A 40,752-nucleotide genomic window follows, 5' to 3' on the forward strand; every position below is an offset into this window, starting at 1 on the left:
GTGGGAATTGCTGGGATAATAGCCCAATGGAACGCTTCTTCAGGAGCCTGAAAAATGAATGGGTGCCAGTGACGGGTTACATAAGCTTTAGCGATGCAGCTCGCGCAATAACGGACTATATCGTTAGGTATTACAGTGTGTTCAGACCGCACGAATATAACGGCGGGTTGCCACCAAACGAATCAGAAAACCGATACTGGAAAAACTCTAAAACGGTGGCCAGTTTTAGTTGACCCCTACACTTTCTTGAAGTCGATCTCAGACCACCTGGCAAAGCGTAGTTCGCTGGAACGGATGAAGATAAGCAGGGTGAGTTTAGTTGCCAGCCGGGTGAGAGGTTGTCCTCTGTATGCATCCAGTCGTTCAAGTAGCTCTGAAATGCGATTTAAGGCGAGGGCAGGGCGATGCTGGCGTTTCACCGTCGTTAAAGCGCCAGCCATATCCACGGCAGGGTTATAGCTGATAATGCCTGACTGGGCAGCATAGCGCATGATTGCAGTGATACGCTGCTGAAGGCGGGCTGCAATCTCATATATCTCTTTAGCTTCAGCTGCTTTAACGGGGATAAGTAAATCGGGAGTCCTGAGGTGGTAAGATCACGTGAGCCGATAAAGGGGAAAACATGAGTCTCGAGACTTTTCAGTATTTTCTCACTATGTGAAGCTGACCATTTTTTGTTGCTCTTATGTTACTGTCTTGCGATACCTTCAAATGTCTGTGCTGTCTCTGGTACAAACTTTTTGATCCTTTTATGTTCGCACGGGTCAGTTCCCTCAGCTATCAGCTTCCTCGCCGCATCGCGTTTTTCCCTTGCTTCTGATAACGAGACTTCAGGATAGACACCCAAAGCGAGAGTTTTCTCTTTGCCCAGAAACCGGTAGCGGAGCCGCCAGTAGCGCGAGCCGTTAGGGTGAACAAGCAAAAACATGTTGCCGCTGTCGGCAAGTTTATAAGGTTTTTCATCCGGTTTAGCTGCACGGATTTTAGCGTCAGTGAGCGCCATTGGCGGTATCTCCTGGTAGTAAAAGGGGTATAAATTTTATCGAATCAGACGATACCGTCAGTTGCACCCTCGCAAGGGACTTGATGCGGGTTGAAGTTGATTGAGTTGGGTGGAGTTAAGGGATTGTAGAAGTGTTGATTTCTGGAGGGTTAGAATGCAAAAACGGACCTCCGTGGAGGTCCGTTGATATGAATTAGTGGTGCCCGGACTCGGAATCGAACCAAGGACACGGGGATTTTCAATCCCTTCGCAGGTGTTAATCGGATGTAAAAGGGCGTTTGTACGTTACATGAGTGAACGTACAAACTATGAAAATTTTACCCGTTATTTCCCCAAAAGGCGGTGAAGGTAAATCGACTTTCGCTGCTTACCTTGCTGGTTTTCTTGCCGATGCTGGTGTGAAGACACTTCTTATTGATGCAGACTGGACCCAGCCGACGGCCAGCAGCATTTTTGCTCTTAATAAAGAAGCGCCGTTCGGGCTGTATGAGCTTCTCATGCAGACGATCCCCGACCCAATTCAGGCTATTTCTCAGACTTCAATTGATAATCTGGACCTTATTTATTCAAACGATCCGGACGAACTTTTGCCGACAGCGATGCTACACGCGGCAGACGGTCGTATCCGCTTAAGGAATATTCTTCAGCATCCTACCTTTGCCCGCTACGGGGCAATTATTATCGACTCCAAAGGTGCCACTGGGGTGATGACTGAGCTTTCCATACTTGCGTCAACCGGCCGCGTCATGGGAGTTGTGAAACCCATACTTCCCGACGTTCGCGAGTTTATTCGCGGTTCCCTGCATATGTTTTCCCGCCTCAAAACCTACGAAAATTACGGTATACACCTGCCTGACATCTCTATTCTCGTGAACTGTTTCGAAAATACGCTTCTTGACCGGGAGGCGATGGACAGTCTCTCAAAAATTATCAGCGAGAAGCTGTATGACAGCAGTGTATTGGGAGAGCGAAATATGTTCAGTCTGCTCGATACCTGTATCGAGCAACTGGATATCTTCAAACTGGGCCATGTTAAGTCACAGCCGGTTCACCGGCTTGAATATAAAACCCGGCGTAAGGGACCTGCGGCGGCAGATACCATTCACAGCCTTGCCTGCGAGTTGTTTCCGGAGTGGAAAGCGTTCTTTGATGACGTCCTTTCTCGGGAGGTTCGCGTATGAGCCGGAATCTAATTTGGCGGGCTGTCGCTTATGCAATTAACACACGTAAATTCCAGGAAGAAGTTTTTGTTTTCGTCGACGCGCCGGATCGGGAAACAGCAAAAGAGCGGATTTACGAGCGGCTGGCTGAGGAATGGGGAATAAGTAAAGCAAGTCAGTGGGATGATAAGCCGGCACACATCGAATTTCATAATCTCTGTGATGAGAAAGAATTACGTGATATGGCCCTGGGAACGTCAGTACCGCCGGGTATGCCGTTGCTTGAATGTGGCTGGGGGGGAGGAAGGGCAATTTATGATACGGAGCCTTTGATTCTTATCGCGTCACCACGCCTGCGTGAAGTGCTGGAAAATGCACTGCGGGAGGTGCCGGTATGAGCAACATGACCATCAATGCCATTCTGGCGCAGCTTCCGGAGCGGCAGCCTTATGACGATAAACCTGTCGGAACTGAGCCTGCAACCTGTGTCGGATGCGGCTGTACAGACAGTAACGCCTGTGTGAACGAATACCGTGAAACCTGTTACTGGCTTAAGGTGAATCGCGAAACAGGGATGGGGGTTTGTTCCTGTTGTCCTGAGTTCCTGAGCCACCCTTGCACACCGGATTTCGACTGAGGAGGGACTATGGATAAAAAAACAAATATGCCCCACTCGGCAGAAGCAGAGCAGGCCGTTCTGGGCGGATTAATGCTGGATAACGACCGCTGGGATGACGTGGTTTTATTGCTGGCACCGGATGATTTCTTTGTGGGCTGGCACCGCGCCATTTACCGGGCAATGGCCGAGCTGGTTGGTGAAAGCCAGCCGCTGGATCTGATTACGCTCTCTGACCGGATGGAGAATGCAGGTTTGCTGGAGCGGGTTGGCGGCTTTGCTTATCTGGCTGAGTTGAGTAAGAACACGCCATCGGCCGCCAATATTCTGGCATATGCAGGGGTGGTGGCGGAAAAAAGCCGGCTACGCAAGCTGCAGAGCGTCGGCAATATGCTGGTTGCTGACGTACAGGCGTTGAATGCGCGTTCATCTGACGTTCTGGAGGTAGCTGAGAACCAGCTGTTCTGCATTGCTGAGCGGGGCATGCTGCAGGCAGGTACTGAAACTACCATAAACGATGCCATGGACACGCTGGTCAGCCGGCTTGAAGCCATGATGGCGCTGGACGGTCTGACCGGTACGCCAACCGGTTTCAGCCAGCTGGACGAGATGACCTGCGGCCTGCAGCCGGGCGATCTGGTTTTGCTGGCCGCACGGCCATCGATGGGGAAAACCGCTCTGGCGCTGGCTACATGTGCCGCCGCTGTTCGGGGAAAACCGGATGATTACGTTTTTGTCTACAGCATGGAAATGCCGGAAGAACAGCTCTCCATGCGTCTGATGTCTATGGAGGGGCGGGTTGAGCTCAGCAGGCTTCGTAGTGCATCACTGGGCGATGAAGAATGGGCCCGCCTTTCACAGGCCATGAAGGAGATTATTCAGTGGAATAATCGTCTGATTATAGATGACACAAGCTATCAGACACCGGCAACCTTACGCGCCCGTACCCGCCGCTATGTCCGCAAGTACGGCAATCCTGCCCTAATAATGGTCGACTACCTGCAACTGATCCGCTCTCCTGAGCAGGAAAACCGGACTCAGGAGATCGCTGAGATATCGCGCTCTCTTAAGGCGATGGGCAAGGAGTTCGGGTGTCCCGTGCTGGCGCTTTCTCAGCTCAATCGTCAGGTGGAGCAGCGGGCGGATAAACGTCCCAATAACGGCGATCTGCGTGATTCGGGGGCGCTCGAACAGGATGCCGACCTCATTATGTTTATCTACCGGGATGAGGTGTATAACCCGGGCACCATGACGCCGGGTGTGGCAGAAATCATTATCGGTAAGCAGCGGCAGGGACCAACCGGAACGGTGAAAGTGCAGTTTGATGGCCGCTATACGCTTTTTTCCGAGTATCAGGAAGGGGGATATGACCTCGGGTACCACAGGACAGGAGGTCGGGTATGAGCCGTAACCGCACGAATATTGGGGCATCCATGCTCCAGCCGGGCCGCAGGACCTCGGGTAGCGTTGAGAGCACAATGGTGGTTGAAATGCCAATGGTTCTGACGATTGAGCAACTGGCGCCAAACCCGGATAACCCCCGAACATCGCGTAATCCACGCTATGACGAGATAAAGGCGTCAATTAAGGCCCGCGGGCTGGATACGGTGCCGAAAGTCACCCGCGATCCGGATGGCGATCCGAATAAATACATTTTCAGTGATGGTGGTAACACCCGTTATCAGATACTGACGGAACTGTGGCATGAAACGGGGGAAGAGCGGTTTTTCCGCATCCATGTGCTCGTGAAACCCTGGCCCGGGCGGCTCCAGTGTGTGATTGGTCATCTCGCGGAGAATGAGGTTCGTGGCGATCTGTCCTTTATTGAAAAGGCCCGGGGGGTCCATAAGGCTCGGATTATCTATGAAGAACAGCTGGATAAACCGGTTTCGATGCGGGAGTTGTCAAAGTTACTGACTGAGCAGGGATTACCGATTGATGCCTCAAGTATCAGTCGTATGGAAAGCACCCTTACCCATCTTTACCCCTGGATACCGGATTTGCTGGAGTCCGGGCTGGGGCGGCACCAGATTACCTCTCTTCTGGCGATACGACAGGATGCGGAGAAAGTCTGGGATCAGTTTTGCCTTCTGTCTGAACGAAGCGATAAATGCTTCACCGATGTATTTGGTGAATGTTGCCGTAAGTTCAACTCCCCTGATTTGTGGTCGCCGGAAATGTTCCGCGATGAATTTATTGGTGATCTGCTGCTGGCGCTGCCGCATCCGGAACTGAATTATGACCGCTGGATGATGGAACTGGATCCTGGCGAGCGTAACCGGCGCTATCACTTTGGCGAACCTGAAGAGGCTACCCGTCCTCAGGAGGCGGTACCACCGTTGTCCACTGACAGCATTCAGGAAACTTCACCCGGGCTTGATTTTGTTCCGCCGACAGCATCGTCTGAGCTGCCGCCTGCCACGCCAGCGGTTCCGCAGCAGGATGCAGATTCACGGGTATCGCCCGAGAGCAATAAGGAAGCGCCTGCACTGTTGCCTCGTACAGAGATACAGCCCGATATGTATGGCGGTTCCCCTGTTATTTCGGGTGACGACATGGGCCCGGGGCTTTCTCCGGACCATGATGAAACCGACAGCGATGAGACGCTGATCTCCATGCTGGCGCCGGAGCTTGAGGATGAGGAGGAGACCCTGCATCCGGCCTGTCACATTGCCGGAGATGCGATCTGGTCTGTTCCGGCTTATCAGGACGATATCGAACATCTGCAGAATATGGCTTTCATCATGGCGTGGGAGTTGGGTGAAAAACTGGGATGTGAAGATGAAATTCTGCCAGATCGCGCCAGCAGTCTGTCGCCTGGCTATTGTGCCGCAGGTGATAACTGCAGTGCGCCGGCCGCCTTCCTTTTGTCCCTTGCCGGGTGTTGCCCGGCGCAGTGTCCGGCAACCGGGATGGATGTTGTGCTGATCGGCGGTTCTGCACAGCAGTATGTGCCGGTTCTTGATGATGAAAATGCCATAAAACTGCTGAGGCTGATGCGTGTCATGCGCCGCCTGCGGGAACTGCAACGTGGCGTAACGGTGGTGGAGGAGGAGCATGATGAATAATGACAAACGCCAGGAGCGGTTGGTCAGTCTGGTCAGGAAACTACTGGAACTGAGTCGAAGCAACAGCAATGCCCATGAAGCCGGACTGGCGCTTTCAAGGGCGCAGCGCCTGATGGAAAAATATGGTATCAGCGAGCTGGACGCCACTCTTTCGTCAGTTCGTGAAGTTGCCTCTCATAGTGCACCATCAGAGGCCGAAAAGGTGCCTGAGTGGATGACCCGTCTGGCATGGGCAGTTGGCCATGCCTTTGGCTGTCGCCCTTACTTCTCATGGCGAAATACATCATCGGGCGACTGTCGACGGACCGTGACATTTTACGGTTTCAGTGAACGGCCTGCCGTGGCGGCTTATGCCTTTGACGTGTTGACCCGGCAGTTGAAAGATGCCACTGCGGTATACCTGAAAACCCAGAGTAAGAAGCTGAAGCTGACGACCCGCCGAAACCGGGCAGAGCTTTTTCGTTCCGGGTGGGTTGACGGCATGCGTCGCGTCATCACGGTTTTCCGGGTTACAGAACAGGAAATGCAACTGATGACTCAATGGATGGATAACCAGAATATGAAGACGGCGACCATCCGGGAATTGAAAAGTTGCCGCGGAGGCGATCTTGCCCGCCACCGGGGTTATGAGGCGGGTAAGAGCGCCAGGTTGCATCATGGTGTTGAAGGTGAAAATACGGCCGCTATTGGTTACCGGGAGGAGCATACATCATGACGAAACATCAACGGATGTTGCTGTCGGGTGCCTCCCATTGTCTGTGGTGCGGTGTGGTACTGGGGCTGCTGGCCGCAGATATGTATCCCAGTGTCGTTCCGGCATTTTCTGCCCCCGTTTTACGGGGACTGGCTGTTGCCAGCCTCTTTTCTGTGCTGCTGTGGATGACTGTGAGTTTCCTGGGGGGAATTTCGTGGACGTATATCTGGGGGGCGATGCTCCTGCCTCCGCTGGCTACATTACTCCTTTGTCATGTGGGTTGGCTGGGTTACAGCTTTATTTTCTGGAAATGGGACTACGATTTTTCTCTCTTCATCCGGGAGGCGGTTTTTCCAGTTGTTTTCCTTGTGTGGGGGGCATGTAGCTTCTTAATTGTCCCGCTTATCTTTCTGTTTATCTTGTCTCCCGGAGGTGTTGAGTGACTAATTCCGGTGGTTTATCTCAGGCTGCAAACGGGCTGCTGATGCAGCTGGTGATGGATCTAAAAAGTGGCTATCTCCGCCGCTGTGAGTCGCTGGGGATTAAGCGCGAAGAGATGCAGATGCTGCAGGGGCTCTCCCTTGAGGAGCTGCATTATCTCGCAAACAGCGAAGTTTCTGTGGTCAGCGTCAGCATCGATCACAGCAATCTGGTCAGCATGCTGCAGCGGGCCAGAATGGAGCAAAAGCGCATGCAACGCATCGACCGGGCACTGGCGCTGGGCAGTTCGATAGAGCTGATGCAGACGTTTTTCGGGCTTTCCAGTACGGATGTGGCGGCCCGTCGCAGGATCGCCGGTATCGAAGCCCGTTCCGGACGTGGCAATACGCTCGGGGATGAAGATAATGCGGATATCTGGCGGCTGTGGCAGAAATCAGGCGTTGAAGAGGTGGAAAGCCCGGACGGGCTTGATGTCATGATGCTGGCCGCAGAGCAACTGAATATCCCCCTGACCTCAGTCTGGCATGCGGTGAAAGGATGGCACAGAACCACACCCCGCCAGTCTGTGGGTCAGTCCCCGAAAACTTCTGCGAGGAAGCGTGCATGAGGATGAAAAACGTGGGCCCCGGTCTGTGGGCTTCCCCCGGCGTACCATCGCAATGTTGCCGTAAAGCCCTACGGCTGGTCAGTGAGTTTCATCATGGCGATCGTCATTATACCCGGCTTGAGGACCGGGGCTGTGGATACGTCAAGATCAATATTGGTCCGTTCTGGCGTCTGCTCAGTCGTAACGGGGGCAGAACCTGGTTACTGCTGAGTCACGGGCGGTATAACTCAGCGATCCGCAAATAGTGTGTTTATCCTGCATCTGTACGCGGATGCAGGCATAAGCTTACTGACAGAACAGAATGGCCTGATGGGAGCCATCATAAGGAAGAGGATATGACGCTGCCTGCGGACAGCCTGATAGCGTTTACGCTGGAAAAAATGAATGCCCGTCTGGCGGCAAATCCGCTGCGCGATGACGGACGGGTACGCAGCGGCCTGCTGTTTACGGGGAACATGCATGATGCCATCCCCCGAAGGCTGTTGCTGGATCCGCGGCTTTCCCCCCTTGATAAGATGGGCTGGATGATGATCCGCCTGTATGCGCAGAATAATGAAGGCGCGATATTCCCCAGTTATGATGAGCTGCAACTGCAACTGGCTTCCCCGGGTAAAGGTAAAGCCTCCCGTGAAACCGTCAGCCGGGTGTTGCTGATGCTACGAATAACCGGCTGGCTTAGCCTGTGTAAGCGGGTTCGCGATGATAAAGGGCGGGTTCGCGGTAATATCTATGCACAACATGACGAGCCCCTGACTTTCCGGGATGCAGAATCACTGGATCCGCGTTTTCTCGATGTTGTTGCCGATGCCTGCCTGAGTAAAAACCGGACGGTCAGTCAGACCGCCCGGGATGTGCTGGACGAGATTAAAACCGATCCCACAATGCGGCACTACCATAGCCACCTGTCTCTTCTTGAAAACCGCCTGGGTCGGCCACAAAATGCCGGTCAGTTAGCCACGCGGCAGCATCCTTCATTATTAACCCCGGAACAGGGTTCGGGATCCGAACTCAGTGTAAATAGAACAATAAATGACCATTGCGAGCTGAGTACGGAAACCGAACTCAGTCAGGATCCGGAGCGAATAATACAGAGTTCGGAATCCGAACTGCCAGTAAAATCAGGGGATTGCCACAGAGTTCAGAAACCGAACCATTACGTACGTAGTTTCACACACAGTGTGAATAAAAAAACGTACGTGGACAATCCGGTTGTGTTGCCTGATGCGCTGAAAGCTGTGGTGTCGCAGGAAGACCAGGCGATGCTGATTCGCCAGCTTCAGGCCCTTCCTGAAGAGCAGGCACAACAGGTCCTGTTTACCCTGCAGAATCTGATGGCCAGGCAGCGAGTGGACAACCCGCTCGGCTGGATGCTGGCGGTGATGAAAAAAGCCCGGGAGGGGACTTTCAGACCCGTTAAGCAACCGCAACCGGTTCAGCCGGAGACTCAGACGCGACCATGCCGACCTGAACAACAGCCGTTTTCCGCGCCTCCGCGACCTGCGGCAGCTTCTGAAGAGCAGGTCAGGAATTACGTCACCAGTCTCCGGGAACAACTGAGACATAATACCCGATGATTAAAAAGTGTATGGTGCTGGCACTGCCATCAGTGGTTAAAAAGTGTACGGTGTTGCCCCGGGCAACAGCGGTTAAAAAGTGTACGGTGTTGCCCCGGGCAACAGTGGTTAAAAATTGTACGGTGTTGCCCCGAGCAACAGTGGTTAAAAAGTGTGCGGTGTTGCCCCGGGCAACAGTGGTTAAAAAGTGCACGGTGTTGCCCCGGGCAACAGTAGTTAAAAAGTGTACGGTGTTGGCACTGCCAACAGTGGTTGAAAAGTGTTCTTCATTCATGGGTAATGGATAAATCAAAATTTCAACACCCGGCGATCTGGTTTTCAATTGTCGAGTCTCCTCTTGCTGAGGACTATCTCAATCCTGACTGAGATATCGCAACAGCAAGGGGCTATATATGGAAAAGGGTAAAAAGAACGCGGATGCTAAGGTCGGTAATGAAGCATCTTCACCGCGGGCAGGCGCACTACAGTCCGCGCTTTCGGTGGAACTTCATACTCACTATGCCATCAGATTATGGGAAGGGCGTAAGCAAAGTGACAGTAATTCCCGTAGTCCCCATGAGAAAAAGCGGCCTGAAATCATTAGTATGCCAAAGGCCATTCAGCGTGCCGGGGTGGCTTCACGGGATTCAGCAGCAGATAACCCTTATGCTGATATGGTACTGGTGAAGCTGGAAACCACGATTAATAGTGCTTCCACTAAGATCGGTAAGATAGTGAATGAGCTGGATGTGATCCTGACAGCGGTTCCCAAAGGAATAACGCTTTCTGATATTGCGTCTGCGCATCCTCTGAATATCAGCGTTTACAGTCGTTCCCCCCTGGGGTACCGGTGCGTATGGCTGCTGGTTGGTTATGACCAACTGGCAATGAAAGCGTTTCAGGCTTTCCATTATGGGCTGATTTCACGCGCTCAGCGCGATCAGTATCTCAACAGAGGCGGACATGCTGTCAGACAGGTTTATGGGGCTATTCAGCCTTATTACACCGTGGCGGTTAACCGAAGCGATATTATTAATCTGACCGCCCGCGGGAAAGAAGCCCTGGCGCGGTTGGGTGAACCCGATCCCGATATTTTCTCCGGTAAAAAGCGATCTTCTTTTTCATCGCCTCTGCGGGAACACTTTGTTCGCCAGAGCGAAAAGAGCTGAGAGGGGAGGTGAGACATGCAGCTTTATCTGTGTGAGAAACCGTCTCAGGCGAAAGATATTGCGCGGGTTCTCGGCATCAGCAAACGGGGACAGGGATTTATCAGCGGTGGCAATATCACCGTCACCTGGGCCATCGGCCATCTGCTGGAGCAGGCCAGCCCGGATGCTTATGGCGAGCAGTTTGGTAAACCCTGGCGGGCCGATGTGCTTCCGGTTTTACCTGATAGCTGGAAAATGGTGGTCAAACCCCAGACCCGGGATCAGTTCACGGTTATCAGTAAGCTGCTGAAGCAGGCCGGAGAGGTGATCATTGCCACCGATGCTGACCGGGAAGGTGAGGTTATCGCCCGTGAGCTGCTGGCGTATTGCGGATATCGTGGCGCGGTACGTCGGCTGTGGTTATCCGCGCTGGACGAAGCCAGCGTCCGTGAGGCTCTGGCCGGTATTCTCCCCGGGGAAAAAACGGCAAAACTGTATGATGCAGGGCTGGGGCGTAGTAGGGCGGACTGGCTCATCGGCATGAATCTGACCCGTTTGTATACTTTGATAGCTCGTGAATCCGGTGTTTCCGACGTGTTGTCCGTTGGTCGGGTTCAGACGCCGACGCTGGCGATAGTGGTTAACCGTGATAAGGAAATCGCTGATTTTGTCCCGGTCCCCTGGTGGCAGGTGCCGGCTCTGCTTGAGAAAGATGGCGTGCGCTTCAGGGCGACCTGGCAGGCGGCGGCGCAGTACTGCGATGACGAAAAGCGCTGCGTGAATAAGCAGGCGGCGAACGCTGTCGGACAACTCTGTCAGCAGCAGAAAGGTGCAACAGTACTGGAAGTGAGTCAAAAGCGTGATAAAACACCGGCTCCGCTTTGCTTCGATCTGGGAACGCTGCAGCTGGTTTGCTCCCGTAAATTCGGGATGAGGGCCAAAGAGACGCTGGCTGTCGCCCAGTCATTATATGAGACGCACAAAGCGACGACCTATCCGCGGACCGACTGTGGTTATCTTCCGACATCAATGCAGAAGGAAATACTGGAAGTAATGGGCTCTGTTGCCAAATCCGATCCGTCAGTGGCACCGGTGCTGGCTCAACTGGACCGCGGGTTTGTCTCCCGGGTCTGGAATGATAAAAAAATCACGGCACACCATGCCATTATTCCTACACGTCAGGCATTTGACCTCTCGCGCCTCAGTGCGGATGAGCTGAAGGTTTATCAGCTTATTCGACAGCATTATTTTGCCCAGTTCCTGCCGCTGCAGGAGTCTGATGTGACCGATGCTTCTTTTAATATCGGCGGCCAGCTGTTCCTGGCCAGGGGGAAAGTCAATGTTATAACGGGCTGGACGTGTTTGTTTCAGAAAGATATTCAGGAAGATCCGCCTGAGGATGATGATATGGCGTTGCCAGCTCTGAACAAAGGTGACAGTTGTATCGTAAATGGCGCCAGTGTCGGGGATAAGGTCACCAGCCCACCAAAACCCTTTACCGAGGGCACGCTGATTGCCGCGATGAAAAATGCTGCCAGTTTCGTCAGCGATCCGAAGCTGAAAAAAGTGCTGCGTGATAATGCGGGACTGGGAACCGAAGCGACCCGGGCCGGGGTACTGGAGACACTTTTCTCCCGTCATTACCTGGAGAAAAAAGGCAAACATATCCACGCCACGTTGCTGGCCAGGGAACTGATAGCGGCGTTGCCTGAAACGCTGACCAGCCCCGGTATGACCGCGCTGTGGGAACAGGCGCTTGACGATATTGCTCAGGGAAAAATGTCGCTGGACACCTTTATGCAAAAACAGCTGCAGTGGACCCGTCATCTGGTTGACAAAGGGCGATCTGATACAGTGAAAATTACCGCGCCTGTGACGCCTCCCTGCCCGCTCTGTAAGGGCCTGACCCGCAAGCGTAAGGGAAAAAACGGAGACTTCTGGGGATGTATTCGTTATCCAGAATGTAACGGTATTGTTGCTGGGAAAAGCGGCGGAAAGGGGCGGAAAACTATTCGGGGCAAAAAAACGGCAGCAAAGACGAAAGCGGAATTCTCAGCACCGCAATAATGGTTTTGGGTACACTAGGGCAGTAAGTTCTGCTATTGTAAACCCGCTTTGATGCAAAGGTACCCCGCAGGCTACGGGGCTGTTACGGACTTTAACGGGGTCTGATGATAGCCTGGCCCGGCAGGCAGTGAATTGTACGTTCCGACTGGCCTGCAAGACGTATGCACTCCGTGAAAACCGCGTCGGGATAATGTCCTTAATCCCCGGAGAATGATGAGACACCGCAGGTTCTGGTACTGGCCATAAGGGCGTCGGCAACGGCGCCTTTTTTTATTCTGCAACTCGCAGCAGCACCTCCTCTGGTTTCAGGTTGACATTCTCGCCGGGCAGTTTAATGATGGTCGTGCTTAATTGTCGTGTTTACGACCACCAATGTTTCAGCGGTCTGTGAGAAACGCCTTCGGGTGGCTGCAAAAGAATTCTCCCGCAGCCTGAAAGGGAGAGCATATTGAATGTGGTACATCTGCACACCTTTGAAAGCAGATATCGCCAGTACAAGCGCACTATGACGCGGCGATGAAGGTTTCTTAATGACTCACCAGACAGTCGGAATTTAGCTAATTCTGACTCCCCGACGGGAAAAACACTCCCGTCCGGGCAGATGTTTTCTCCGTCGTATCTTATTTTTACCTCCATGGAGAAAACATCATGTCTGTAAATAATCCTGCTTCCGGCAAAACGGAATATTTCAACCTGACCATTAAAGGTCTGGGGTATCTCAGCAATATTCGCCAGGTCAATCTTCAGAACGGCTCTTTTCTCAGTTGCGTGATTAACGCACTGAGTGGTCCGACGGATAACCCGGTATATGTTCGCTTTGATGTTTCCGTTGCCGGCAAAGAAGCGACCAGTCTGATTGGCCGCTGCCAGAAAGCCGTTGATGAGGATAAAAAAGTCCTTATCGGCTTCACCTTAAGTAATCCGTCCACGGATATCTTTACGCTTAACAAAGGCGATCATGCCGGCGAGCAGCGTGTCAGCCTGAAAGCCCGCTTAATAAAAGTGGACTGGATAAAAATAGGCCAGGATATGGTTTATAAAACTGAAAAACCGGACTCCATACCGCCTCAGAATGGTTCTGCTCAGCCCGAATACGCTGAAAATTCTTTCTGAGTTATTTTTACCCTCACCTCCCTGAATAACGGACCTTCCTTCAGGGAGGTCTGTTTTCTTTATTAAGGAAACACATCATGAATAATTCAACAGGAATTCTGGCAGCAGAGTCCGGCTTTACTTTACCTTTACAGGTGCTCAAAAGCGGTCGCGGTTATTATATCGGTACGGCAAATCATGAGGGGCCTGTTTCCCGTGAGTCTGAAGAATACTTCAGCACCCATAAAAAAGCGGTTCAGGCGTTCACCACTGGTGCCTGGACTCAACGTGAGTGGGCATAAGGAGAAAGCATCATGGCTTCACGTGGAATTAACAAAGTCATTCTGGTTGGAAATTTAGGCCAGGATCCCGAAGTGCGCTATATGCCCAACAGTAACGCTGTGACCACGCTGTCGATCGCGACTTCAGAGAGTTGGCGCGATAAGCAAACCGGCGAAATGAAAGAGCAGACCGAATGGCACCGTGTTGTGCTGTTCGGCAAACTGGCGGAAGTGGCCAGCGAATATCTGCGTAAAGGCTCACAGGTGTATATTGAAGGCCAGTTACGTACCCGTAAATGGCAGGATCAGCATGGCCAGGATCGTTATTCTACCGAAGTGGTGGTCAACGTGAACGGTAGCATGCAGATGCTGGGGAGTCGTCAGCAGTCGGGGAGCACCTCCTCTCAACACCAGGGATGGGGACAACCTCAGCAACCTGTATCAAGTGGCCAGCCACCTCAGGTTGGGCCGTCGTCATCCGGAAGCTCTGCTGCCGGCATGCCGATGGATTTTGACGATGACATCCCGTTCATTGGGTGTGGTTATGGCGTTAATCGCGTGACCATACATGCAATCTGACAGGGAGAATATTGTGCCTACAGTATTAAGGATCGGCGCTTATCGATTCTACTTTTACAGCCATGAACCGAATGAACCGGCGCATGTCCATATTGATAAAGGCAATGCAACCGCTAAAATATGGTTACATGATATCAGTGTCGCGCGTAGTGTGGGATTTGCTTCACACGAGCTTCGTGAATTACAACGTCTGGTTAAAGAATATCAGATAACACTCCGGGAGGCCTGGGATGCTTACTTTACAAAGTGAGAATGATATTCGCGTAATGAATGTCTGTATTGATGATGATCGCCTGACGGTTGATCTCATGGATGGACGCAGTATCTCTGTTCCCGTTGCCTGGTTCCCGCGTCTTGCTGCTGGTACTGCTGAGCAGCGACAAAACTGGGAGCTGTGTGGTGCTGGCTATGGTATCCACTGGCCTGAACTGGATGAGGACCTGAGTACCGAAGGGCTGCTTCGTGGTGCTAAAGGTGCGATTCCACGACACTGACAGGTGTAATTTGACAAACAGAACGCTGACCTTCCGGTCGGCGTTTTTTTTCATCTGTGGAAAATCAGTTGTTAATTGAGTGAATGTGGGGGGATTTCGCACAGTGAGGCCTGTTCTGTCACTGTAAAGGAAACCCCTGGATGAAATTTCATTCCCGTTGTAAAACCCTTACCGCTGTTCTGCCTCTGTTTTTACTGGCCGGCTGTTCCTCTTCAACTCAGAAACTACAGCAGCGTGATGCTGCTGCGCCCACGCCTTCCGTGGCTGTCACCCGCAATGTTCAGACCGTTGCGCCTGATGAATATGCCAGAACGCCGGAGGTGGTGCGTTATGACCGTTATCTGCTGGTCAGCACGGATCCGATGGCCGTCCAGCGCGATCCGCTGTCGCAGATTATTGATATTCGTATCCCGTCATCCCTGCATCCGACAGTGGCGGATGCCCTGCGCTATACCCTGAAGCAGTCCGGCTATTCACTTTGCGCCACGGGACCGGCAAACGGCGTACTGTACCGCCAGCCACTGCCGGCCGTGCAGTATCAGTTGGGGCCCATGCGCCTGCGCACCGCTCTGCAGGTGATGGCCGGCCCTGCCTGGCAACTGGAGGTTGATGATGTTCAGCGCGTGGTCTGCCACAGTCTGCGTGACGGGTATCAGTTACCGGCCAGCCAGTTACCGACAGTCCAGACTCCCCGAAAGGCCCCGGCCCCGGCTAAGGGAGGGTTTCTGAAAAAATGAGCGAAACGAATATCACTGAATCTGTACCCACCAGAGGGAAGAGAGGCCGGTGGTCCTGGCGATCTGCTGTTATCACCTGTCTGTACCTGACGATGGTGGCGGCTGGTTTTGTATTGTATGTGCTGGTCAGCGGCGTGACTGACCTGGATATGCGCCTTTCACGTCTTGAAGCGCAGGACAATACCGCGACAACCACCGAGACGTTATCCACCCTTCAGTCGCGGATTTCAACGCTGCAGGCCGGGCTGGCCGATAACCAGCAGCGTGTGGAGACTTTGCAGAAAGCGGCTGAAGCACGGACCGGGCCTTCGCAGGAGCTGGCATCGTTGCAGGCATCTGCTGCACGTCTGCAACAGGCGCAGCAGGAGATGGCGGCCCGGCTGAGTGCGCTTGCTGAACAGCTGAATGCCCTGAAAACGGTACCGGCTACTGCGATTCCGGCTCCGGAAAAAACACCGACAGACGTCAAAAAGCCTCTACTCGTTAAACCCCGTTCGACGGCTGTTGTTGCACGCCATGCACCGTTTGTGCTGACCGGCGTGGAAAGACGAGGCGCGGAGTCGTGGGTGGCGGTGGCCCCCCGCGGTTACCACAGCCTGTCGCAGATAGCGCTTATCGGTGAAGGGGAAACCGTCTCCGGCTGGACGCTGGTGCGTGCCGGTTACAGCGAAGCGACTTTTCGTGTCAACGGGCGCCTGACAGCCCTTAAGGTGGAGTAAACCATCATGCAACTGAAACTGACTTTTCTGGCGCTGGTCATGCTGAGTTCGCAGGCTCTGGCGGCCACGGATATCTCCGTAGTTGAAAACTCACAAACCACACAGAGCCAGACGCAGTCCCTGCAGCAGAAAGCCGGCGAATGGGGGCTAAGCCCGGAGGATTACCAGCGGTATCAGCAACTGATGAATGGCCCCCGGGGTATCCAGTCCCCGGGACTGGATCCGTTGTCGGCACTGGGGATTGAGGCCCGCACGCCGGCAGAGCGCCGCCAGTATGCGGAAAAATGGGTTAAAGAGGAATTTGTCCGTACGCAAAAAGAACTGGATTTCCAGCGGGAAATCAACGCGGCCTGGCAACGGCTTTATCCGGACAGACTGCCGGTGAATCTGGGGAATGCTGCCGGTGTTGCCCGGGATACCGGGGGGCGTCTGGCGTTGTTCGTTAAGTCGAAGAACTGTCCGACCTGCGATGCGCGGCTGTCTGCGGTGCTCAGTGACAATCGTCCGGTTGATATTTACCTGGTCGACAGCGAGGGGAGTGACGATAAGTTACGCCAGTGGGCCCGTGCTCACCGTATCCCGGCGGAAAAAGTCCGTTCCCGCCAGATTACGCTGAACCATGATGGTGACCGCTGGCTGCGCTTTGGCGACGGAATGATGCCGGTGTTGCTGCAACAGGGGGAAAAAGGATGGCATATCGCCGCATTCTGATCGCCCTGATGCTGGCGGTAAGTGGCAGTGCAACGGCAACTGGTGAGACTGTACCGGAAGGGTATATCCGGGTGGCCGTTGCGCACGGGGTACCGCCGGAAGCGCTCTATTCTGTCTCGCTGACGGAAACCGCCATGGCGCCACGATCAATTGCTGCGGTGGTCAGGCAGAAGACAAATCTGCCTGCTGTGAGCCGTCCCTGGCCGTGGACGATTAATGTGGCGGGTAAGGGATACCGCTACGCCAGCCGTCTGGAGGCCTGGCAGGCGCTGCAGGTGTTTATGTCACGCTATTCCCCTAAACGTATTGATGTCGGTCTGGCTCAGGTAAACCTGGGCTGGAACGGGCATCACTTTGTGTCGACCTGGGCGGCGTTTGACCCGTACACCAATCTCAATGCCGCAGCCACCATTCTGCGTGAGTGCTGGGAGCGTAAACCGGGTAGCTGGCTGGATGCGGCCGGTTGTTATCACCATCCGGCGGGTGGGCAAGCTGCAGCACGATACAAAATTATCGTGGAGCGTCATCTTGTCCGTCTCAGCAGCACGACCCGCCAGCCCCCTTTGTTGCCGCCTTCTTTATTACCGCAGACAGTGGCAGCCATTGCCCCTGAACCTGGTTTTATCTGGACTGAACCCGGGAGTGAACCATGATGAAAAAACTGTTTTTAATGATGAGTCTTTTTCTTCCCCTGACGGGCCATGCCGGACTGAACGTCATCGCTGACCTCGGTGGGGAGGATGCTTCGTCTTATTTTGACGGCATTAATAAACAACCCAGCCTGCCGGAGGCGTCAACGGCAACCACACAGTCCCCCGTTTCTGCGATGGCAGCGATGTTTCCGGTCAGCACGCCGGAGATGACGCCGGGGACGGTGGAGGATCGTCCTCTGCAGTTGCCGGGCATTGGTGCGCTTTTCCTTATCGGTGATGACGAACAGTCACGGTACTGGCTGGCAGAGAATGCGCAGGCGCTAATTGCCCGGCATGCGGCAGGCATGATTGTCAGTGTTGACAGCGCGTCGGCGGTTGAGTCATTGCGGGATCTGGCTCCCGGTGTTCCGATGGCACCAGCATCCGGCTCTGAGCTGGCCCGCCGTCTGCAGTTGCGGCATTACCCGGTGCTGATCACAGATACCGGATTGTCCCGACAGGTACGGCCGTGATGAGCGCACTGCAACTGAGTGCTGCGCTGCTGGTCAACCCGTTACCGGCCCTGCTTCTGGCGGGGCTGTTTATCGTGGTGATGCTGCGTCTGAGTTTTCGTCAGCGGGAGAAAGCCAGCGTTCGTCGCCACCGTTGCTATCAGGCTGCGGCGGCACGGGTGCTGGAAAAACTGGGCACTCTCCCGGGGGACGGACAGCGTATGCGGTATCTGCGCAAAATTAACCCTTATGTGTTTGAGGAACTGCTGTTGCTGGCACTGGAACGACAGGGGTTGACAGTGGTTCGTAATGCGTCTTACAGCGGGGATGGCGGCACTGATGGACAGGTCATTATTGATGACGAATGCTGGTTGATCCAGGCCAAACGCTACAGCCGGGCGATTACGCCAGCCCATATTCGCGACTTTGACCAGCTTCTTGAACAGCGTACCTGCTGCGGTTTTTTCATTCACACTGGCCGGACCGGAAAGATGAGCCGGGCGGTCAGCTCCACCTCTCCGCGTCTTTTTATCATCAGCGGTCAGCGTCTGCTGGATCTGCTTGCCGGTCGACATGACTGGCTGTCGGGTTGTTCATATTTTCAGAGGAAATCTGTATGACATTTTCGTTACTGAGGACCTGGTGCCTCACCCTGGGCCGCTTATTTTTTCTGTGGCCGGCGTTACTGACCGGAGGCGTGATGCTGGTGATGGCCTTCTTGTCGTATCAGGGAGGCGTTGCATCGCGGCTGGATTATTACATGTATGAGGCCGCCCGCTGGCGCAACGCACCGGAGGGGAGCCTTATGGTGCGGCGCTGTATTGATGCCGCTGCGGACAATGCCGTATTCCCTGTAGCACCGCTGAGCGGAGATGAATGGCGTGCGATGGCTACACGGGAAACTGACTGCCCGACAGCGGCGGAACCGTTTGAACAGGCAGCAGAAAACGATATCCGTGCATTACATCTGCTGATGAAAATTGTTCTGACGATCAGCATTTGCCTGGAACTGTTTATGACGGTTCGTGCCCGAAGGAGAAGGGGTCACAGTGGCGCGGTGACGCATGTTCGCATGGCAAAGGGCGATGTCCGTATTGTCAGGGAGGAAGATAATGAGTAACCGCTATGTGATTGAAGCCCTGCTGCGTCCGGCGGTTGAGCTGAATACTGCCGTCGTGGCCGGTATGGCGGCATATGTTTGTGTACAGGCTCCCTGGGCTGTGGCGCTGGCACCTTCAGTCAGCTATGTAACCGCGTCTGGTTTTGCAGTGTTATCCGTTGTACGTGCCCGGCAGGGGATGAATATTATTCGTTATCGCCGCAATCTGACCCGGCTCCCCCGCTACGTCATGAGCACCGGGCAGATACCGGTCAGCCGTCAGCGCCTGTTTCTGGGGCGCGGGTTTCGCTGGACGCAAAAACACACCCAGCGACTGCAGGATACGCTACGTCCGGAAGTGGCGAAGTACCTGCAGCCGGGCCGGTTGTATCAGGTCGCTCGCTGGCTGGAAATGAGGACGGAGCATTCAGCGCCGGGTCTGGGAAAACTCCTGCGCACGGATTCACCCCTGAACCCGGTTCGCCCATTGCCGCCGGTGGGTGGTAATCCGGTACTGCACGGCATAGAGCCGGATGAGCAGGATGTCTGGCTGGCGCTGCTGGAGCGTGTCGGGCATACCATCGTCTATGGCACCACCCGCGTGGGAAAAACACGCCTGGCAGAGCTGCTGGTTACCCAGGATATCCGTCGTGGTGAAGTCACCATTGTTTTTGACCCGAAGGGCGATGCCGATCTGATGAAGCGAGTCTGGGCTGAAGCACACCGTGCCGGCCGGGGTGATGCGCTGTATATTTTCCATCTGGGCTGGCCTGAAATATCTGCCCGCTATAACGCTGTCGGGCGTTTTGGCCGGGTGTCAGAAGTGGCGTCCCGCGTGGCGGGCCAGCTGTCAGGAGAGGGGAACAGCGCGGCGTTCCGTGAGTTTGCCTGGCGGTTCGTCAACATTATCGCCCGGGCCTTGGTAGCACTGGGCGAGCGTCCGGATTACACCCTGATTATGCGCTATGTGAACAATATCGCCGATCTGTATATCCGTTACGCAGAGAAGGTTATCCGTGAGCAGCTTCCCTCGCTGCAGGCACAAATTCAGAATAACGAGCAGGTTCTGGGGGATGATGATGTCCCGCGGAATATGCAGGGGCAGCCGGATGCGGTACGTATCTGGTCCATTGAGGTGGCACTCAGTTCAGAAGAGGGGAAGCAGCTGTATGATCCCATTCTGGATGGTCTGCGTAGCGCTGTACGCTATGATCGTACCTATTTTGATAAAATTGTGGCTTCCCTGCTGCCTTTGCTGGAGAAATTGACAACCGGGAAAACCGCGGAGTTGCTGGCACCGGACTATCTGGATATGAGCGATTCGCGACCGATTTTTGACTGGGAGCAGATAATCCGTAAAAAGGCCGTGGTGTATATCGGCCTCGATGCGCTCAGTGACAGCGAAGTGGCCAGCGCCGTGGGAAATTCCATGTTTGCCGATCTGGTGAGCGTGGCGGGTCATATCTACAAGCACGGTATTCATGCCGGGCTACCGGGAGAGGGGGAGAGCAAGGTCCCGATTAACCTGCACTGTGATGAGTTCAATGAGCTGATGGGTGATGAATTTATCCCGCTTATTAACAAAGGGGGCGGTGCCGGCATGCAGGTGACGGCCTACACCCAGACCTCATCGGATATTGAGGCCCGGATCGGCAATGCGGCCAAAACGGCTCAGGTCCAGGGTAACTTCAACAATCTGATTATGTTACGTGTCAGGGAGAACCGTACCGCCGAACTCCTGACCACGCAGCTGCCGCAGGTGGAGATTTACACCAAGACGCTGGTCTCTGGTCATCAGGATACCGATATCAGTGCGGGCCAGGATTTTACCTCCAGTACGCAGGATCGTGTCGGAACGGTCAAGGTGCCGTTGCTGGAGCCGGCTGATGTGGTAACACTACCGAAAGGGCAGGCATTCGCCCTGCTGGAAGGCGGGCAATTGTGGAAAATCCGCATGCCGCTGCCTGCCGGTGATGTGGATGATAAACTGATGCCGCAGAGTATTGCGAAAATTGCCGAGGAAATGCGCCGCAATTATCACAGTGGTGATGCGTGGTGGAATGATGCGCCGGCCATTGTGCCAGCAGGAGGTGAACGTGGCTGAACCTCAGCGTAATAGTCCTCCCCCGCCCCGGCCGGAGAAGCCACATGGTTTGCTTTATAATGTGTTCTGGGGCTGGCCCTGGGCATTGATCGGCATGCTGCTGGGTTCGCTGATGCTGAGCCTGCTGATTGAGTACACCGGCATAGCGTTCTTCTGGCCGGAAGCGGGGGCAGCCCACAGCGAGGCTGTGATGAATACCGAACTGGGCTGGTTGTCGACAGAATTCACCCGCAGCCTGTTGCTGTCTGAGCCTTCTGTGACTGTTGTTAAATGGGTAACAGTAGCGTATCAGTGGCTGTTTGTTGACAGTGGGTTTACTGGCTGGATAAAGCAGCAGAATGTGTTGCAAACTGGCAGCGATAACGAGCTGACCCGTAATCTGAACAACTGGAGTGGGTGGCTCGCGGGCTATCTACATGAATATCTGATGGCGACCGTATGGATATGCGTGATTACCCTGGTGCGAGTAACCATACTGGTTCTGTCAGTCCCGTTGTTTCTGATGGTGGTGCTGGTTTCGCTGGTCGAAGGGCTGGGACGCAGGGATCTTCGGCGCTATGGGGCAGGTTATGAAAGTTCGTTTGTTTATCACCATGCCAAGAAGATGGTGAAACCAGCGATCGTAGTACCCATGATGCTGTATCTTTCCTGGCCGACGGCGGTATACCCCAACCTGCTGCTGTTGCCTGCTGCCATATTGCTGGGTGTCGCTATCACGGTCACCACGGCTTCATTTAAAAAGTATCTTTAGTTATCAGCGCTGGACGAAGGCGTACAAAACTTGTTTTTGTGCGTCTTCGTCAGCAGACAAGCCCCTGAACAGTCGCTAACTGGCGCGTCAGGTTTAAACTTAGACTTGCCGCTGGTAAATGGTCAAAAATCTTGGGTGCACGGTGTTGGCGATGTGTGAAGTTTGTCCGACAGACTAACCGATCTGTGCGATAAACTGTCTACCTGTCTTTAATATCAACAGGGATGATGCTGAATGTATCTGAGCTCATTGGCGCATCGCGTTATGCTTATTGCCGCCGAACATAACGTACAAGCAGGGCAGGTCCTGCCTGAGCGGGCGTTTGATTTGTTTCTGACTGAAGAGGGGGCTGGGGACGCTCTGATGGAGTTGTATCTGGACGGTTTGCTGGAAGAAGTCCCTCATGAGGTGGATATTCTGACGAAGAAAGGGTTTGAGTACATACAACGACACTGCGCCGTTCTGGAGGTCTGAAATGTATTACTCAGACCTATAGAGGGGTACAGGTCAGGAGTAGCCTTACGTTTCTAATGAAGAAATTTCTGGCATCTCTTTGTGTTAATCAATGAGGAACAGGCAGGCTTGTTCATTGGCTTCTGGGGAAAACGAGAAGGTACGTGCTTAAGTAGTAACTTTAAGTATTTTAATGTGTTAGCTTGAGTGGGATAAAGGAAGATTGCTACAATGCTCTGCAGTAAGGTGGTCCCGGAAAAAGTGTCACCTCAAAAAAGCGAAACCCCGAGAGGGACCAAAGTCTGTCTCGGGGATCTAAGTAGATTGTTGGAGGCGCTTAGTGTTACCACCAGAGGGGCCGAACCAACTGCTCTGATAAGGATTCTAAACACTCATGGCTGAAAGTCAAGTTCCTTACGATTACGCTGGCAACGAAGCTGGCATCATTGGAAACCTGTCTAAAGAGCGATTCGCGCCCTACTTAAAAAACGCTGGGTTTAATACACAATATGCATTTAGTTTGTATCTTTATAATGCACGGTTGTCTAAATCCTTCCTTTATCCTTTACATATTCTTGAGGTCACTCTCCGGAACAGGATGAGCGAGATATTTAGCGTTTATTTCGATGAAAAATGGTTTGACCATAGTTCTTTCAGATCAGGTTTATCAGCTGAAAGCATGGATGCGCTGGATCGCGGAATTAGAAGAGCTAAAAAGCCCAACAAGGAAGATATTATTTCAACATTAACTTTTGATTTTTGGTCAAACCTGTTTAGACCAGAGTACGATCGGTTTGTATGGCAAACAAATATGCAGAATTTATTGCCGAATATCTCTATGACTCGAAAAGATTTCGAGAAAACGGTCAGGGACATTAACGATTTTCGAAATCGTATTGCGCATTATGAGCCAATACATAAAATGAACTTGAGTCAGATGCATGTTAACATATTAAATGCATTGCAATGGTTATCAACTGAAACCAGTCTCTGGGTAAAGCATCATTCCACTGTCAACGAATGTTTACGCATGAAACCATCACCTAAAGGCGACGGGAATGTTTTAATAAGCGACCGATGTGATACAGATTTTACAGTGGTAACTCTCGATGAAGCTATCAGTAGAATAAAAACCTCAAAATTTACAGTTTGTGTTAATCGTGAAGGTGATATAAAGGCTGTTCTAAAGAAAGAACATATGGCCAGGTATTTAATATCTCTATCGGAAGATGATGAGATAATTATAGATCTTAAGTCTCATAATATAAGCGATCTAATTGAAAAGCTAAGTGTTAATAACATGAATTTTTGCAGTGCAAGTGAGCCTTATAAAACTATTGAAAAGTATTTCAAAAGCAGAGTTAGTTTTCTTGTCGTTCTGGACAAAGGACAAATCATAGGCGTAGTAGAGAAAGCACATCGGAGATATTAAAAATTTTATATAGTTAATCAGTTAATAATATTCTCCCTACTGCACAAGTGGGTTTGTTCACCCCTTCATAAACCCGACCCGCATTCCCCTTTCTGAGGGGACTCCCGAGGAATATTATCGAGAAGAGCTGACCGCCTGATCGAGAACGATAATGAAAATCCGCCAGGCCAGTCAATCTACTGTAACTGACAGCTCTTCGTTCAAAGCCGGCTGTCAGATTAGATGGTGTTCTGTTCGCAGAAATTTGTTGATACCGGGTGGTTTTTAAAAATCCTCCCGCAGCCTGACTAGGTTTGTAAACCCAGTGTTGCATGTCGTCATATTATTAAATTCGTCTTTCTTCTTACCGCCAGGATTGCATACTTCTCCGCAAAATTTTCAGAAACACAAATAGAGTTTATCGCTGACCAGCCTTCTTATCCTGCGCATTCTGTACGCACCTGTTAATCCTCAAGGAGGTGCGTATGAACCATCCCCGTCCGAGCTTGCGGCAGATTGCCTGCATACCGGGCATCACCGGCCTGCTGCTGTTGGCCACATTATCTGCGACGGCACAGGCGGCAGAAAAAGACGAGCTTGCCTCAGCCCAGCGCCAGCTGGATCAGGTGCAGGCCTCGCTTGAACGTGCCCGCGTAGCGGCGGCTCAGGCCGATCCTGCTGAGCAGGGGCGTTTCTTTTTTGACTACCGTCAGGCCACATCCGATTTAAACACCATTCGTGCCGGTATTGACCGCTATCTGGAGCCATCCCGGTCCCAACCCCGGGCTTCATCTGTCAGCGGCAATTATCGTCGGGAGCGTCCCTGATGGGAATGACCTCCGCACAATCCACAGCCTTTAAAGCTGCCTCCGGCAATGTCGAGGTCAGCATTCTGCACCTGGTCTGCATCGGTGTGTTGCTGGCCTTTCTGTTTTTGTGGGCCGCATGGGCACTGTCCGATGTGTGGACCGGCTGGAGTAACGAGAAAGTTCGGAATGCTGCGCTGGGGCGCTTTGCTATCCGGGCCGTGCTCCTGCTGGTTGTGAGTATCTGGATGTTTGCCAGTTGAATTAATCAATCAATTTCTGGAGATAAATTTATGTATCACTCTGCGTCTGTTGCCACCCGCGTGCGTCGTGGTATTGACCGCGTTATTAACCGTACGTTCACGCTGGCGCTTCTGGTCTGGCTGACCTGTAAACCCGCATTTGCTGACCTGCCCACTGTAGAAGCTCCTGAATCAGGAGGCGGCAGTGGCCTGATGGGGCAGATCAAAGGTTATCTGCAGGATGGTGTTGTTATTGGTGGGCTGGTAGTGGCAGCCATTGCGTTCATTAACGTGGCGATTGCGGCAGTTCATACTTTTTCTGAGGTCCGGAATGAGAAGGCCACCTGGACGAAGTTTGGCTCCATCATCGTGGTGGGTGTGGTGTTACTGGTTGCCGTTATCTGGCTGCTGGGCAAGTCCGCCGACATTATTCTCTGAGGCGGCCCCATGCAGACCATTCGCTTTTTACCTGACCGTCTGAACAGTGAACCGGTGGTGTTTCGCGGATTCACTACACCGGAGATGGGGCTTGCCGCCCTGGCCGGTCTGGGCGTGGGTCTGCTCCTGTCTCTGCCATTTATTCCTCTTGCCGGCTGGGTCATTATCCCGACCGGCATGTTACTGGCGCCGTTACTGGTTATCGGTTTCGGTGGTCGGTGGCTGAGCCGCATTAAACGCGGCAAGCCGGAAAACTATATCTGGCAGCGGCTGGAGGCGTTCAAACGTCGTCACAGCCTGGGCAACCCGACACTGATCGTTGATGCCCGGGGATGGTCCCTGAAACGAACCGGGAGAGAAAAATGAGCCGTTTTCGTCATGCGGTCAAAGACCGGGATCAGCATATTCTGACACTGCGTATTGCCTGCGGTGTGCTGGCCTTTTTCCTGTTAATCACCTGCGCCGGCTGGATGCTGGCCCCGAACAAACTGACTGTCCATAACCCGCCGGATTTACGTACTGGCAGTACCCGACCTTGGTGGGAAGTACCGGCGTCATCGGTCTATTCCTTTGCTTTCTATATTTTCCAGCAGCTCAACGCCTGGCCGAAAAATGGTGAAGTGGATTATCCGGCAAAAATTCATGCGTTGTCAGCCTATCTGACCCCGGGTTGCCAGGACTATCTGAATACCGAGGCCCGGAAAAGAAGCAACGCTGGCGAACTGACTGACCGTGTTCGTGTGGTGTATGAAATTCCCGGTCGGGGTTATCAGTCGAAGAGCGTCAGCGTTATCAGCAGAGATAACTGGGTGGTTCGTCTCGACCTGGTGGCGGATGAGTATTTTCATGCTGAACCGGTAAAACGCGCCCTGGTCCGTTATCCACTGAAAGTGGTGCGCTGGGAGGGGGATGCTGAACGCAATCCGTTTGGTCTGGCGCTGGACTGCTATGACGGTGTACCGCAGCGTCTGGAGGCGGCACTGCCGACGGAAATCCCCGCGAAATCAGGAGCATTTCAGTAATGAAGATCCGTAACGATACCCGCGCCGGGTTGATGGCGCTGTCACTGTTGCTGTTGCCGCTGGTCTCTCTGAACAGCGAGCCGGCCAGGGCTGATGAATTTATGAAATGGGAGCGTATCCCGTTGCAAATCCCGCTGCAGGTGGGGCTGGAACGGGTGGTATTTGTGGATAAAAACGTCCGGGTGGGTTTTCCTCCGGCACTCAACGGTAAGCTGCGTGTGCAGAGCACCGGTGGTGCTGTCTACCTGAAGGCCGACAGCGCTTTTCCTCAGACGCGGGTGCAGTTGCAGGATGTGGAAAGTGGCGAGGTTATTCTTCTCGATGTCACCGCCGGTGAAAAAGGCCCTTCCGAGCCCGTTCGTCTGGTGTACAGCGGCGAGGTGAACACGGTAAGCCAGACGACCGATACCCGTCGACAGGCGAAAAACAGCAGCGGCAGCGTCCAGCCGGGAAGTGATGACGGTACGCAGGCGAAGCGTAAAAAGGTACAGTACAGCGCTCCCATCCCTGTATTGCTGACCCGTTATGCTGCACAAAGTCTGTACGCGCCGCTGCGTACGGTCGAAGCCGTGCCGGGCATCCGCCCGGTGAATCCGCATCTGTCCAAACGCCTGACAACACTGTATCCGTCTGAAGCCATAACGGCCACGCCGCTGGCCGCGTGGGGCGTGGCAAATCGCGTCGTCGTGGCTGTCCGTCTGCAAAACACCGCCAGTCGCAGGATTGTACTGGATCCCCGGGCCCTTCAGGGGCAGTTTGTGGCGGCGACGTTCCAGCACCGCTGGCTGGGGCCGGTGGGCACGCCGGAAGATACCACCACAGCCTATATCGTGACGGGCACGCGGCCACAGAGCGCTTTCATCGCTGAACCTTCCGTGGCACGTAAGGCTGTTCGTACCGCGAAGAAGGAGGTCAGCCATGCAGATTAAGTCCAATGCCATGGTGAAATTTATTGTTCCCGCAGTAGTGGTGGCGGGTCTGGCTGTGGGCCTGAAAAGCTGTAAAGGAGAGCGACCACCAGAGAATTCATCGGGTGATGTGACGACAGTACTGAAAAATCTCTCACAGGATGAGCTTAAGGCGCTCGGAGTGGAAGGTGATACGCCGGAAGATACTCTGCGCACACTGATAGGTCGGCTGAACGACGTTCGCGATCGCCAGAAAACACTGGATAAACAGAATGCCGATTTGCTGAAAGAGAATGAGCAACTGCGTAAGCGCGGCACGAATGTATCCGGGCAGGTTGACGAGGCTGTGCAGGGGTTGCGTAAAGAGTATGACAAACGCCAGCAGCAACTGCAGAACGAACAGACCAGCCTGCTGGCAAAAGTGCAGGCTCTGTCTGAACAGCTGAAAACTACCGGCAGTGGTTCCGCAGGCGTAAAACCGGCTTCTGACAGCGATATTCCACTGGGCCTTGGTCTGGATGGGCTGGGGGGCAGCACCCATGGTACCGCCACCCGGGGCGATGACGGGCTGATGTGGGTGACGCCAGGCGATCAAAAAGCTGTCGATCCGCGCGATGCTGCCAGTGGTAAGGCTTCACCGCAGTTTCCCACCTCCTTTCTGGACAACAATCCTCTGACCCGGCAGAAAGCCGCTTATGAACAGCAGGTGAAGGGCCACACTAATGAGAAAGGGGCCCAGGAAAACGCTGAACCCGTCTACACCCTGCCGGAAAACTCCACCCTGGTGGGGAGTCGGGCAATGACGGCGTTATTGGGGCGCATTCCGGTTAACGGCACTGTGACCGATCCGTACCCCTTCAAGGTGCTGATTGGTAAGGATAACCTTACGGCTAATGGGATTGAACTGCCGGATGTGGAGGGGGCGATTGTCTCCGGCAGCGCCAGTGGCGACTGGACGCTCTCCTGCGTTCGTGGGCATGTGAACAGCATCACCTTTGTTTTTGCTGACGGTACGGTCCGTACTGTGCCCCAGCCAGATGCCAGCGGGAAAAACACCGGTAACGGCAATACGCAGAATAAAACCGGTACCGACGGCGGTATCGGCTGGATTTCGGATAATGACGGTATTCCGTGTATCAGCGGTACCCGCAAGTCTAACGCGTCAACCTATCTGCCTACTCTCTTTGCGCTCTCTGCTGCCGGTGCCGCCGGGGAAGCACTGAGTGAGGGGCAGTACACCACACAGAATAATGTGAACGGGATTTCCTCCACGCTGACCGGCAGCGCCGGCGAAGCGGCGCTGGGGAAAGCCCTCTCAGGTGGCATGAGTGAGACCACTGACTGGGTTAAGCAGCGCTACGGGCAGACGTTTGACGCGATTTATGTACCGCCGGGTGCGAAGCTGGCCGTGCATATTACCCGTCAGCTTGCCATTGACTATGAAGATAACGGTCGCAGGGTTCGCTACGACTTCACCCTCCCGGGTGGGGTCAGCGACAACGGCGGTCTGGACTGAAGGGGAAGAAGATGAATCAGAATGTCTCACAGGGTTTTACCCTGACCTGGCTGTTTCGCGGACAGGGTGAATGGGGGATCCAGTTTACCAGCGGTCATTTTGACACCATGGAGGAAGCAAAACAGGTGATGAGTCTGGCGCCGTTCGCCCAGTTGCTCTGGGTGGATGCAAGTCTGATGCTGGATCTGAGTGCCGGATACAAGATGATTCCGGTTGAGAACGACACGTTTATTGCCGGTCCGTTGGTGAAAGAGTCTGATGGTATCCGGGAGTCACTGTTTAAGACAACAGACGTTCTTTTATGCCGCCCTGAATATGCCTCCTTTGGGCTGATTTCATGTAAAGCGACCCGGCTGGGCCTGCAGGGCGACGTCGTCGTGTCCACCGTTGTGCCGGAGGAAAAGAACGCGGGCTTTTCTTTATTAAAGCTTCCTTTCGGCATTTTTCTGGTCTGCCTTTTTATTCTGACGGTTGTTTTACTGACCGGCTGTTCAACAACAAAAGAGGAGATGCTGCCAACTGGCGAGCATACCATGCTTGAGCTGTGGAACGGGGCGGACGGAGAGGGGGGAACAGCACGACAGTCTACTGCTGCAAGGGATGCACTGCGCCGCCCGTTAACCGACGATGAACACCAGAAAGGTACACAGGACGATCGCAGCTACAGCCGCACGCAGGAGAGCGAAATTTCACAACAATTCTCCCGATTGCCTAACCCGGACATGGTGATGTACCTGTATCCCCATCTGGCTGGCGGCAACACGCCGGTGCCTGGCTACAGCACCGTATTTCCTTTCTACAGCCAGACACAGTATGCGATGCCTGGTGAACGTACGGAGGCGCTGTAATGTTTTCTCTTTTCGGCCGTAAAAATGAAGTAAAACCCGATGGTACGGCAGGGCAGCCAGAGGGGGCGATCTCTCCTCTGGTTATTCATGGTCGGGAGCCACTGACGCGATCGGGCCGGATGACCCGGCAGGAAGAGTCAAAAGTGTATCATGCCAACCCGTCCATCATTGATTATCTGCCGTGGGTGGAATTCCTGGATGAAGAGCAGTGTCTTCTGCTTGAGGACGGTATTTCTGTCGGTGCGGTTTATGATGTGACGCCGGTGGCCACGGAAGGACGCACAGATGATCGTCTGGAGCAGATCCGCGATACGGTGGAAGATGCCCTGCAGGACAGTTTTGATGAATATGACGAGAACCCCTGGGTGGTGCAGTTCTTCTGCCAGGATGAAGATGATGCCGAAGCGTATCTGGACCACTTACGCGGTTACGTGAAACCGCATGCGCAGCGCACGGCATTTACGGAAGCCTGGCTGGGTGAAATGGCACGTCATATCCGTAGTATCTCGCGGCCGGAAGGGCTGTTTACCGATGCGTTGATCACCGGTCAGCCGTGGCGCGGCCAGCAGCGTCGCACCCGTATGGTTATTTATCGCTGGATCGGGAAGTCCGCGTCCCGGGACCCGATGCCGCCGGTGGCGATGCTCAACCAGGCGTGTGAACGTGTGGTCAGTGCGCTTGGCGGGGCCGGTATTCGTTGTACCCGCCAGAACGGCCTGCAGGTTCACAGTTGGCTGCTGCGCCTGTTTAATCCGTCTCCGGACTGGGTGGAGAAATCCACACTGTATCATCAGGCGGCGTATGCCGATCCGCGCAACTTCCCGGCGGGCGTGGCGCCGGTCAGCAATGATTTTGCTGAAACGCTGTGGTTTACGCCACCCGTTTCGGATCCGGAGAACGGCGTATGGTGGATAGATAATAAACCCCATTGTGCGCTGCCAGTTGAGAGACTGCGTACTCCACCAGAGCCGGGTACCATTACCGGTGAACAGGCCCGTGGTGAGAAAAAAATCAACGCGCTGATGGATATGTTTCCGGAAGGGACACTGCTGTGCATGACGATTGTTGTGCAGCCGCAGGACAGGCTGGAAGAACAGTTTAACCGCCTGTCGAAAAATGCCGTCGGGGAGAATACCGAATCCGGCCGTGTCCGCCAGGATGTGAAAACGGTGAAAGAGTATCTGGGAAACCGGCATAAGCTGTATCGTGCCGGGATCACCTTCCTGCTTCGCGGTGATGATATGGATAATCTTAAGCGCAAACGTCTTGATTTGACCACCGTATTGCTTGGGGCCGGCCTGCAGCCGGTTCGACCGGAGTTTGAGGTAGGGCCGCTGAATACCTGGCTGCGGGCGCTGCCAATGTGCTTTAACCCGGACAGCGATAAAAAACACTGGTATACCCGCCTGACTTGGGTACAGCATCTGGCGGGGTTGTTGCCGGTTACGGGGCGTGAAACCGGTACCGGCAATCCGGGTTTCAGCTTTTTTAACCGCGGCGGCGATATTCTGACGTTTGATCCACTGAACAAGTATGACCGTACCCAGAATGCGCATCTGCTGTTGTTCGGACCGACGGGGGCAGGTAAGTCGGCCACGCTGTGCTATGCCTTTTCTCAGTTGATGGCGGTTCACCGGCCACGTCTGTTTATCGCTGAAGCCGGGAACAGTTTTGGTCTGCAGGCTGATTATTTTGAAAGTCTTGGACTTTCTGTCAACAAGATAAGCGTCAAACCGGGTAGTGGTGTCAGCCTGCCGCCGTTTGCCGACGCGCATAAACTGGTCGAAGAAGGGCTGGCAGCACATGCTGTTGATGAAAGCGACCTCCCCGATATTGATGCTGACAGCGATGGAGAGGGTGAAGACGAGGATAAGCGGGATATTCTCGGTGAGATGGAGATTTCAGCCCGGATGATGATAACGGGCGGCGATCCGAAAGAAGAAGCCGAAATGAAGCGTGCCGACCGGGCTATGATCCGTGAAGCGCTGCTGATGGCCGCACATGCAACATATAAAGAAGGGAGGCAGATGCTGCCTTCTGACCTGCAGAAAGCGTTATACAGCATTGCCGGCGATGACAGCGATGAGGGGCAGAATGTCCGTAATGCCCAGCGTAAGGCGAAAGCCGCAGAGATGGCGGAGGCGCTGGGGATGTTCACGCAGGAAGGCAGCTTTGAGGCGGAGCTGTTTAACCGCGAGGGTGAGTTGTGGCCGGAAGCGGATGTGACCCTGGTGGATCTCGGTCATCTGGCGCGTGAGGGTTATGAAGCGCAGATGGCACTGACCATGGTGTCAATGACCAACATGATTAACAATATTGCGGAGCGGGACCAGTATCTCGGCCGCGATATTGTCTTCGCGGTGGATGAGGCGCATATCGTGACGGTTAATCCACTGTTGTCGCCGTATATGACCAAAGTGGTTAAAATGTGGCGAAAGTTGGGGGCCTGGCTGTGGCTGGCCACGCAGAACCTGAAGGACTTCCCGGATATTGCGGAGAAAATGCTGAACATGGCGGAGTGGTGGATTTGTCTCACCATGCCGCCGGAAGAGGTGAAAGATATCAGCCGGTTCCGCGCACTTACGCCTGAACAGGAAGCCGTGCTGCTTTCCGCCCGCAAGCTGTCAGGTTGCTATACCGAAGGGGTGGTGCTGGCCAAACGTATTGAGGCGCTGTTCCGTGCGGTTCCCCCCAGTCTGTATCTCGCGCTGGGCATGACGGAGAAAGAGGAAAAGGCGGAACGCCGGGCACTGATGCGTGAGCATCACTGTAGCGAACTGGACGCGGCGAAGCTGATTGCCCGTAAACTGGACCGGTTGCGCGGACTGACTGACGCACACGACGAGGAGAGCACAGCAGCATGATGACGCTGAAGTATCCGGTTCCCTGTGTCTGCGGTAACGACAACCCGGATAACACTGTTTTCACCCTGCCCCCGCAAGGGGAACCCGGGATGTCTGTGGTGACGCAGGCTAATCTGCAACGTCTGAGCGAACACATCCGACAGCGACTGAATGGCCCGGTGACCGTTACCTGTCACCCTCATCGGGTGGGCCTGAGCAGCTGTGTGGCGGTGACGGTGGAGAGCAGGCTCCGCAGAGCGGTTAATATTCTTATCACCGTCAGCGGGCAGGGAAGCTGGCCGGCAGAGGAGGAGTATGAACATCCCCGCTGGTATATTACCGTGACGGACGCGGCTGATATGGTTTACCTGGTGCTGTGGCTCAACAGCTTAATTGTCCATTGAGAAGAGGGTTATCCGTGATCATTTTGCTGCTATCCGTGATGAATCTGATGGGGATTAATACCTGAACGGGGAAATGATAACGGATTTACCTTGCGAATATGCCCCAGTAACTCACCCTTACTGTTGTAGCATCCATTCCTTATGTAGCTTTCACCTGTTAATATCATCAGTGTTCCTGGTTAAGTTATGAGACAAAGATGCGTACAATCGAAATGTGTGCCGGTGCTGGAGGTCAGGCATTAGGCCTCCATAATGCAGGTTTTAAACATAGTGTTCTCATTGAAATAGATGAGTATGCATGCGCCACACTTCGTCATAATAACGAAACATTAGCCCTCGATTGGGGGCCTGTTCTGCAGGACGATCTGCGTCGTTTTGCGGAAGAGGAAGCCTCAAAGTACCAGGGACAGATTGAACTTGTTGCAGGTGGTGTACCCTGTCCGCCATTCAGTAAAGCTGGTCTGCAGTTGGGGCAGGATGATGAGCGAGACCTTTTTCCGGCAGCACTTCAGGTTGTCCGCGCGGTCAAACCGCTTGCTGTAATGATTGAAAATGTTGCTGGCTTAATGGACAAAAAGTTCGCGCCATACCGAAATCTTATCCAGAACGAACTTGAGGTGCTGGGCTATAAATCGGAATGGCGTCTGTTGCATGCCAGTGATTTTGGTGTTCCTCAACTACGCCCGAGAGCGATTCTGGTTGCGATAGACGCCCCCTGGTTTAATAAATTCAGATGGCCTGAAGCCACCACGACCAAACCGATCAGCGTAGGCGAAGCGCTTTACGATTTAATGTCGTCCAAAGGCTGGAAAGGCGCCGTGCGATGGAAAGAGATGGCTAACAATATAGCGCCTACTCTTGTTGGTGGGTCGAAAAAGCACGGTGGGCCAGACCTTGGGCCATCACGCGCCAAGCGTCAGTGGCAAGCACTTGGTGTCTACGCACATCGCGTAGGGGGCGATCACGAGATCCCCGGTCCTGATTTTAAAGGTGTACCTCTACGTGACGGTTCCTACAGAGCGGGTTATGAAAATATGCCTTTACTCAACGTGCGCATGGCGGCACGGATACAGGGGTTTCCTGATGAGTGGGCGTTTGTTGGCTCAAAAACACATGCTTACAGGCAGGTAGGTAATGCATTTCCGCCACCGGTCGCACAGGCTGTCGGGGAGTGTATACGTGATGCTATTTTCGCTATACAACAAGAAAGGAGCGATGCTGCGTGAAAGGATTAATATCTCACCAACGAGATCAGTTTCATCGTATGCTTATCGAACAAAGGACGTTGGCCGTTTCAAGTTTTAACAAATACGGTGAAACCTGGATAGCAAGTAACGCTGATACAGGGCAACGCACAAGTGTTCTCTTGTCTAACATGCTTTTCAACAAAATCACTACTCGCCTGAATATTATCCCGGAGATTTTTGACAAAAAGAGAGATGGGCAAACTGCAGGTAATGAGTTTGAAGCAGCATGTGCATGGTTTTTAAATGCCACATTTCCTATGCTGGATGGGTTACGCCCGGGGAAATGGAGTGTAGAACAAGTTCGTCACCGCAGCGAAGCCGTTCTCGGTAAATTCGAACAATATTCGCATCTTTCTGAGCTGTCGCTACTCGCCCAGGAAAATAAAACGCTGCGAAATTTCCTTGGAGATGGCTATACCGTTTCACCAGATGTCATTATTTCAAGGAAGCCGGAACCAGACGAAGATATTAATCACTCGACCATTATTGTCGATGCTGAAAGCAGCAGAAACACCATGCTACGAATGGAAAACCATGAAGATAAAGTTCGTCCTCTTCTTCATGCCAGTATCTCCTGTAAGTTCACAATGCGTTCTGATCGAGCGCAAAACACCAGAACCGAAGCACTAAATTTGCTCCGGACCAGAAAAGGTCGGGCGCCGCATATTGCTTCTGTTACGGCGGAGCCGATGGCCAGCCGCATAGCTTCTTTAGCACTGGGCACAGGTGACATGGATTATGTCTATCATTTTGCTCTGTACGAACTGATCGAATGCTGCCAGGAATTAGAATTAGAGGAAAGCCTGGAACTGCTTACTACCATGATCGATGGTAAGCGTTTGAGGGATATCAGCGACCTTCCGCTGGATCTTGCCATATAGTTAACAGGCTGGAGCGACTCCGGCCTTTTAACATATTACGTCTTTTATCTGCCAGCTGTTGCATGGCGGCTACGATCCCGTCGTTAACTTCTGACGTTGCATTTTTAGTTTTTCACTGCTTTTCTCATTGCTGGCGAGCACGCTGTCAGACGATTCAGTCTGACGGAGTCTCCCTAATGAAATTACGCAATTTTCTCCTTCTGCCGGCATTGTTGCCGGTGTCCGTTCTGGCCAGCACGGTGGTATATACCGACAGCCAGCACTTGCCTGAAAATCTTTCCCCGGATGTCGTGGTTGTGTTGCTGGATGAACCTGAACGCCTGCAGGCGAAAGTGTTTGGCCAGCTTCCGGCTGACCCGGAGCTGGCAGCAATGCAGGCCAGGCAGGTGATGTCCTCCCCTCAGTGGCAACAAAAGCAGCAGCAACTGGTCACGGCATATCGCCAGGTAGTGCATGCCCGGGAACTCGGTATCCGCAAGGTGCCCGCTGTCGTTTTTGACGACCGGGAAGTGGTTTATGGCACAACTGATGTAGCGCGGGCTCAGGCACTACGGCAGCAGGCAGGAGGTGGTCAGTGAATCAGCCTCCTTCCCGACTCAGAAAAACGTTCTGCTCTGCCGCTGTCGCCACCGTTCTGGCCACAGCGTCAATACCTGCAGCGTTTGCTGCGCTGAATACGGCGCAGATAGTGGCCAGCGCAGTGACGCAGGACTGTATCAGCTGGCGGGTAAGTGGTATCTGCTACTGGTTGTTCTGTACTGCATTCGGCTGCACCGTAAAAACCTCTGTAAAGGTCACCCATTTTATCCCGGAAGCGGTGGTTTCGACCTACGTTGCGCCCGGTGGAAATCCCTGGACAGAGATGGCTTTTGTCAGCCAGACGGCGGGCGGGCTGGAAAATGTCGTTACTGGCGCTTTGTCAGGGGTGACAGCCGGTGGCGCCAACCCGGCAGATATGAAGAACCCGGGGCAGCGTAAATCCAGTATTCGCTTCAAATACGCCGATGCCATTGGGCATCCGGCCACGTCTCTTATCGGGGGCAGTATCGCCGGGTATTCCTGCGACAGCGCCGCCACTCCCCTGATGCCGTATTTCCTCAGCACGCTGGACTCGATTGCCTGGCGAACGGGTGTACCGGAATCGCTTTATCCCGAGGCATTGATCCCCGGTCGACGGGAAATCGGTAGTCAGGCATCCGGCAACATGTGGGGCAACGTCTACCCGCGCTCCGGGTTTGTCAGCCAGACCGATGATGACAAAGCATCGGCGGTGGTGGCGCAACGTGTGGCGGACATTATTACCCGTACGGGTCAGCCGCACGTTTATCAGGTGTTGAAGGGTACCCGCCGCGACGGGTACTGGCCACCGGGAGAAGTCACGGAAAACACCGGCACCAGGAACCATAAATGGCAGCGTCTGGCACCTCAGATGACCCAAAGCTGCGCGGTATTTCCTGACGGGAGCCACAGCGCAGCCAGTGAGAACAACGAGGCCTTTGTGCTGTGGCAGCCCTACAGCTGTTGTAAGCGTATGGGGCAGAGATTCCTGAGCAGCACGGATTTTTGACGAGGTAAAAAATGAACATAGATGCATTGAAATCGGCGACCGGCGCAGTGTTACTGCTTGCCGGCACAGTGGGCACCCTGTTGCCTGCCCGGGGTGAAATTTCGTTACCGCAGGTTAATGACAGCGCTTTTGGCTATGGCAAATCCGTTGACGGCGCGGTATCCGATAAATTGTTTTATACCCTGGGCGGTGGGTCGGTGATATCGCAGCCGGCGACGCGCAGCAATATGAAAAAGCTGGGGCTGGATGTGGGGTGGAGCAGTGACCTGATGTGCGGCAACTTTGACCTCAAAACCACAATTGGCAACCAGTTAAACGGCGTAACCGATGGTTTTAAAAACCTGATGGGTGACGTTATTCAGGGGGCAACTGGCGCGGTGGCCAGCCTGCCGGCAATGCTTATTCAGCGGGCCAATCCGGGACTGTATGACATGCTGACCAACGGTGTACTGCAGGCGAATGTCTCGTTCGACAAAGCACAACTGAACTGCCAGAACATGGCGAAGAAATTGGCAGATTTCACCGACAGTAGCAAATGGACTCAGCAGGCCATGCTGGAAGAATACAAGTCCATTGTTAACAGCGGTGATGCAGACGCCGTGCGCACTAATGAGGCCGGGCGCAAAGCTTCAGGTAATAAAGGTAATAACTGGATTGGGGGGCAACAGCGAGGCGGTGCCGGACAACCCGCTATTAAACCTACACATGACCTTGCTGCTGCAGGATTCAATATGATGAATGACCTGTCTGTAACCAGTACACAATCAGTCAGCGAAAGCAGTTGTAATGGCGGTGCCTGCAGTAAATTTAGTAATGCTGAAGAAGCGGCTAAGGCTGTTGTGAAGGTGCTGGGTGATAAATCATTACGAACCTGTGGTAATGCCTCTGAATGTACCAGTGGAGGAGAGGATGAGCAGCCTGGTTCATCTGTGGCTGGTACAGGATTTGCTCCATTATTTGAAGAAGCGACAAAGGTTAATACAGAACAACTGGTTAAGCTGGTCAACGGCACAGTGAAGCCAACCGCGGCTGAACTGGCAAAGCTGAAAACAGGCGGGCTTTCCCTGACGGCCAATGTGATAAAGGCTCTGCAACGTGATCCGGATAATACTGCGCTAACGGCCCGTCTTGCCAGTGAGCTTGCCATGTCTGATACGGTCGAAACCGCACTACTGATGCGTCGGATGTTGATAACAGGTATGTCGGAACCCAATGCAGCATCTCAGGATGCTGCATTGCAGGAAGGGGAACGCCGTATTGATGCACTAGATCGCGAAATCATGGCGTTGAAGAATGAAATGGACCTTAAGCGAGAGCTGGCGAGGAACTCGGTACTGACCATCATCGAGCGGGACAACGAACGTGTCGGCACAAACCCGATGATTCAGAAGACGGATAATGCCGACAGTAGGTTCCAGAAGCTCGATACCCCGGATGCAGAATAAGGACGTTGTGAATATGAAAATCAGTCATCGCGACCTGCTGCGTAAAACAGGAAAAGGGTTAAAAGTTGGGCTGCTATATCTGCTGCTCCTGGCGCTGATGATGACCGTGGGACTTTGGCTGGCTGATATCGGGATGCGTCATCCGGAGAGCGTGGCATCCCTGAAGCGATGGATGCACGCAACGCGCTACGGCTGGCTGGCGTGGCGGCTGGTTATCTACTGCGCCGTCGGGTGGGGGCTGTGGAAAATCTGGCATGCACCGGGCTTTCGGCCGGAATATCGTCGGCCACTACTGCGCATTGCTGGCGCCAGCACATTATTCTTTCTGGTCTGCGAATACTCCATTTTTTCCGGTGTGGGAGGCTGATTCACTATGACAACGAACAGCTATCTGGAGTATTTCCTGACCCTGCTGGGCTGGCTGGTCAATAATGGCCTCTGGGACGTCCTTGTCAGTACCGGACTATTTGCGCTGCCAATGGCCTTTAAGGTCGTGGGTATCTGGCTGAAGGTTCGCGAAGAAGGGGAAGATGAAGGTAACAAGGGTATGCTGTCGCTACCCCGTATCGAGAATGCGCTTTATGGTGCGTTCTTCGTGATGATTGCTTGCTGTGTACCGCTGATTCAGGTGAGCCTGACCACGCTGGAATTTGATAAAACCCGGGCGAAAACATGCGGAACCTGGACACCAAAAGCGCCTGATGAAAGTGGTTACAACAACATCATCTCCAGTATGGACGGCGAAAGCGCAGCTGCGCCAGTCTGGTGGGTTCTGGTCCATAAGCTCTCCAAAGGTGTGACCCAGGCGGCGGTGGCCAGCATTCCCTGTCGGCCGGATCTGCGACAACTGAGGTTTGAGGTGCAGCGGACGTTCATTGAGAACCGCGCGCTGGCTGATGAGTTGCAGGATTTTACCAACGACTGCTACTCGCTTGCGCTTTACCAGTGGAAACGGCGTGACCAGGGGCAGACAACGGATAAAGCCGTTTTGTCAGATCTCAGTTGGATAGGCAGCAGTACCTTTCTTAAAGGAGACTACACCACCCTACAATCGAAATTGCCGCGCGGGATGTTCTCCTGGAGTGACGCCCGTGACAGCGGCCGGCCGAATACCGGTAATGGGGGATACCCCTACTGTTCTGAGTGGTGGTCGGCAGCAGACACTGGTCTGAAGGCCAGGGTGATGAAGCAGGTTGATGACAGCTACTGGCTGCGGTTATCTGCGGCGATGAAGATGATTGGCAGCAGTCAGACTGATTATCAGGAGGAGGTTATACGCCGGCTCGTCAGCCCGGCGAACCTGACGGTATCTCATGGCGGTGAAGTGTATAACGGCTATGGTGGTAATGCGGATATGACGGCAATGAACGCTGTTTCCCGTATCGCCGGTACGGCAGGGGCTTCAGTTGCCTCTCTGGGCGCGTTCCCGGCTCTGGATGCGATGCGCCAGGCACTGCCGATGGTACAGGCCGTTATGCTGATGGCTATTTATATTATGGTGCCGTTGATCCTGGCCTTTGCAGCCTATGAATTCAAAACGGTGATCACCCTGACGTTTGTCATTTTTGCTGTGAACTTCCTGACGTTCTGGTGGGAACTGGCCCGCTGGCTCGACAGTTGGTTGCTGACGGTGCTTTACAGTTCCGATACACATACACGCTTCAATATGATGGGATTTCAGAATACATCGGATGATCTGATTATGAATCTGGTTATGGGGACGATGTTCCTCGTGCTGCCTGCCGTGTGGATAGGGGCATTGAGCTGGGCGGGTGTTCATTTAGGCGGGGCTATTAGCAACGGTGTGAAAGCCGGAACGGACAAAGCCACACAGGCAAGTGAGAAAGGAGGAAAAATCGCGGAACAATCTATTTCATCTTTCGCAGGTGGCGTAATGAAAGGTAAATAAGTATTAAGCGAGTTTCATAAGTCTGATAGCGATTCTCCGAAGTTCAGTCGCTATCAGACCATGTCCCATACGACTCTCCATAAGGGGCACCATCATCAATAGCGTTTAAACCCTCGTAGGTTCTTTCAATAAGAGGATCATCATTGAAAAGCGTTTCTGCTTCATCGTTGAAGCACGTAAGTAAAGAGCCATCGTCAGTGTGATTGTCTGACTGAGAGCCAGGTAGCACCGCATTCAGCAGCGTTTTCATGAACATATTCATATCCGAGCTTTCTCCTGTTTGACCTGATGCTGTTTTTTTGTTCGAATTTAACTTGTATCATAAGACTTGCTGAAGAAATGCGCAACCTTGGCTGTATCTGTACGGAATATGTCCGATTATGCTTATTTAAATAGTTATTCAAAGGAGGAAAGAATGTTCGGGAAGAAAATATTGGCTCTCTGTATTGTTTCGATGCTTACGACAGCCTGCTCTATGGAGGAGTTTTCAGCGGCAAATAAAAAGGTAAGCGATGGTGCTTCTAATATCATGAATACGTTACGGGGAAGTAATGGTTCAACGGATAATGGAATGCCTCGTTTGTCTCCATCACAACCTTCAAAAAAAGAGTCGTCATCTAATTGTAGTGGCATAGTGAATTTGGCCACCTGAATAGAGGTGATATCATCACCTCATAGCCAAAACAGGTGACATTATGACCGGACGTAACAGACGCAATTTTAGCCCTGAGTTTCGCCTCGAAG

The 40,752-nt window shown here is 53.4% G+C and carries 49 protein-coding genes and 1 pseudogene; 46 read left to right on the forward strand and 4 right to left on the reverse strand.

The window, feature by feature from the left end; genetic code table 11:
- The coding region (locus EB241_RS20075) for an integrase core domain-containing protein (protein ID WP_148089652.1) at positions 1-233 on the forward strand (233 nt) is incomplete at its 5' end.
- Between the two features lie 18 nt (positions 234-251).
- Here EB241_RS20075 and EB241_RS20080 read toward each other — a convergent pair.
- Positions 252-1,003, reverse strand: a pseudogene (locus EB241_RS20080) (tyrosine-type recombinase/integrase); the annotation flags it as partial.
- Between the two features lie 308 nt (positions 1,004-1,311).
- Here EB241_RS20080 and EB241_RS20085 point away from each other — a divergent pair.
- The 10 genes from EB241_RS20085 to EB241_RS20130 all read left to right on the forward strand — a co-directional run bounded on the left by EB241_RS20085 (position 1,312) and on the right by EB241_RS20130 (position 9,163).
- Entirely contained in the window at positions 1,312-2,184 is an 873-nt protein-coding gene (locus tag EB241_RS20085; RefSeq protein WP_124234845.1) for a ParA family protein, read from the forward strand.
- Positions 2,181-2,561, forward strand: coding sequence for a hypothetical protein (locus EB241_RS20090; RefSeq protein WP_124234846.1), 381 nt, complete (start codon positions 2,181-2,183; stop codon positions 2,559-2,561). Before EB241_RS20085 ends, EB241_RS20090 begins: the two co-directional genes overlap by 4 nt.
- Complete coding sequence (locus EB241_RS20095) at positions 2,558-2,800, forward strand: hypothetical protein (protein WP_199737408.1); 243 nt, start codon at positions 2,558-2,560, stop codon at positions 2,798-2,800. Before EB241_RS20090 ends, EB241_RS20095 begins: the two co-directional genes overlap by 4 nt.
- 9 nt (positions 2,801-2,809) lie before the next feature.
- Positions 2,810-4,183, forward strand: coding sequence for an SPI-7-type island replicative DNA helicase (gene dnaB-PI, locus EB241_RS20100; RefSeq protein WP_124234847.1), 1,374 nt, complete (start codon positions 2,810-2,812; stop codon positions 4,181-4,183).
- On the forward strand, positions 4,180-5,847 hold the full coding sequence (locus EB241_RS20105; RefSeq protein WP_124234848.1) for a ParB family protein: 1,668 nt from the start codon (positions 4,180-4,182) through the stop codon (positions 5,845-5,847). Before dnaB-PI ends, EB241_RS20105 begins: the two co-directional genes overlap by 4 nt.
- The gene (locus EB241_RS20110) at positions 5,840-6,562 is read left to right on the forward strand and encodes a DUF2786 domain-containing protein (RefSeq protein ID WP_124234879.1); all 723 of its coding nucleotides are present in this window, start codon (positions 5,840-5,842) and stop codon (positions 6,560-6,562) included. Before EB241_RS20105 ends, EB241_RS20110 begins: the two co-directional genes overlap by 8 nt.
- On the forward strand, positions 6,559-6,984 hold the full coding sequence (locus EB241_RS20115) for a hypothetical protein (protein ID WP_116523482.1): 426 nt from the start codon (positions 6,559-6,561) through the stop codon (positions 6,982-6,984). Before EB241_RS20110 ends, EB241_RS20115 begins: the two co-directional genes overlap by 4 nt.
- Positions 6,985-7,025: 41 nt before the next feature.
- Positions 7,026-7,589, forward strand: a complete 564-nt coding sequence (locus EB241_RS20120; RefSeq protein ID WP_233592662.1) for a DUF2857 domain-containing protein — start codon at positions 7,026-7,028, stop codon at positions 7,587-7,589.
- Entirely contained in the window at positions 7,586-7,834 is a 249-nt protein-coding gene (locus EB241_RS20125) for a ParE family toxin-like protein (RefSeq protein WP_116523484.1), read from the forward strand. The genes EB241_RS20120 and EB241_RS20125 overlap by 4 nt, the downstream gene beginning before the upstream one ends.
- Before the next feature lie 90 nt (positions 7,835-7,924).
- Complete coding sequence (locus tag EB241_RS20130; RefSeq protein WP_124234850.1) at positions 7,925-9,163, forward strand: STY4528 family pathogenicity island replication protein; 1,239 nt, start codon at positions 7,925-7,927, stop codon at positions 9,161-9,163.
- Here EB241_RS20130 and EB241_RS20135 read toward each other — a convergent pair.
- Positions 9,123-9,485 (reverse strand): hypothetical protein, encoded by a 363-nt coding sequence (locus EB241_RS20135; protein ID WP_124234851.1) that lies wholly within the window; start codon positions 9,483-9,485, stop codon positions 9,123-9,125. The two genes, EB241_RS20130 and EB241_RS20135, sit on opposite strands and share 41 nt — an antisense overlap.
- 70 nt (positions 9,486-9,555) lie before the next feature.
- Here EB241_RS20135 and EB241_RS20140 point away from each other — a divergent pair, with 70 nt between their 5' ends.
- The 35 genes from EB241_RS20140 to EB241_RS20310 all read left to right on the forward strand — a co-directional run bounded on the left by EB241_RS20140 (position 9,556) and on the right by EB241_RS20310 (position 40,008).
- Positions 9,556-10,311, forward strand: a complete 756-nt coding sequence (locus EB241_RS20140; protein WP_124234852.1) for a PFL_4669 family integrating conjugative element protein — start codon at positions 9,556-9,558, stop codon at positions 10,309-10,311.
- 15 nt (positions 10,312-10,326) lie between these two features.
- Complete coding sequence (locus EB241_RS20145; RefSeq protein WP_124234853.1) at positions 10,327-12,357, forward strand: DNA topoisomerase III; 2,031 nt, start codon at positions 10,327-10,329, stop codon at positions 12,355-12,357.
- A gap of 648 nt (positions 12,358-13,005) precedes the next feature.
- The gene (locus tag EB241_RS20150) at positions 13,006-13,470 is read left to right on the forward strand and encodes an STY4534 family ICE replication protein (RefSeq protein WP_124234854.1); all 465 of its coding nucleotides are present in this window, start codon (positions 13,006-13,008) and stop codon (positions 13,468-13,470) included.
- Between the two features lie 77 nt (positions 13,471-13,547).
- Positions 13,548-13,751, forward strand: a complete 204-nt coding sequence (locus tag EB241_RS20155) for a hypothetical protein (protein ID WP_032191374.1) — start codon at positions 13,548-13,550, stop codon at positions 13,749-13,751.
- Positions 13,752-13,763: 12 nt separating this feature from the next.
- Positions 13,764-14,309: a single-stranded DNA-binding protein gene (locus EB241_RS20160; protein ID WP_124234855.1), complete on the forward strand. Its 546-nt coding sequence runs from the start codon at positions 13,764-13,766 to the stop codon at positions 14,307-14,309.
- A gap of 13 nt (positions 14,310-14,322) precedes the next feature.
- On the forward strand, positions 14,323-14,559 hold the full coding sequence (locus EB241_RS20165; protein ID WP_016190698.1) for a DUF4160 domain-containing protein: 237 nt from the start codon (positions 14,323-14,325) through the stop codon (positions 14,557-14,559).
- Complete coding sequence (locus EB241_RS20170) at positions 14,540-14,803, forward strand: DUF2442 domain-containing protein (protein WP_016190699.1); 264 nt, start codon at positions 14,540-14,542, stop codon at positions 14,801-14,803. The genes EB241_RS20165 and EB241_RS20170 overlap by 20 nt, the downstream gene beginning before the upstream one ends.
- A 140-nt stretch (positions 14,804-14,943) precedes the next feature.
- On the forward strand, positions 14,944-15,540 hold the full coding sequence (gene pilL2, locus EB241_RS20175) for a PFGI-1 class ICE element type IV pilus protein PilL2 (RefSeq protein ID WP_124234856.1): 597 nt from the start codon (positions 14,944-14,946) through the stop codon (positions 15,538-15,540).
- Positions 15,537-16,259 (forward strand): hypothetical protein, encoded by a 723-nt coding sequence (locus tag EB241_RS20180; protein WP_124234857.1) that lies wholly within the window; start codon positions 15,537-15,539, stop codon positions 16,257-16,259. The genes pilL2 and EB241_RS20180 overlap by 4 nt, the downstream gene beginning before the upstream one ends.
- 6 nt (positions 16,260-16,265) lie before the next feature.
- On the forward strand, positions 16,266-16,970 hold the full coding sequence (locus EB241_RS20185; RefSeq protein WP_124234858.1) for a TIGR03759 family integrating conjugative element protein: 705 nt from the start codon (positions 16,266-16,268) through the stop codon (positions 16,968-16,970).
- A complete protein-coding gene (locus tag EB241_RS20190) occupies positions 16,949-17,623 on the forward strand; it encodes a transglycosylase SLT domain-containing protein (protein WP_124234859.1) in 675 nt (224 codons plus the stop codon). The genes EB241_RS20185 and EB241_RS20190 overlap by 22 nt, the downstream gene beginning before the upstream one ends.
- Positions 17,623-18,135 carry an integrating conjugative element protein gene (locus tag EB241_RS20195; RefSeq protein ID WP_124234880.1) on the forward strand — a complete coding sequence of 171 codons (513 nt, stop codon included), beginning with the start codon at positions 17,623-17,625 and terminating at the stop codon, positions 18,133-18,135. Before EB241_RS20190 ends, EB241_RS20195 begins: the two co-directional genes overlap by 1 nt.
- Positions 18,135-18,734 (forward strand): restriction endonuclease, encoded by a 600-nt coding sequence (locus EB241_RS20200; protein WP_124234860.1) that lies wholly within the window; start codon positions 18,135-18,137, stop codon positions 18,732-18,734. The genes EB241_RS20195 and EB241_RS20200 overlap by 1 nt, the downstream gene beginning before the upstream one ends.
- Complete coding sequence (locus tag EB241_RS20205) at positions 18,731-19,234, forward strand: hypothetical protein (RefSeq protein WP_124234861.1); 504 nt, start codon at positions 18,731-18,733, stop codon at positions 19,232-19,234. The genes EB241_RS20200 and EB241_RS20205 overlap by 4 nt, the downstream gene beginning before the upstream one ends.
- Complete coding sequence (traD, locus tag EB241_RS20210) at positions 19,227-21,317, forward strand: type IV conjugative transfer system coupling protein TraD (protein ID WP_124234862.1); 2,091 nt, start codon at positions 19,227-19,229, stop codon at positions 21,315-21,317. The genes EB241_RS20205 and traD overlap by 8 nt, the downstream gene beginning before the upstream one ends.
- Positions 21,310-22,068, forward strand: coding sequence for a TIGR03747 family integrating conjugative element membrane protein (locus EB241_RS20215; protein WP_016190708.1), 759 nt, complete (start codon positions 21,310-21,312; stop codon positions 22,066-22,068). The genes traD and EB241_RS20215 overlap by 8 nt, the downstream gene beginning before the upstream one ends.
- 234 nt (positions 22,069-22,302) lie before the next feature.
- Positions 22,303-22,542: a hypothetical protein gene (locus EB241_RS20220; RefSeq protein WP_124234863.1), complete on the forward strand. Its 240-nt coding sequence runs from the start codon at positions 22,303-22,305 to the stop codon at positions 22,540-22,542.
- 373 nt (positions 22,543-22,915) lie between these two features.
- The gene (locus EB241_RS20225; protein WP_124234864.1) at positions 22,916-23,953 is read left to right on the forward strand and encodes an Abi family protein; all 1,038 of its coding nucleotides are present in this window, start codon (positions 22,916-22,918) and stop codon (positions 23,951-23,953) included.
- A 464-nt stretch (positions 23,954-24,417) separates the two neighbouring features.
- Complete coding sequence (locus EB241_RS20230) at positions 24,418-24,759, forward strand: integrative conjugative element protein, RAQPRD family (protein WP_124234865.1); 342 nt, start codon at positions 24,418-24,420, stop codon at positions 24,757-24,759.
- Entirely contained in the window at positions 24,759-25,001 is a 243-nt protein-coding gene (locus EB241_RS20235) for a TIGR03758 family integrating conjugative element protein (protein ID WP_016190712.1), read from the forward strand. The genes EB241_RS20230 and EB241_RS20235 overlap by 1 nt, the downstream gene beginning before the upstream one ends.
- A gap of 30 nt (positions 25,002-25,031) precedes the next feature.
- Positions 25,032-25,418, forward strand: a complete 387-nt coding sequence (locus EB241_RS20240) for a TIGR03745 family integrating conjugative element membrane protein (protein WP_051486054.1) — start codon at positions 25,032-25,034, stop codon at positions 25,416-25,418.
- A 9-nt stretch (positions 25,419-25,427) separates the two neighbouring features.
- Positions 25,428-25,784: a TIGR03750 family conjugal transfer protein gene (locus EB241_RS20245; protein ID WP_016190714.1), complete on the forward strand. Its 357-nt coding sequence runs from the start codon at positions 25,428-25,430 to the stop codon at positions 25,782-25,784.
- On the forward strand, positions 25,781-26,440 hold the full coding sequence (locus tag EB241_RS20250; protein WP_033567116.1) for a PFL_4703 family integrating conjugative element protein: 660 nt from the start codon (positions 25,781-25,783) through the stop codon (positions 26,438-26,440). The genes EB241_RS20245 and EB241_RS20250 overlap by 4 nt, the downstream gene beginning before the upstream one ends.
- Positions 26,440-27,369: a TIGR03749 family integrating conjugative element protein gene (locus EB241_RS20255; RefSeq protein WP_124234866.1), complete on the forward strand. Its 930-nt coding sequence runs from the start codon at positions 26,440-26,442 to the stop codon at positions 27,367-27,369. Before EB241_RS20250 ends, EB241_RS20255 begins: the two co-directional genes overlap by 1 nt.
- Positions 27,359-28,864: a TIGR03752 family integrating conjugative element protein gene (locus tag EB241_RS20260; protein ID WP_124234867.1), complete on the forward strand. Its 1,506-nt coding sequence runs from the start codon at positions 27,359-27,361 to the stop codon at positions 28,862-28,864. Before EB241_RS20255 ends, EB241_RS20260 begins: the two co-directional genes overlap by 11 nt.
- A gap of 440 nt (positions 28,865-29,304) precedes the next feature.
- The gene (locus tag EB241_RS20265; protein ID WP_124234881.1) at positions 29,305-29,712 is read left to right on the forward strand and encodes a TIGR03751 family conjugal transfer lipoprotein; all 408 of its coding nucleotides are present in this window, start codon (positions 29,305-29,307) and stop codon (positions 29,710-29,712) included.
- Positions 29,712-32,576, forward strand: a complete 2,865-nt coding sequence (locus EB241_RS20270; protein ID WP_124234868.1) for a conjugative transfer ATPase — start codon at positions 29,712-29,714, stop codon at positions 32,574-32,576. The genes EB241_RS20265 and EB241_RS20270 overlap by 1 nt, the downstream gene beginning before the upstream one ends.
- Entirely contained in the window at positions 32,573-32,959 is a 387-nt protein-coding gene (locus EB241_RS20275; protein WP_124234869.1) for an acetyltransferase, read from the forward strand. The genes EB241_RS20270 and EB241_RS20275 overlap by 4 nt, the downstream gene beginning before the upstream one ends.
- 197 nt (positions 32,960-33,156) lie before the next feature.
- Positions 33,157-34,185, forward strand: a complete 1,029-nt coding sequence (locus EB241_RS20280) for a DNA cytosine methyltransferase (protein WP_124234870.1) — start codon at positions 33,157-33,159, stop codon at positions 34,183-34,185.
- Positions 34,182-35,087: an NgoMIV family type II restriction endonuclease gene (locus EB241_RS20285; RefSeq protein ID WP_199737409.1), complete on the forward strand. Its 906-nt coding sequence runs from the start codon at positions 34,182-34,184 to the stop codon at positions 35,085-35,087. Before EB241_RS20280 ends, EB241_RS20285 begins: the two co-directional genes overlap by 4 nt.
- 176 nt (positions 35,088-35,263) lie before the next feature.
- Positions 35,264-35,665: a TIGR03757 family integrating conjugative element protein gene (locus EB241_RS20290; RefSeq protein ID WP_124234871.1), complete on the forward strand. Its 402-nt coding sequence runs from the start codon at positions 35,264-35,266 to the stop codon at positions 35,663-35,665.
- Entirely contained in the window at positions 35,662-36,654 is a 993-nt protein-coding gene (locus tag EB241_RS20295; protein WP_124234872.1) for a TIGR03756 family integrating conjugative element protein, read from the forward strand. The genes EB241_RS20290 and EB241_RS20295 overlap by 4 nt, the downstream gene beginning before the upstream one ends.
- An 11-nt stretch (positions 36,655-36,665) precedes the next feature.
- Positions 36,666-38,099, forward strand: a complete 1,434-nt coding sequence (locus EB241_RS20300) for an integrating conjugative element protein (protein ID WP_124234873.1) — start codon at positions 36,666-36,668, stop codon at positions 38,097-38,099.
- A gap of 13 nt (positions 38,100-38,112) precedes the next feature.
- On the forward strand, positions 38,113-38,466 hold the full coding sequence (locus EB241_RS20305) for a hypothetical protein (RefSeq protein WP_124234874.1): 354 nt from the start codon (positions 38,113-38,115) through the stop codon (positions 38,464-38,466).
- Positions 38,467-38,472: 6 nt separating this feature from the next.
- Positions 38,473-40,008, forward strand: coding sequence for a conjugal transfer protein TraG N-terminal domain-containing protein (locus EB241_RS20310; protein ID WP_124234875.1), 1,536 nt, complete (start codon positions 38,473-38,475; stop codon positions 40,006-40,008).
- Positions 40,009-40,051: 43 nt separating this feature from the next.
- Here the strand turns inward: EB241_RS20310 and EB241_RS20315 are convergent, their stop codons facing one another.
- Entirely contained in the window at positions 40,052-40,270 is a 219-nt protein-coding gene (locus tag EB241_RS20315) for a hypothetical protein (RefSeq protein WP_124234876.1), read from the reverse strand.
- 134 nt (positions 40,271-40,404) lie between these two features.
- Positions 40,405-40,641, reverse strand: coding sequence for a hypothetical protein (locus tag EB241_RS20320; protein WP_124234877.1), 237 nt, complete (start codon positions 40,639-40,641; stop codon positions 40,405-40,407).
- Between the last annotated feature and the right edge of the window lie 111 nt (positions 40,642-40,752).

The sequence above is a fragment of the Erwinia psidii genome, from assembly GCF_003846135.1.
Taxonomy (GTDB): Bacteria; Pseudomonadota; Gammaproteobacteria; order Enterobacterales; family Enterobacteriaceae; genus Erwinia; species Erwinia psidii.

What these genes read in the sequence shown, in the direction of transcription:
- EB241_RS20085 (WP_124234845.1), top strand. Translation starts at nt 1,312, where the DNA reads ATGAAAATTTTACCCGTTATTTCCCCAAAAGGCGGTGAAGGTAAATCG.
- EB241_RS20090 (WP_124234846.1), top strand. Translation starts at nt 2,181, where the DNA reads ATGAGCCGGAATCTAATTTGGCGGGCTGTCGCTTATGCAATTAACACA.
- EB241_RS20095 (WP_199737408.1), top strand. Translation starts at nt 2,558, where the DNA reads ATGAGCAACATGACCATCAATGCCATTCTGGCGCAGCTTCCGGAGCGG.
- dnaB-PI (WP_124234847.1), top strand. Translation starts at nt 2,810, where the DNA reads ATGGATAAAAAAACAAATATGCCCCACTCGGCAGAAGCAGAGCAGGCC.
- EB241_RS20105 (WP_124234848.1), top strand. Translation starts at nt 4,180, where the DNA reads ATGAGCCGTAACCGCACGAATATTGGGGCATCCATGCTCCAGCCGGGC.
- EB241_RS20110 (WP_124234879.1), top strand. Translation starts at nt 5,840, where the DNA reads ATGAATAATGACAAACGCCAGGAGCGGTTGGTCAGTCTGGTCAGGAAA.
- EB241_RS20115 (WP_116523482.1), top strand. Translation starts at nt 6,559, where the DNA reads ATGACGAAACATCAACGGATGTTGCTGTCGGGTGCCTCCCATTGTCTG.
- EB241_RS20120 (WP_233592662.1), top strand. Translation starts at nt 7,026, where the DNA reads ATGCAGCTGGTGATGGATCTAAAAAGTGGCTATCTCCGCCGCTGTGAG.
- EB241_RS20125 (WP_116523484.1), top strand. Translation starts at nt 7,586, where the DNA reads ATGAGGATGAAAAACGTGGGCCCCGGTCTGTGGGCTTCCCCCGGCGTA.
- EB241_RS20130 (WP_124234850.1), top strand. Translation starts at nt 7,925, where the DNA reads ATGACGCTGCCTGCGGACAGCCTGATAGCGTTTACGCTGGAAAAAATG.
- EB241_RS20140 (WP_124234852.1), top strand. Translation starts at nt 9,556, where the DNA reads ATGGAAAAGGGTAAAAAGAACGCGGATGCTAAGGTCGGTAATGAAGCA.
- EB241_RS20145 (WP_124234853.1), top strand. Translation starts at nt 10,327, where the DNA reads ATGCAGCTTTATCTGTGTGAGAAACCGTCTCAGGCGAAAGATATTGCG.
- EB241_RS20150 (WP_124234854.1), top strand. Translation starts at nt 13,006, where the DNA reads ATGTCTGTAAATAATCCTGCTTCCGGCAAAACGGAATATTTCAACCTG.
- EB241_RS20155 (WP_032191374.1), top strand. Translation starts at nt 13,548, where the DNA reads ATGAATAATTCAACAGGAATTCTGGCAGCAGAGTCCGGCTTTACTTTA.
- EB241_RS20160 (WP_124234855.1), top strand. Translation starts at nt 13,764, where the DNA reads ATGGCTTCACGTGGAATTAACAAAGTCATTCTGGTTGGAAATTTAGGC.
- EB241_RS20170 (WP_016190699.1), top strand. Translation starts at nt 14,540, where the DNA reads ATGCTTACTTTACAAAGTGAGAATGATATTCGCGTAATGAATGTCTGT.
- pilL2 (WP_124234856.1), top strand. Translation starts at nt 14,944, where the DNA reads ATGAAATTTCATTCCCGTTGTAAAACCCTTACCGCTGTTCTGCCTCTG.
- EB241_RS20180 (WP_124234857.1), top strand. Translation starts at nt 15,537, where the DNA reads ATGAGCGAAACGAATATCACTGAATCTGTACCCACCAGAGGGAAGAGA.
- EB241_RS20185 (WP_124234858.1), top strand. Translation starts at nt 16,266, where the DNA reads ATGCAACTGAAACTGACTTTTCTGGCGCTGGTCATGCTGAGTTCGCAG.
- EB241_RS20190 (WP_124234859.1), top strand. Translation starts at nt 16,949, where the DNA reads ATGGCATATCGCCGCATTCTGATCGCCCTGATGCTGGCGGTAAGTGGC.
- EB241_RS20195 (WP_124234880.1), top strand. Translation starts at nt 17,623, where the DNA reads ATGAAAAAACTGTTTTTAATGATGAGTCTTTTTCTTCCCCTGACGGGC.
- EB241_RS20200 (WP_124234860.1), top strand. Translation starts at nt 18,135, where the DNA reads ATGAGCGCACTGCAACTGAGTGCTGCGCTGCTGGTCAACCCGTTACCG.
- EB241_RS20205 (WP_124234861.1), top strand. Translation starts at nt 18,731, where the DNA reads ATGACATTTTCGTTACTGAGGACCTGGTGCCTCACCCTGGGCCGCTTA.
- traD (WP_124234862.1), top strand. Translation starts at nt 19,227, where the DNA reads ATGAGTAACCGCTATGTGATTGAAGCCCTGCTGCGTCCGGCGGTTGAG.
- EB241_RS20220 (WP_124234863.1), top strand. Translation starts at nt 22,303, where the DNA reads ATGTATCTGAGCTCATTGGCGCATCGCGTTATGCTTATTGCCGCCGAA.
- EB241_RS20225 (WP_124234864.1), top strand. Translation starts at nt 22,916, where the DNA reads ATGGCTGAAAGTCAAGTTCCTTACGATTACGCTGGCAACGAAGCTGGC.
- EB241_RS20230 (WP_124234865.1), top strand. Translation starts at nt 24,418, where the DNA reads ATGAACCATCCCCGTCCGAGCTTGCGGCAGATTGCCTGCATACCGGGC.
- EB241_RS20235 (WP_016190712.1), top strand. Translation starts at nt 24,759, where the DNA reads ATGGGAATGACCTCCGCACAATCCACAGCCTTTAAAGCTGCCTCCGGC.
- EB241_RS20240 (WP_051486054.1), top strand. Translation starts at nt 25,032, where the DNA reads ATGTATCACTCTGCGTCTGTTGCCACCCGCGTGCGTCGTGGTATTGAC.
- EB241_RS20245 (WP_016190714.1), top strand. Translation starts at nt 25,428, where the DNA reads ATGCAGACCATTCGCTTTTTACCTGACCGTCTGAACAGTGAACCGGTG.
- EB241_RS20250 (WP_033567116.1), top strand. Translation starts at nt 25,781, where the DNA reads ATGAGCCGTTTTCGTCATGCGGTCAAAGACCGGGATCAGCATATTCTG.
- EB241_RS20255 (WP_124234866.1), top strand. Translation starts at nt 26,440, where the DNA reads ATGAAGATCCGTAACGATACCCGCGCCGGGTTGATGGCGCTGTCACTG.
- EB241_RS20260 (WP_124234867.1), top strand. Translation starts at nt 27,359, where the DNA reads ATGCAGATTAAGTCCAATGCCATGGTGAAATTTATTGTTCCCGCAGTA.
- EB241_RS20270 (WP_124234868.1), top strand. Translation starts at nt 29,712, where the DNA reads ATGTTTTCTCTTTTCGGCCGTAAAAATGAAGTAAAACCCGATGGTACG.
- EB241_RS20275 (WP_124234869.1), top strand. Translation starts at nt 32,573, where the DNA reads ATGATGACGCTGAAGTATCCGGTTCCCTGTGTCTGCGGTAACGACAAC.
- EB241_RS20280 (WP_124234870.1), top strand. Translation starts at nt 33,157, where the DNA reads ATGCGTACAATCGAAATGTGTGCCGGTGCTGGAGGTCAGGCATTAGGC.
- EB241_RS20290 (WP_124234871.1), top strand. Translation starts at nt 35,264, where the DNA reads ATGAAATTACGCAATTTTCTCCTTCTGCCGGCATTGTTGCCGGTGTCC.
- EB241_RS20300 (WP_124234873.1), top strand. Translation starts at nt 36,666, where the DNA reads ATGAACATAGATGCATTGAAATCGGCGACCGGCGCAGTGTTACTGCTT.
- EB241_RS20305 (WP_124234874.1), top strand. Translation starts at nt 38,113, where the DNA reads ATGAAAATCAGTCATCGCGACCTGCTGCGTAAAACAGGAAAAGGGTTA.
- EB241_RS20310 (WP_124234875.1), top strand. Translation starts at nt 38,473, where the DNA reads ATGACAACGAACAGCTATCTGGAGTATTTCCTGACCCTGCTGGGCTGG.
- EB241_RS20315 (WP_124234876.1), bottom strand. Translation starts at nt 40,270, where the DNA reads ATGAATATGTTCATGAAAACGCTGCTGAATGCGGTGCTACCTGGCTCT.
- EB241_RS20320 (WP_124234877.1), bottom strand. Translation starts at nt 40,641, where the DNA reads ATGCCACTACAATTAGATGACGACTCTTTTTTTGAAGGTTGTGATGGA.